56 protein-coding genes (3 of these 56 running past the window's edge) are annotated in these 56,538 nt (G+C 66.7%); 40 read left to right on the forward strand and 16 right to left on the reverse strand.

The window, feature by feature from the left end; genetic code table 11:
* Positions 1–11: the 3' portion of a peptidoglycan D,D-transpeptidase FtsI family protein gene (locus IE097_RS12495; protein WP_229797568.1), read on the forward strand. Its footprint begins 1,870 nt before the window's first position; the window shows 11 of its 1,881 coding nt (coding positions 1,871–1,881); the start codon falls outside the window, past its left edge; it ends in the stop codon at positions 9–11.
* A protein-coding gene (locus IE097_RS12500) for a UDP-N-acetylmuramoyl-L-alanyl-D-glutamate--2,6-diaminopimelate ligase (protein ID WP_189461180.1) crosses the window boundary here: on the forward strand, positions 1–1,495 show its 3' portion. It extends 2 nt beyond the left edge of the window; the window shows 1,495 of its 1,497 coding nt (coding positions 3–1,497); its start codon straddles the left edge of the window (only 1 of its three bases is visible, at position 1); its stop codon occupies positions 1,493–1,495. The genes IE097_RS12495 and IE097_RS12500 overlap by 13 nt, the downstream gene beginning before the upstream one ends.
* On the forward strand, positions 1,492–2,856 hold the full coding sequence (locus IE097_RS12505) for a UDP-N-acetylmuramoyl-tripeptide--D-alanyl-D-alanine ligase (RefSeq protein ID WP_229797569.1): 1,365 nt from the start codon (positions 1,492–1,494) through the stop codon (positions 2,854–2,856). Before IE097_RS12500 ends, IE097_RS12505 begins: the two co-directional genes overlap by 4 nt.
* Positions 2,857–2,858: 2 nt before the next feature.
* On the forward strand, positions 2,859–3,944 hold the full coding sequence (gene mraY / locus IE097_RS12510; protein ID WP_189461181.1) for a phospho-N-acetylmuramoyl-pentapeptide-transferase: 1,086 nt from the start codon (positions 2,859–2,861) through the stop codon (positions 3,942–3,944).
* A gap of 9 nt (positions 3,945–3,953) precedes the next feature.
* Complete coding sequence (murD, locus tag IE097_RS12515; protein ID WP_189461182.1) at positions 3,954–5,357, forward strand: UDP-N-acetylmuramoyl-L-alanine--D-glutamate ligase; 1,404 nt, start codon at positions 3,954–3,956, stop codon at positions 5,355–5,357.
* Positions 5,358–5,361: 4 nt separating this feature from the next.
* Positions 5,362–6,549: a putative lipid II flippase FtsW gene (ftsW, locus tag IE097_RS12520; protein WP_189461183.1), complete on the forward strand. Its 1,188-nt coding sequence runs from the start codon at positions 5,362–5,364 to the stop codon at positions 6,547–6,549.
* Between the two features lie 142 nt (positions 6,550–6,691).
* Positions 6,692–7,765, forward strand: coding sequence for an undecaprenyldiphospho-muramoylpentapeptide beta-N-acetylglucosaminyltransferase (gene murG, locus IE097_RS12525; RefSeq protein ID WP_373295746.1), 1,074 nt, complete (start codon positions 6,692–6,694; stop codon positions 7,763–7,765).
* Positions 7,762–9,147 carry a UDP-N-acetylmuramate--L-alanine ligase gene (gene murC / locus IE097_RS12530; protein ID WP_189461184.1) on the forward strand — a complete coding sequence of 462 codons (1,386 nt, stop codon included), beginning with the start codon at positions 7,762–7,764 and terminating at the stop codon, positions 9,145–9,147. Before murG ends, murC begins: the two co-directional genes overlap by 4 nt.
* Before the next feature lie 10 nt (positions 9,148–9,157).
* Positions 9,158–10,075, forward strand: a complete 918-nt coding sequence (locus IE097_RS12535; RefSeq protein WP_189461268.1) for a D-alanine--D-alanine ligase — start codon at positions 9,158–9,160, stop codon at positions 10,073–10,075.
* A 177-nt stretch (positions 10,076–10,252) separates the two neighbouring features.
* On the forward strand, positions 10,253–11,041 hold the full coding sequence (locus IE097_RS12540) for a cell division protein FtsQ/DivIB (RefSeq protein ID WP_229797570.1): 789 nt from the start codon (positions 10,253–10,255) through the stop codon (positions 11,039–11,041).
* Positions 11,042–11,113: 72 nt separating this feature from the next.
* Positions 11,114–12,346, forward strand: a complete 1,233-nt coding sequence (ftsA, locus tag IE097_RS12545) for a cell division protein FtsA (RefSeq protein WP_189461186.1) — start codon at positions 11,114–11,116, stop codon at positions 12,344–12,346.
* Between the two features lie 48 nt (positions 12,347–12,394).
* On the forward strand, positions 12,395–13,570 hold the full coding sequence (gene ftsZ, locus IE097_RS12550; protein WP_189461187.1) for a cell division protein FtsZ: 1,176 nt from the start codon (positions 12,395–12,397) through the stop codon (positions 13,568–13,570).
* Positions 13,571–13,741: 171 nt separating this feature from the next.
* Positions 13,742–14,656: a UDP-3-O-acyl-N-acetylglucosamine deacetylase gene (gene lpxC, locus IE097_RS12555; protein ID WP_189461188.1), complete on the forward strand. Its 915-nt coding sequence runs from the start codon at positions 13,742–13,744 to the stop codon at positions 14,654–14,656.
* A gap of 18 nt (positions 14,657–14,674) precedes the next feature.
* Positions 14,675–14,860: a hypothetical protein gene (locus IE097_RS12560; protein WP_189461189.1), complete on the forward strand. Its 186-nt coding sequence runs from the start codon at positions 14,675–14,677 to the stop codon at positions 14,858–14,860.
* Between the two features lie 2 nt (positions 14,861–14,862).
* Positions 14,863–15,585 carry a 16S rRNA (uracil(1498)-N(3))-methyltransferase gene (locus IE097_RS12565; protein ID WP_189461190.1) on the forward strand — a complete coding sequence of 241 codons (723 nt, stop codon included), beginning with the start codon at positions 14,863–14,865 and terminating at the stop codon, positions 15,583–15,585.
* 39 nt (positions 15,586–15,624) lie between these two features.
* Entirely contained in the window at positions 15,625–17,361 is a 1,737-nt protein-coding gene (gene msbA / locus IE097_RS12570; RefSeq protein WP_189461191.1) for a lipid A export permease/ATP-binding protein MsbA, read from the forward strand.
* 27 nt (positions 17,362–17,388) lie between these two features.
* Here the strand turns inward: msbA and IE097_RS12575 are convergent, their stop codons facing one another.
* A complete protein-coding gene (locus tag IE097_RS12575; RefSeq protein ID WP_189461192.1) occupies positions 17,389–18,144 on the reverse strand; it encodes a glycosyltransferase family 2 protein in 756 nt (251 codons plus the stop codon).
* An 81-nt stretch (positions 18,145–18,225) separates the two neighbouring features.
* Between IE097_RS12575 and IE097_RS12580 the strand changes: the two genes are divergently transcribed.
* The 17 genes from IE097_RS12580 (at position 18,226) to IE097_RS12660 (ending at position 36,822) form a co-directional block, all read left to right on the forward strand.
* The gene (locus IE097_RS12580) at positions 18,226–19,230 is read left to right on the forward strand and encodes an NAD-dependent epimerase (protein WP_189461193.1); all 1,005 of its coding nucleotides are present in this window, start codon (positions 18,226–18,228) and stop codon (positions 19,228–19,230) included.
* Entirely contained in the window at positions 19,223–20,320 is a 1,098-nt protein-coding gene (gene rfaQ, locus IE097_RS12585) for a putative lipopolysaccharide heptosyltransferase III (protein WP_229797571.1), read from the forward strand. The genes IE097_RS12580 and rfaQ overlap by 8 nt, the downstream gene beginning before the upstream one ends.
* On the forward strand, positions 20,317–21,462 hold the full coding sequence (locus IE097_RS12590) for a glycosyltransferase family 4 protein (RefSeq protein ID WP_229797572.1): 1,146 nt from the start codon (positions 20,317–20,319) through the stop codon (positions 21,460–21,462). Before rfaQ ends, IE097_RS12590 begins: the two co-directional genes overlap by 4 nt.
* A 10-nt stretch (positions 21,463–21,472) precedes the next feature.
* Positions 21,473–22,570 carry a glycosyltransferase family 4 protein gene (locus tag IE097_RS12595; protein ID WP_189461195.1) on the forward strand — a complete coding sequence of 366 codons (1,098 nt, stop codon included), beginning with the start codon at positions 21,473–21,475 and terminating at the stop codon, positions 22,568–22,570.
* The gene (locus tag IE097_RS12600) at positions 22,567–23,565 is read left to right on the forward strand and encodes a glycosyltransferase family 9 protein (protein ID WP_189461196.1); all 999 of its coding nucleotides are present in this window, start codon (positions 22,567–22,569) and stop codon (positions 23,563–23,565) included. The genes IE097_RS12595 and IE097_RS12600 overlap by 4 nt, the downstream gene beginning before the upstream one ends.
* Position 23,566: 1 nt before the next feature.
* The gene (asnB, locus tag IE097_RS12605) at positions 23,567–25,399 is read left to right on the forward strand and encodes an asparagine synthase (glutamine-hydrolyzing) (protein ID WP_189461197.1); all 1,833 of its coding nucleotides are present in this window, start codon (positions 23,567–23,569) and stop codon (positions 25,397–25,399) included.
* Positions 25,396–26,520, forward strand: a complete 1,125-nt coding sequence (locus IE097_RS12610; protein WP_189461198.1) for a glycosyltransferase family 4 protein — start codon at positions 25,396–25,398, stop codon at positions 26,518–26,520. Before asnB ends, IE097_RS12610 begins: the two co-directional genes overlap by 4 nt.
* A complete protein-coding gene (locus IE097_RS12615; RefSeq protein ID WP_189461199.1) occupies positions 26,517–27,707 on the forward strand; it encodes a glycosyltransferase family 4 protein in 1,191 nt (396 codons plus the stop codon). Before IE097_RS12610 ends, IE097_RS12615 begins: the two co-directional genes overlap by 4 nt.
* Positions 27,704–28,816: a glycosyltransferase gene (locus tag IE097_RS12620; RefSeq protein ID WP_189461200.1), complete on the forward strand. Its 1,113-nt coding sequence runs from the start codon at positions 27,704–27,706 to the stop codon at positions 28,814–28,816. Before IE097_RS12615 ends, IE097_RS12620 begins: the two co-directional genes overlap by 4 nt.
* A gap of 22 nt (positions 28,817–28,838) precedes the next feature.
* Positions 28,839–29,888: a glycosyltransferase family 9 protein gene (locus IE097_RS12625; protein WP_189461201.1), complete on the forward strand. Its 1,050-nt coding sequence runs from the start codon at positions 28,839–28,841 to the stop codon at positions 29,886–29,888.
* The gene (locus tag IE097_RS12630; RefSeq protein ID WP_189461202.1) at positions 29,885–31,057 is read left to right on the forward strand and encodes an O-antigen ligase family protein; all 1,173 of its coding nucleotides are present in this window, start codon (positions 29,885–29,887) and stop codon (positions 31,055–31,057) included. Before IE097_RS12625 ends, IE097_RS12630 begins: the two co-directional genes overlap by 4 nt.
* Positions 31,054–32,079: a glycosyltransferase family 9 protein gene (locus IE097_RS12635; RefSeq protein WP_189461203.1), complete on the forward strand. Its 1,026-nt coding sequence runs from the start codon at positions 31,054–31,056 to the stop codon at positions 32,077–32,079. The genes IE097_RS12630 and IE097_RS12635 overlap by 4 nt, the downstream gene beginning before the upstream one ends.
* A 53-nt stretch (positions 32,080–32,132) precedes the next feature.
* Complete coding sequence (gene metX, locus IE097_RS12640) at positions 32,133–33,293, forward strand: homoserine O-succinyltransferase MetX (protein WP_189461204.1); 1,161 nt, start codon at positions 32,133–32,135, stop codon at positions 33,291–33,293.
* Entirely contained in the window at positions 33,290–33,919 is a 630-nt protein-coding gene (gene metW / locus IE097_RS12645; RefSeq protein ID WP_189461205.1) for a methionine biosynthesis protein MetW, read from the forward strand. The genes metX and metW overlap by 4 nt, the downstream gene beginning before the upstream one ends.
* A gap of 1 nt (position 33,920) precedes the next feature.
* A complete protein-coding gene (locus tag IE097_RS12650; RefSeq protein WP_189461206.1) occupies positions 33,921–34,622 on the forward strand; it encodes a glycoside hydrolase family 16 protein in 702 nt (233 codons plus the stop codon).
* Between the two features lie 32 nt (positions 34,623–34,654).
* Positions 34,655–35,617, forward strand: coding sequence for a Gfo/Idh/MocA family protein (locus IE097_RS12655; RefSeq protein ID WP_189461207.1), 963 nt, complete (start codon positions 34,655–34,657; stop codon positions 35,615–35,617).
* A gap of 71 nt (positions 35,618–35,688) precedes the next feature.
* A complete protein-coding gene (locus IE097_RS12660; RefSeq protein ID WP_189461208.1) occupies positions 35,689–36,822 on the forward strand; it encodes a M14 family metallopeptidase in 1,134 nt (377 codons plus the stop codon).
* Between the two features lie 6 nt (positions 36,823–36,828).
* On the opposite strand, the gene IE097_RS12665 is transcribed toward IE097_RS12660, so the two are convergent.
* Both IE097_RS12665 and cysK read right to left on the reverse strand, forming a co-directional pair.
* Positions 36,829–37,122, reverse strand: a complete 294-nt coding sequence (locus IE097_RS12665) for a hypothetical protein (protein ID WP_189461209.1) — start codon at positions 37,120–37,122, stop codon at positions 36,829–36,831.
* A 104-nt stretch (positions 37,123–37,226) separates the two neighbouring features.
* Positions 37,227–38,159, reverse strand: a complete 933-nt coding sequence (cysK, locus tag IE097_RS12670; RefSeq protein WP_189461210.1) for a cysteine synthase A — start codon at positions 38,157–38,159, stop codon at positions 37,227–37,229.
* Between the two features lie 97 nt (positions 38,160–38,256).
* Between cysK and IE097_RS12675 the strand changes: the two genes are divergently transcribed.
* Positions 38,257–39,468, forward strand: a complete 1,212-nt coding sequence (locus tag IE097_RS12675; protein WP_189461211.1) for a multifunctional CCA addition/repair protein — start codon at positions 38,257–38,259, stop codon at positions 39,466–39,468.
* Here IE097_RS12675 and IE097_RS12680 read toward each other — a convergent pair.
* Entirely contained in the window at positions 39,465–40,529 is a 1,065-nt protein-coding gene (locus IE097_RS12680; RefSeq protein ID WP_189461212.1) for a tetratricopeptide repeat protein, read from the reverse strand. The genes IE097_RS12675 and IE097_RS12680 overlap by 4 nt on opposite strands.
* A gap of 356 nt (positions 40,530–40,885) precedes the next feature.
* Here IE097_RS12680 and IE097_RS12685 point away from each other — a divergent pair, with 356 nt between their 5' ends.
* Positions 40,886–42,991: an immunoglobulin-like domain-containing protein gene (locus tag IE097_RS12685; protein WP_189461213.1), complete on the forward strand. Its 2,106-nt coding sequence runs from the start codon at positions 40,886–40,888 to the stop codon at positions 42,989–42,991.
* A 153-nt stretch (positions 42,992–43,144) separates the two neighbouring features.
* Here the strand turns inward: IE097_RS12685 and IE097_RS12690 are convergent, their stop codons facing one another.
* Together IE097_RS12690 and rsmD are read right to left on the reverse strand one after the other, a co-directional pair.
* Positions 43,145–43,396, reverse strand: a complete 252-nt coding sequence (locus IE097_RS12690; RefSeq protein WP_189461214.1) for a YfhL family 4Fe-4S dicluster ferredoxin — start codon at positions 43,394–43,396, stop codon at positions 43,145–43,147.
* A gap of 94 nt (positions 43,397–43,490) precedes the next feature.
* Complete coding sequence (gene rsmD, locus IE097_RS12695; protein WP_189461215.1) at positions 43,491–44,048, reverse strand: 16S rRNA (guanine(966)-N(2))-methyltransferase RsmD; 558 nt, start codon at positions 44,046–44,048, stop codon at positions 43,491–43,493.
* Between the two features lie 67 nt (positions 44,049–44,115).
* Between rsmD and ftsY the strand changes: the two genes are divergently transcribed.
* The 5 genes from ftsY (at position 44,116) to rpoH (ending at position 48,416) form a co-directional block, all read left to right on the forward strand.
* Positions 44,116–45,294, forward strand: coding sequence for a signal recognition particle-docking protein FtsY (gene ftsY, locus IE097_RS12700; RefSeq protein WP_189461216.1), 1,179 nt, complete (start codon positions 44,116–44,118; stop codon positions 45,292–45,294).
* Between the two features lie 3 nt (positions 45,295–45,297).
* On the forward strand, positions 45,298–45,777 hold the full coding sequence (locus IE097_RS12705) for a GNAT family N-acetyltransferase (protein ID WP_189461217.1): 480 nt from the start codon (positions 45,298–45,300) through the stop codon (positions 45,775–45,777).
* A 43-nt stretch (positions 45,778–45,820) separates the two neighbouring features.
* The gene (locus IE097_RS12710) at positions 45,821–46,474 is read left to right on the forward strand and encodes a cell division ATP-binding protein FtsE (protein ID WP_189461218.1); all 654 of its coding nucleotides are present in this window, start codon (positions 45,821–45,823) and stop codon (positions 46,472–46,474) included.
* 10 nt (positions 46,475–46,484) lie between these two features.
* Positions 46,485–47,381 (forward strand): permease-like cell division protein FtsX, encoded by an 897-nt coding sequence (ftsX, locus tag IE097_RS12715; protein WP_189461219.1) that lies wholly within the window; start codon positions 46,485–46,487, stop codon positions 47,379–47,381.
* 174 nt (positions 47,382–47,555) lie between these two features.
* On the forward strand, positions 47,556–48,416 hold the full coding sequence (gene rpoH, locus IE097_RS12720; RefSeq protein ID WP_189461220.1) for an RNA polymerase sigma factor RpoH: 861 nt from the start codon (positions 47,556–47,558) through the stop codon (positions 48,414–48,416).
* Positions 48,417–48,478: 62 nt separating this feature from the next.
* Here rpoH and queC read toward each other — a convergent pair whose 3' ends face one another.
* From queC to IE097_RS12770, 10 genes are all read right to left on the reverse strand, one after another.
* A complete protein-coding gene (gene queC, locus IE097_RS12725) occupies positions 48,479–49,162 on the reverse strand; it encodes a 7-cyano-7-deazaguanine synthase QueC (protein ID WP_189461221.1) in 684 nt (227 codons plus the stop codon).
* Positions 49,159–50,487 carry a chloride channel protein gene (locus tag IE097_RS12730; RefSeq protein WP_189461222.1) on the reverse strand — a complete coding sequence of 443 codons (1,329 nt, stop codon included), beginning with the start codon at positions 50,485–50,487 and terminating at the stop codon, positions 49,159–49,161. The genes queC and IE097_RS12730 overlap by 4 nt, the downstream gene beginning before the upstream one ends.
* A gap of 48 nt (positions 50,488–50,535) precedes the next feature.
* Positions 50,536–51,183, reverse strand: a complete 648-nt coding sequence (gene queE, locus IE097_RS12735) for a 7-carboxy-7-deazaguanine synthase QueE (protein WP_189461223.1) — start codon at positions 51,181–51,183, stop codon at positions 50,536–50,538.
* A gap of 124 nt (positions 51,184–51,307) precedes the next feature.
* Positions 51,308–52,027, reverse strand: a complete 720-nt coding sequence (gene ybgF, locus IE097_RS12740; protein WP_189461224.1) for a tol-pal system protein YbgF — start codon at positions 52,025–52,027, stop codon at positions 51,308–51,310.
* Between the two features lie 92 nt (positions 52,028–52,119).
* On the reverse strand, positions 52,120–52,659 hold the full coding sequence (gene pal / locus IE097_RS12745) for a peptidoglycan-associated lipoprotein Pal (RefSeq protein WP_189461225.1): 540 nt from the start codon (positions 52,657–52,659) through the stop codon (positions 52,120–52,122).
* A 122-nt stretch (positions 52,660–52,781) separates the two neighbouring features.
* Entirely contained in the window at positions 52,782–54,080 is a 1,299-nt protein-coding gene (gene tolB, locus IE097_RS12750; RefSeq protein ID WP_229797573.1) for a Tol-Pal system beta propeller repeat protein TolB, read from the reverse strand.
* 8 nt (positions 54,081–54,088) lie between these two features.
* Positions 54,089–54,949, reverse strand: coding sequence for an energy transducer TonB (locus IE097_RS19495; RefSeq protein WP_189461226.1), 861 nt, complete (start codon positions 54,947–54,949; stop codon positions 54,089–54,091).
* The gene (gene tolR / locus IE097_RS12760) at positions 54,946–55,362 is read right to left on the reverse strand and encodes a protein TolR (protein WP_229797574.1); all 417 of its coding nucleotides are present in this window, start codon (positions 55,360–55,362) and stop codon (positions 54,946–54,948) included. Before tolR ends, IE097_RS19495 begins: the two co-directional genes overlap by 4 nt.
* Before the next feature lie 12 nt (positions 55,363–55,374).
* Complete coding sequence (gene tolQ / locus IE097_RS12765) at positions 55,375–56,046, reverse strand: protein TolQ (protein WP_189461227.1); 672 nt, start codon at positions 56,044–56,046, stop codon at positions 55,375–55,377.
* 89 nt (positions 56,047–56,135) lie between these two features.
* Positions 56,136–56,538 carry the 3' portion of a hypothetical protein gene (locus IE097_RS12770; RefSeq protein ID WP_189461228.1) on the reverse strand. 35 nt of this gene lie beyond the right edge of the window, so only the last 403 of its 438 coding nucleotides appear in the window; its start codon lies beyond the right edge, outside the window — the gene reads right to left on this strand; its stop codon occupies positions 56,136–56,138.

Raw genomic sequence — 56,538 nt, forward strand, 5'->3', positions numbered from 1 at the left:
GGGTCCCATAAGCTGGGCACTGCCCGCGCTCGACTTCGCCGCGATCGACGCCCTTGCCGCGGGCCGCGAGGTCGTGGCCGACAGCCGCAAGGTCCGGCCCGGTGACGTGTTCCTCGCCTTCCAGGGCGAGTACGCCGACGGCCGCCGGTACATCGATGCGGCAATTGCCGCCGGTGCCGGTGCGGTGCTGTGGGAGTCCGATGATACGGATGGCGACGGTTTCGTCTGGCAGCCGCAGTGGACGGTGCCGAACCTTGGCGTGCCGCAGCTGCGTGCACAGGCCGGCATCGTCGCGAGCCATCTGCTCGGCCATCCGAGTGCGGCGCAGACCGTCGTCGGCATCACCGGCACCAACGGCAAGACGTCGATCGCCAACTGGCTCGGTCAGGCCTTCACCCGGCTCGGCTTCCCGACCGGCGTGCTCGGCACGCTCGGCAATGGCGTGTACCCGGCACTGGAGAGCTCGACGCACACGACGCTCGATCCGGTCGCGCTGCAGCACTGGCTGGCGCGGTTCCGCGACGCCGGTGCCGCGCATGTGGCGATGGAAGTCAGCTCGCACGGGCTCGCGCAGGCGCGTGCGCACGGCGTCGCGTTCGACATCGCCGTATTCACCAATCTGACACGCGATCATCTCGACTACCACGGCACGCTCGAAGCCTACGGCGCCGAGAAGGCCAAACTCTTCGTCTGGCAGGGACTGAAGGCGGCGGTGATCAACGCCGACGATGCCTTCGGACGCACGCTGCTGGCCACAACGACCGCGCCGCGCGTGCTGAGCTACGGCATCGACGCCGGCGACATCCGCGCCACCCGGATCGAGGCGACGCTGGACGGCCTCGTGCTCGACGTCGTGACGCCGGCCGGCGGGGCGACGATCCGATCGTCGCTGGTCGGCCGTTTCAACGCCTACAACCTGCTCGCCTGCCTGGGCGTGCTGCTGGCCGCCGACGTGGCACTGGTCCAGGCCGTGGCCGCGCTCGAGGCGATCGAGTCGGCGCCGGGGCGGATGCAGCGCCTTGGCGGTGTGCGGCAGCCGCTGGTCGTCGTCGATTACGCCCACACGCCCGACGCGCTGGACAAGGCGCTGACGACCTTGCGCGAGGCGATGCCGGCGAGAAGCCGGCTCTACTGCGTGTTCGGCTGCGGCGGCGACCGTGACCGCGGCAAGCGGCCGCTGATGGGCGAGATCGCCTGCCGGCTCGCCGATGCCACCGTGATCACCAGCGACAATCCGCGCAGCGAGCCGCCGCAACAGATCATCGACGACATCGTCGCCGGCGTGGCCGGTGTCGACGGCAGCGGTCTGGCCAACTATTCGATCGAATCGGACCGCACCCGCGCGATCACCGCAACGATCGACCTCGCCGGCGCGGGCGATGTCGTCCTGATCGCCGGCAAGGGCCACGAGACCTATCAGGAAATCCGGGGCGTGCGCCATCACTTCGACGACGTTGAAGTGGCCCGCGCCGCCCTGACGAGGAAAGCATCATGATGTTGACGTTGCACGCGGCAGCACAGGCCGTCGGTGGCGCCGTTCAGGGCGACGCGACGGCCTCGTTCGCCCGTGTCACCACCGACAGCCGCGACATCCGCGAAGGCGACCTGTTCGTCGCGCTGCGTGGCGACCGCTTCGACGGGCACGATTTCGCCGATGCCGCGCTGGCACAGGGCGCCGCGGCCGTACTGGTCGAGACCGGCGGCACGGGCAACCGCATCGTCGTCGCCGACACGCTCGCGGCACTCGGCGCGCTGGCCAGTCACTGGCGCGACGTGATCGCGCCACGGCTGATCGCGATCACCGGCAGCAACGGCAAGACCAGCGTCAAGGAAATGACTGCGGCCATTCTCGCGGCCCACGCCGGTGCCGACGCGGTGCTGGCGACCCGCGGCAACCTCAACAACCACATCGGCGTGCCGCTGACGCTGCTGGGCCTGCGCGCGCAGCACCGTTATGCGGTGGTCGAAATGGGCATGAACCACTTTGGCGAGATCGACTACCTGACGCGCATGGCGCGTCCGGACGTCGCGCTGGTCAACAACGCCGGCGCGGCGCATCTCGAAGCACTGGGCTCGGTCGAGGGCGTGGCGCGCGCCAAGGGCGAAATCTTCGCCGGACTGGCCGATGGCGGGACCGCGGTACTGAATGCCGACGACGTCTACGCGCCGCTGTGGCGTTCGCTCGCCGCCGGCAAGCCGCAGACGGGCTTCGGCCTTGGTGCCGAGGCGGACGTCCGTGCGACCGACATCATCGCCGGTGCGCTCGACAGCCGCTTTGTGATGGCAACGCCGGCGGGCAACGCCGTGGTGCAGCTCGGCGTGCCGGGCGTGCACAACGTCCGCAATGCGCTGGCCGCCACTGCGGCCGCACTGGCACTGGCCGTCCCGCTTGTCATTTGTACCGCTGGCCTTGCCGCGTACCACGGTGTAAAAGGCCGCCTCGAACGCAAGACCGCCGCCCGTGGCGCATTGCTGATCGACGACAGCTACAACGCCAATCCGGACTCGATGAAGGCGGCGATCGACGTGCTGGTCCGCATCGGCGCCGACCAGCAACGGCGGACCCTGCTGGTGCTCGGCGACATCGGCGAAGTCGGTGACGACGCGCCGGCACGCCATGCCGAAGTCGGTGCCTACGCGAAGACGGCTGGCGTGCAGCACCTGTTCACGCTCGGCGAACACATGCGCGAGGCCGCTGCGGCGTTCGGCAGCCGGCATTTCGACACGCTGGACGCGCTGCTCGCGGCGCTGACGCCCGAAACGGGGTCCGACGCGGCGGTGCTGGTCAAGGGATCGCGCTTCATGCGCATGGAGCGTGTCGTCGACGCGCTCGTCAACGAACAAGGAAACGACTAGCCATGCTGCTCTGGCTGACGCAATGGCTCGGTGAATCGATCCGCGCCTTCAATGTCTTCAACTACATCACGCTGCGCGCGGTGCTGGCGACGATGACCGCGCTGACGATCTCGTGGATGCTCGGTCCTTGGGTGATCCGCAAGCTGACCGAAATGAAGGTCGGCCAGGCGGTCCGCAGCGACGGCCCGCAGACGCATCTGGTCAAGGCCGGCACGCCGACGATGGGCGGCACGCTGATCCTGCTGTCGATCGGCCTGACGACGCTGCTGTGGGGCGAGCTGAGCAACAAGTACGTCTGGCTGGTGTTGATCGTGACGCTGGCGACCGGCATCATCGGCTTCGTCGACGACTACAAGAAGGTGGCGCTGAAGAACCCGAAGGGCCTGAGTGCCAAGGCCAAGATGTTCTGGCAGTCGGCCATCGCCATCGGTGCCGGGCTGTTCCTCGTCAACGCCGGCCAGCTGCCGTCGCACACCGGCTTCATCATCCCGTTCTACAAGGAAATCCTCTATCCGTTCGGGGCGATCGGCTTCTGCGTACTGACCTATTTCGTCATCGTCGGCACCAGCAACGCGGTCAACCTGACCGACGGCCTCGACGGTCTGGCGATCATGCCGACGGTGCTCGTCTCGGGTGCGTTCTGCATCTTCGCCTACGTTGCCGGCAACGTGAAGTTCGCGACCTATCTCGGCATTCCGCACGTGCCGGGCGCCGGCGAGCTGGTGGTGTTCTGCGCGGCGATGGCCGGTGCCGGGCTCGGCTTCCTGTGGTTCAACGCCTATCCGGCCGAGGTCTTCATGGGCGACGTCGGTGCGCTGGCGCTCGGCGCCGGCCTCGGCACCGTGGCGGTGATCGTGCGCCAGGAAATCGTGCTCCTGATCATGGGCGGCGTGTTCGTCGTCGAGGCGCTGTCGGTAATGATCCAGGTCGCCAGTTTCAAGATGACCGGCAAGCGGGTGTTCCGGATGGCACCGCTGCACCACCACTACGAACTCAAGGGCTGGAAGGAGACGCAGGTTGTCGTCCGCTTCTGGATCATCACCATGCTGCTGGTCCTCGTCGGCCTGGCCACGCTGAAGTTGCGCTGAGGAGCCGACATGGATTTCAACGGTAAGAACGTCGTCGTCGTCGGGCTCGGCATCACCGGGCTGTCCTGCGTGCGCTGGCTCGTACGCCATGGCGCGCAGGTCACCGTCGCCGACAGCCGCGATGTGCCGCCCAGCGCCGACGTGCTCGCTGCCGAGCTGCCCGCTGTCGCCACGCGATTCGGCGCCTTCAGCGACGCGACGTTTGCCGATGCCGGGCTGCTCGTCGTCAGCCCCGGCGTGCCGCTGGCCACGCCCGAAATCGCCCGTGCGATTGCCCGGGGTGTCGACATCGCCGGCGACGTCGAGCTGCTGGCACGTGCCATCCGCGGCAGCGGTGCCCGGGTGCTGGCGATCACCGGCAGCAACGGCAAGACCACCGTCACCAGCATGGTCGGCAAGATGTGCGAGCAGGCCGGCCTCAAGACCGTCGTTGCCGGCAACATCGGCCTGCCGGTACTCGATGCGCTGTCCGACTGGGAAAGCCGCAGCGGCAATCCGGACGTCTGGGTGCTCGAACTGTCGAGCTTCCAGCTGGAAACCACCAGCTCGCTGACGCCCGACGCTGCCGTCGTGCTCAACGTGACCGAAGACCATCTCGACCGTTACGACGGCATGCGCGACTACGCACAGACCAAAGCGCGGATCTTCAATGGGCTCGGCGTGATGGTGCTGAACCGCGAGGACGGCTGGTGCCGCGGCATGACGCAGCCGGGCCGCAACATCGTCTGGTTCGGCACCGATGCGCCGCGCAATCCGAGCGAGTACGGTCTGGTCGCCGACGGCGACGACGTGGCGCTCAAGCTCGGCGAGCGCACGCTGATGAAAGCCGGCGAGCTGCAGCTCGCGGGGCTGCACAACGCCGCCAACGCGCTGGCCGCGCTGGCGCTGACCCGCGCGATCGGCCTGCCGAGTGCACTGTCGATCGCTGCGCTCAAGGCCTTCAAGGGCCTGCCGCACCGCGTCGAGTTCGTCGCCGAGAAGGCGGGCGTCAGGTATTACGACGACTCGAAGGGCACCAACGTCGGTGCGACCGAGGCGGCGCTCAAGGGCATGAGCCAGCCGGTGGTGCTGATCGCCGGCGGTGACGGCAAGGGTCAGGATTTCATGCCGCTGAAGGCCGCGTGCGAGCGCATCTGCCGTGCCGTGGTGCTGATCGGCCGGGACGGACCGCAGATCGCCGAGGTGCTCAACGAGGCCACCTCGCAACTGCTCGACGCCGATGACGACGAGGAAGCCTTCCTGCCGGTGCTGCAGGTGCCGACGCTGGAAATGGCGACACAGATGGCCGCCAACCTCGCCGAACCGGGCGATGTGGTGCTGCTGAGCCCGGCGTGCGCCAGTCTCGACATGTTCCGCAACTATCACCACCGCGCCGAAGTGTTCATTGCCGCGGTCCGGGGTCTGGAAGGCTGACGCGATGAAAGCGATCTTCTACCGGGCCCTCAAGCGCATCCGCCCCAGCATGGCCGCCTACGACCAGGCGCTGCTGTGGTGCGTGATCCTGCTGCTGACCATCGGTCTGGTAATGGTCTATTCGGCGTCGATCGCGATGGCCGAAGTCGACAAGGACACCGGTTTCCGCTCGACCTACTTCCTGATCCGCCACTCGATCTTCCTCGTCGTCGGCGTGGTCGCGGCCTTCTTTTCGTTCAGCATCTCGACCCGGACATTGCAGCAGTACGCGCCCTTGCTGTTCATCCTCGGCGTGCTGCTGCTGATCCTGGTGCTGGTGCCGGGCATCGGCCGCGAGGTCAACGGCAGCCGGCGCTGGCTCGGTTTGGTGGTGATCAACCTGCAGCCGTCCGAGCTGATGAAGCTCGCCGCGGCCTTCTATGCCGCCGACTACACGGTGCGCAAGGCCGCATTCATGGGCGGCGACTTCTGGGCCAGCATCACCAAGGGTCTGCTGCCGATGCTGTTCGTGATGCTCATCGTCGGCGGTCTGCTGCTGCTCGAACCGGACTTCGGCGCGTTCGCGGTCATCACCGCGATCACCATGGGCCTGCTCTTCCTCGGCGGTTTCAACTGGCGGCTGTTCGCCGGGCTGATCGTGCTGCTCGGCATCGGCTTCGTCGGCCTGATCGCCAGCTCGCCGTACCGGCGCGCGCGCGTGCTCGGCTTCCTCGATCCGTGGCAGGACCCGTACGGCAAGGGTTACCAGCTGAGCCACTCGCTGATCGCCTTCGGCCGCGGCGAATGGCACGGTGTCGGCCTCGGCGCCAGCGTCGAGAAACTGTCCTACCTGCCCGAAGCGCATACCGACTTCCTGATGGCGATCATCGCCGAGGAGTTCGGCTTCCTCGGCGTGGCTGTCGTTGTCGGCCTGTTCGCCTTTCTGGTGTTCCGCTGCTTCATGATCGGCGTGCAGGCCGCCAAGCTAGACCGCGCCTATCAGGCGCTGGTGGCACAGGGCATCGGCATCTGGATCGGCGTGCAGTCGGTGATCAACATCGGCGTGAACATGGGCCTGCTGCCGACCAAGGGCCTGACGCTGCCGCTGCTGTCGTTCGGCGGTTCGGGCATCGTCGCCAACCTGCTGGCGCTCGGCGTCGTCATGCGCATCGATTACGAGAACAGGCAGCTGATGCGGGGGCGCAAGGTATGAAACACCTGCAACGCCGCTGCGGCCACGAATCGCTGCGTTGCGCAGTGCTCGCAATGCTCATGAACACGCATGTTCATTCCGCTTGCTGCGCACCGGGCGCCTTGCGCTTCGCGCCCTCGCGATGCGTTGGAGGTGCTTCATCATGAAGCGCACCCTGCTCGTCATGGCCGGCGGTACCGGCGGCCACATCTTCCCGGCGCTGGCCGTGGCCAACGCGATGCGCGAACGCGGCTGGGACGTGGTCTGGCTCGGTGCGGCTGGGGCGATGGAAACGCGCATCGTGCCGCAGCACGACATCCCGCTCGAAACGCTCGCCATTACCGGCGTGCGCGGCAAGGGGCTGCTGAAGAAGCTGGCCCAGCCTTGGGTACAGCTGAAGGCGCTGTGCGGTTCGCTGCGGACCATCTTCCGCCATCGCCCCGATGTGGCAATCGGTTTTGGCGGCTTTACCGGTTTCCCGGGCGGCCTAGCGATGCGGCTGCTGTGGCTGCCGCTGGTGGTGCATGAACAGAACTCGGTGGCCGGGCTGACCAACAAGGCGCTGTCGAAGTTCGCCAACCGCGTGCTGTTCGCGTTTCCGTCGGCGTTCCGCAGCGCACCGCCGCGCTTCGACTGCGTCGGCAATCCGGTTCGCGACGCCATCACCGCGGTTGCCGAACCCGAATCGCGTTTCGCAGGTCGAACCGGCCCGCTGAAGCTGCTGATTGTCGGCGGCAGCCTCGGTGCGCAGGTGTTCAACGAGCAGGTGCCGAAGGCGCTGGCGCTGTTACCCGAAGCCGAGCGCCCGGTGGTGATCCACCAGGCCGGCGAAAAACACATCGATGCGCTGAAGGCCAACTACGCCGCGGCCGGTGTCGAGGCCGAGTGTGTGGCCTTCATCGGCGACATGGCCGGTGCCTACGCCGATGCCGATCTGGTGCTGTGCCGCGCCGGCGCGCTGACCGTGTCCGAGCTGGCCTGCGTCGGTGCGGCATCGGTGCTGGTGCCGTTCCCGTACGCGGTCGACGACCACCAGACCGGTAACGCGCGTTACCTGTCCGAGTCCGGCGCCGGCGTGCTGCTGCAACAAACCGAATTCGGCGCCGAGCGTTTCGCGGCGCTGCTGAAAGAGACAAACCGAGCGCGCTGCCTGGAAATGGCCCACAAGGCCCGGCAGCTCGCCAAGCCCGACGCGACCGAACGGGTCGTGGCGGTGATCGAGGAATTGGCAAGATGAAACACAAGGTCAAACGCATCCACTTTGTCGGGATCGGCGGTGTCGGCATGAGCGGCATCGCCGAGGTGCTCGCCAACCAGGGCTTTGCCGTCAGCGGCTCCGATCTGGGCAGCAACGCGGCGACGCAGCGGCTGCAGAACGCCGGTGCCGTGGTGCACAAGGGCCACGATGCGGCCTACGTCGCCGACGCCGATGTCGTGGTGATCTCGAGCGCGGTCAAGGACGACAATCCCGAGGTGGTCGAGGCGCGCGCGCGCAAAATACCGGTGATTCCCCGCGCGCTGATGCTGGCCGAACTGATGCGGCTGCAGCGCGGCATCGCGATCGCCGGTACGCACGGCAAGACGACGACAACCAGCCTGACTGCCAGCATTCTCGAAGCCGCCGGCATGGATCCGACCTTCGTCATCGGCGGCAAGCTGCACGCGGCCGGCTCGAACGCGCGCCTTGGTCACGGTGACTATCTGGTCGCCGAAGCCGACGAGAGCGATGCGTCCTTCCTGCACCTGAGCCCGATGATCTCGGTCGTGACCAATATCGACCAGGACCATATGGACACGTATGGCCACGACTTCGACAACGTGAAGAAGGCCTTCGTCGAGTTCCTCTACCACCTGCCGTTCTACGGCCGCGCGGTGCTGTGCATCGACGACGCCAGCGTGCGCGAAATCCTGCCGCGCGTGACCAGCCCGATCACGACCTACGGCACCAGCGCCGACGCGATGCTGCGCGCCGAAAACGTTGTCGCGGCCGACGGCCAGATGCGTTTCGACGCGGTGTGGGAAAACGGCGAGACGCGGCGGATTCCGGTCACGCTGAACATGCCCGGCCAGCACAACGTGCTGAATGCGCTGGCGGCCATTGCCATCGGTCTCGAAGTCGGCGCGTCCGACGAGGCGATCCAGCGCGCGCTGGCGACCTTCCAGGGCGTCGGCCGGCGCTTCCAGCGCTACGGCGAAGTGGCGTGCGACGGTGGCAGCTTCACGCTGGTCGACGACTACGGCCACCATCCGGTCGAAATGGCGGCGACGATCGCCGCGGCGCGGGGCGCCTTCCCGGGGCGCCGGCTGTTGCTGGCCTTCCAGCCGCACCGTTACAGCCGCACGCGCGACTGCTTCGAGGACTTCGTCAAGGTGCTGGGTACGGTCGACGGCCTGCTGCTGGCCGAGGTCTACGCCGCCGGCGAGGCGCCGATCGTCGCAGCCGACGGCCGTTCGCTGGCGCGCGCGGTGCGCGTTGCCGGCAAGGTCGAACCGATTTTTGTCGAAGACATTGCCGACATGCAGTCCGCCATCGTCGCGGCTGCGAAACACGGCGATGTGGTGATCACGATGGGGGCGGGCTCGATCGGCGCCGTTCCCGGCAAACTGGTGCAGAACTGAAATGGCTGAAATGAAGCAGTACGGCAAGGTGGCCGTGGTGATGGGCGGCGAATCGAGCGAGCGCGAAGTCTCGCTGATGAGCGGCAAGGGCGTGCTTGAGGCACTGCGCAGCCAGGGCATCGACGCCCATGCCTTCGATCCGGCCGAACAAGCGCTCGAAGCGCTGCACGAAGAGGGTTTCGACCGGGCCTTCCTGATCCTGCACGGCGGCGATGGCGAGGACGGCACGATCCAGGGCGCGCTCGAATACCTCGGCATCCCGTACACCGGCTGCGGCGTGATGGCGAGTGCGATCGGCATGGACAAGTGGCGCACCAAGCTGATGTGGCAGGCCGTCGGCCTGCCGGTGCCGGCCTATCTGCTGCTCGACGCGCAGAGCGATTTCGACTCGGTGATCCCGAAGCTGGGCTCGCCGGTGTTCGTCAAACCGTCGAATGGCGGTTCGAGTGTCGGCGTGACCAAGTGCCGCAACGCCGGTGAAATCCGCGCCGCCTACGAGGAAGCCGCCAAGTACGACCCGCTGGTGATGGTCGAGCAGGCCGTTTCCGGTGGCGAGTTCAGCTGCGCCGTCCTCAACGGCCGTGCGCTGGCAACGGTGAAGATCGAGCCGGCAACCGAGTTCTACGACTACGACGCCAAGTACTTCCGCGACGATACCGTCTACACCTGCCCGGGCCTCGCCGGTGAAGCCGAAGCACAGGCGCGCGTGCTCGCCGAAGCCGCATACCGCGTGCTCGGTGCGACCGGCTGGGCGCGGATCGACTTCCTGACCGACGCCGACGGCAAGGTCTACCTGCTCGAGCCGAACACCGCACCGGGCATGACCAGCCACAGCCTGTTCCCGATGTGCGCGCGCGAAGCCGGCATCGGCTACGAGCAGCTGGTGCTGCAGATCCTCGACACGACGCTTGAAGGAGAGGCCAACTGATGTTTGGCAGCGAAAAACCTCGTCAGGCCGTCGCGAGCGGCGGTCAGGCGAGCCAGCAGCGCAGCGACCGGAATGGGCGTATGGCCCATAAGGATCGCGTGCAGCGCACGACGCAGCATCACCGCTGCGTCGTAGGCATGGCGGGGTTTTTCCATGTGGGATAGGCCGCAGCTCTTGATGTGGTTCGCCAACCTGCTCACCGCGATGGCGGTGCTGCTGCTGTTCTATTCGCTGGTGTTCCTGACCATCCATTCGCCGCTGTTTCCGGTACGGCAGGTCAAGATCGACGGCGAGCTGTCGCACGTGACCAAGGAACAGCTGCAGTACGTGATCAAGAACGAGCTGAAAGGGACCTTCTTCACGCTCGACCTCGACAAGACCCGGCAGGCGTTCGAAAAGCTGCCGTGGGTGCGCGAGGTGAACGTGCGCCGGCGCTGGCCGGACCGGCTCGAAGTGAACATCGAAGAGCAGCACGCCTACGCCCGCTGGGGGTCCGTGGCACTGCTCAACACCTATGGCGAGCGTTTCGACGCGGCCAGCAACGACAAGCTGCCGGTGCTCGAGGGCCCGGAGGGGACCGAGAAACTGATGGTCGAGGGCTACCGGATGCTCAAGGGCGCGATGGCGCCGCTGCAGAAAGCACCGACGCACCTGTGGCTGTCACCGCGGCGTGCCTGGCGCTTCCAGCTCGACAACGGCGTGGTCGTCGAAGTCGGCCGCGACGATGCGGTCGAACGCGTGCGTCGCTTTGCCGTCGCGTACCCGAACTCGCTGGCGCTGATCGCCGAGAAGCATCCGTTCGAATACGTCGACCTGCGTTACCCGAACGGCTTTGCCGTCCGGCTACCGGCCTACAAGCCGGAAGAAACACCGAAATCCGGTGCCCGTCCTGCCGCGGCCAGACCGGCCGCCAAGGCGTCGGCACCGGCGGCAGTGAAACCCAAACCCCGCAACGCCTCGGCGTAGCGGGCAAGAATCCGCGGCCGGCGCGTGCGTGCCGGCCTGTTTTGAATTGCGTTGAGTAAGAAAGAGGCTTCTGTGAGTAGAGACGCGAACAACCTCATCGTCGGGCTCGATATCGGCACGTCCAAGATCGTTGCCGTGGCGGCCGAAATCCAGGATGACGGCATGCTGAACGTCGTCGGCCTCGGGTCGGCAACCAGCCGCGGTCTCAAGCGCGGCGTCGTCGTCGACATCGAGAAGACCGTCGGCGCGATCCAGAGCGCGCTCGGCGAGGCCGAGCTGATGGCCGACTGCAAGATCCGCGAAGTGTTCACCGGCATCGCCGGCAGCCACATCAAGGGCATCAATTCGGACGGCATGGTCGCGATCAAGGACAAGGAAGTCACCGACGCCGATGTCCAGCGCGTGATCGAGACCGCCAGCGCGGTCAACATTCCGACCGACCACCAGGTGCTGCACATCCTGGCGCAGGAATACATGATCGACGGCCAGGAAGGCGTGAAGGAACCGCTGGGCATGTCCGGCGTGCGCCTGCACGTCAACGTGCACATCGTGTCCGGTGCCGTCTCGGCGGTGCAGAACATCACCAAGTGCGTGCGCCGTTGCGGGCTCGAGATCGCCGAAGTCGTGCTGCAGCCGCTGGCGTCGGCGACGTCGGTACTGACCGACGACGAGAAGGAACTCGGTGTCTGCCTCGTCGACATCGGCGGCGGCACGACCGATCTGGCGGTGTTCATGGGCGGCGCGATCCGCCACACCGCGGTGATCCCGATCGCCGGCGACCAGATCACCAACGACATCGCCATGGCGCTGCGTACGCCGACGGCCGAGGCCGAGAACATCAAGATCCAGCATGGCGTCGCGCTGCGGCACATGACCGACCCGCAACAGATGATCGAGGTGCCGGGGGTCGGCGAGCGCGGTTCGCGCCAGATGAGCCGGCACACGCTGGCCGAGGTCGTCGAGCCGCGGATCGAGGAGCTGTACGCGCTGGTCCAGGCCGAATTGCGCCGCAACGGTTTCGAGGACCGGCTCTCGAGCGGCATCGTCATCACCGGCGGCGCGTCGCTGATGCCGGGCATGGTCGAGCTCGCCGAAGAGATCTTCCACATGCCGGTGCGCCTCGGACTGCCGAAGTATGTCGGCGGGCTGGCGGAGGTCGTCAAGAATCCGCGCTACTCGACCGCGGTGGGTCTGCTGTTGCTGGCCAGGGAGCAATACCACAAGAATCCGGCCGGCAAGGCCAAGGACGGATCGTTCGGGGACATTCTGGGCCGCATGAAATCGTGGTTCCAGAATAATTTTTAGTCAGTTTCGGGTCAGTAAGTTAGAATCGGGTCAAGAAGGAGAGTCATCATGGCATTGAGTATCGAAGTCCACGACGTCGCACACGCCGTCAACATCAAGGTGATCGGCGTTGGTGGCGCCGGTTGCAACGCAATCAACAACATGATCGAGCACGCCCTCGCCGGTGTGCAGTTCATTTCGGCCAACACCGATGCACAGGTGCTGAAGCTGTCGAAAGCCGAGCACATCGTGCCGCTGGGCCAGGAGCTGACGCGCGGTTTCGGCGCCGGCTGCAACCCGGACATCGGCCGTGAAGCCGCCGAGGAAGACCGCGAGCAGCTCGCCGAGCTGATCGACGGCGCCGACCTGCTGTTCATCACCGCCGGCATGGGCGGCGGTACCGGTACCGGCGCAGCACCGGTGATCGCGCAAGTCGCGCGCGAGAAGGGCATCCTGACCGTCGGCGTCGTCACCAAGCCGGGACTGGACGAAGGCAACCGTCAGAAGGTCGCGCAGGCCGGGATCGACGAGCTGGGCCGCTATGTCGACTCGCTGATCGTCGTCTCGAACCAGAAGCTCGAGGAAGTGCTCGGCGACGACGTCACCATCGACGAAGCGTTCCGCGCCGCCGACGACGTGTTGCGCAACGCGGTCGGTTCGATCGTCGAGATCATCAACTACCCGGGCCTGATCAACGTCGACTTTGCCGACGTGAAGACCGTGATGCAGGAAATGGGCATGGCGCTGATGGGCACCGCCCATGCGGCCGGTCCGAACCGTGCGGTCGAGGCGGCCGAGGAAGCGATCCGCAGCCCGCTGCTCGACAACATCAACTTCAAGGGCGCCCGCGGCGTGCTGGTCAACATCAGCGCCAGCAAGACCACGCTGAAGAAGAGCGAAATCCGCCAGGTGCGCGAGATCGTCGAAGCCGGTGCGGCCGAAGACGCGGTGGTCAAGCACGGCGTGGTGTACGACGACAGCCTCGGTGACCAGCTGCGCGTGACCTTGATCGCGACCGGCCTCGGCGCCCGCGAAACCGGCAAGCCGGTGATGCAGGTCGTGGCCAGCCAGCCGCTGAAGACCGGCACCGACAACCGTTCGATCGACAGCACCGACTGGAGCGAGTTCGACCTGCCGCCGGGCATGCGCCCGAACCGCCGCAGCTCGGCCGGTTCCGATTCGCGCTCGGTGGTCGGCAATGTCGACATGGACATTCCGGCCTTCCTGCGTCGTCAGGCGGACTGATCGTTCATGCGCGCGACCTGAACGCCCTGCGGTGTACCGCAGGGCGGAGGACGCCTGCGCTTTGTCCCGGTAGATACAGAACGGCAATCGGAAGCATTGCGACGATCAATCCAGCCCATGACCCGGGGCTGCTAGAATTGTCCGCATGAATCCGTTTGGCCAAGGCAATCCATGTTTCAGCAACGAACCCTGAAAACCACGGTCCGTGCGGTCGGCGTCGGCCTGCATTCGGGCGAGCGTGTCACGCTCGTGCTGAAGCCCGCCCCCGTCGACAGCGGCATCGTGTTCCACCGCGTCGATCTGCCCGATTCGGCGCCGTTCAGGGTCGGGCCCTCGCTCGTGAACGACACACGACTCTCCTCCACGCTCATCAACGATGGCGTGCGTGTCGGCACGATCGAGCACCTGATGTCGGCGTTCGCCGGCTTCGGCGTCGACAATGTCGTCGTCGAGGTTGACGCACCCGAAATGCCGATCATGGACGGCTCGGCCGCGCCGTTCATCTACCTGCTGCAAAGCGCCGGTGTCGTCGACCAGGCCGCGCCCAAACGCTTCGTCCGTGTCAGGAAGCCGATCGAGGTGGTCGAAGGCGACAAGTGGGTGAAGCTCGAGCCGCACGACGGCTACAAGGTGTCGCTGAAGATCGATTTCCAGCACCCGGCGTTCAAGAAGTCGGCGCAGACCATCACGCTCGATTTCGCGACCACCAACTACGTGTCCGAGATTGCCCGGGCGCGGACCTTCGGCTTCATCCAGGAAGTCGAGATGCTGCGCACCAACGGTCTGGCGCGCGGCGGCAGCATGGATTCGGTCGTCGTCATCGACGAATACCGCGTGCTCAACGACGGTGGCCTGCGTTTCGAGGACGAGTTCGTCCGGCACAAGGTGCTCGACGCGATCGGTGACCTGTACATCCTCGGCCATCCGCTGATCGCCGCGTTCTCCGGCTACAAGTCCGGTCACGCGATGAACAACAAGCTGCTGCGTGCGCTGCTCGACGACCCGGACAGCTACGAGTTCGTCAGCTTCGAACGGGACGAGGACGTGCCGAGTTCCTTCCACGCCCTGCCGCCGATCGGCATCTGACCTGCCGCGCGGAGCACCATGTTCGCCGTGCTGCGCATTCTCTTCGTCCTGGCCGTCGTCCTCGCCGGCTGGTCGGTGTTCCGCTACCTGCGCACCCGTGATCGCTACTGGCTGGTGTTCCTCCGCCGGGTGATCGCGGCGACGCTGGCGCTCGTGCTGCTGTTCTTCGTCGGTCTCGCGATCGAACGGATCTTCTGGCTCTGACTATGCCCCGCTTTTACCTCGATGCACCGCTTGCCGGCGGTAATACGCTTTCGCTGCCCGAATCGCTGGCCCGCCATGTCCAGGTGCTGCGGATGCAGCCCGGCGAGACCATCACGCTATTCAACGGCCGTGGCGGCGAGTTCGCCGCAACGGTGACGAACATGGGCAAGCGCAATGTCGACGTCGAGGTCGGCGGATTCGATGCGGTCGAGCGCGAGTCGCCGCTGCAGACCGTGCTGCTGCAGGCGGTCTCGAGTGCCGAAAGGATGGACTTTACGGTGCAGAAGGCGACCGAACTCGGCATCAGCCGCATCGTTCCCGTCTACAGCCAGTACTGCCAGCAGCGGCTGTCGGGCGAACGGGCCGAGAAGCGGCTCGCTCACTGGCGCGCTGTCGCTGCAGCGGCGTGCGAGCAGAGCGGCCGTACCCGCGTGCCGCAGATCGATCCGGTCGCAGCGCTGGCCGACGCACTGGCGGCGCTGCCGCAGCTCGACTTGCGGCTGCTGATGTCGCCGGTCGGTGCGGAGTCGTTCCGTTCGCTGGCCGATCGGGCAGGCAGCGTGGCGATGCTGGTCGGTCCCGAAGGCGGCCTCTCGAGCGCCGAGGAACAGCTGGCCATCGCTGCCGGCTTCACGCCGCTGGTGCTCGGCCCGCGCATCCTGCGTACCGAGACCGCCGGCCCGGCATTGCTGGCGCTGGCGCAGGCACGCTGGGGCGACGGCTGATCCGGCTATAATCGGGCTTTGCTCCATCTCAGGCAAAGCATGAACAACCGCTTGCTGTACACGCGCCTTCTCGGCGAGATCCGCCCCTACTGGCCGGTGATTGCCGGCTCCATCGTCTGCATGATCCTCGCCGCCGGCGTCGACGCCGGGCTGGCGGTGCTGCTCAAACCGCTGGTCGACCAGAACCTCCAGGCGCACTCGCTTGCGCATACCGCCGCCTGGGTGCTGCCGGCACAGATTTTCGGCCTGGCCATCCTGCGGCTGGTGACCAACTTCGGTTCGGATTACGCCAGCGGCTGGTTGTCCGCGCGGGTGATGCACGACCTGCGGCAGAAAATGTACGAGCAGTACCTGAAACTGCCGACGCGCTATTACGACCAGAGCTCGACCGGCGTGATGCTGTCGCGGATCACCTTCGACATCGGCAACGTGATGAACGCCGGTGTGCAGGTGCTGACGGTGCTGGTGCGCGACAGCTTCTCGATCGTCGCCTTCCTCGGCGTGATGCTGTACCACGACTGGCAGCTGACGCTGTTGTGCCTGATCCTGCTCCCCGGCGTCGCTGCCAGCATCCGCATCGTCGGTAAGCGCCAGCGCAAGCTGTCGCGTTCGTCGCAGGAAACCATGGGCGAAATGACGCGCATCCTCGACGAAAGCCTCTCGGGCCACCGGGTGGTGAAGATCTTCGGCGGCTTCCCGTACGAGCGGCTTCGCTATTTCAACATCAACAACCGGATGCGCAGCATCATGGTCAAGCAGAACGCCACGTCGGGCGCCAACTCCGGGCTGGTGATGCTGCTGATCGGCATCACGCTGGCGATCATCATCTACTTCGCCAGCCTGCGCGCGCAGACCGGTGCGCTGACCGCCGGTGCCTTCGTGTCGTTCATGGTCGCGATGATGGCGATCCAGCAGCCGGTGAAGAATCTCACCAAGATCAACGAGCAGTTCCACAAGGGCATGGCGGCGGCCGAGTCGGTGTTCGGCGTGCTCGACGAGATGGCCGAGCACGATACCGGTACGCGGCAGATCGAACGCGCCCGGGGCGAGCTCGACATCAAGGCGCTGCAGTTCCATTACGGCGATCCGGACAAGCCGGCGCTGTCCGGCATCGACCTGAAGGTCGCGCCCGGTGAAACGGTCGCGCTGGTCGGCAGTTCGGGCTCGGGCAAGACGACGCTCGCCAACCTGCTGCCACGCTTCTACGAGCCGACCGGGGGCGAAATCGACCTCGACGGCGTGCCGGTGGATCAGTACAAACTTGCCGACCTGCGCCGCCAGTTCGCGATGGTCAGCCAGGACGTCGTGCTGTTCAACGATACGGTAACCGCCAACATTGCCTACGGCGACGAACATCCCGATCCGGCACGCGTGCAGGCGGCAGCCGACGCGGCATTCGCAACCGAGTTCGTCGAGCGGATGAGCGACGGTTTCGACACCATGCTCGGCGAGAACGGCGTGCGGCTGTCGGGCGGCCAGCGCCAGCGGCTGGCGATCGCACGGGCGATCTACAAGGACGCGCCGATCCTGATCCTCGACGAGGCGACCAGCGCACTCGACACCGAGTCCGAGCGCAAGGTGCAGGCGGCGCTGGAAAACCTGATGAAGAACCGTACGACGCTGGTCATCGCCCACCGGCTTAGCACGATCGAGAACGCCGACCGCATCGTGGTGATGCGCGGCGGGCGCATCGTCGAGATCGGCAGCCATGCGCAACTGATCGAGAAGAAGGGCGTGTACGCCCAGATGCACGCGGTGCAGTTCCACGAGGCGTAACGAAAAACGGGGCCCGGGCCCCGTTTTTCATGGCCGGCGGTTCAGCGCGGCGAGCTTGAGGAAGCGGTAGTAGACGGTTTCGGCGTTGAACACCGCAACCTGGAAACCGGCGGCGCCGTCGAGGAAGCCGCGCTTGACGATATAGGTGCGCACGAAGGCCCACAGGCCGCGGCCGATCGCCTTGGCGAGCGACGCGGATTCGCCGCGTGCGTGGCGCTGGCGGGCGCCGGCCTCGGAATACGTGTCGAGTTTCCGCAGCACGTCGGCGTGCGTCTCGTACGAGTAGTGCAGCAGCGTGCCCCCGAGTGCGGCGGCCGGGCCGTCGAACACCAGCCGCTCGTGTACCAGATCGTCGGAAAAGCGCGCCGCGCCGCGCCGGAACAGCCGCGGAATCCAGTCCGGATACCAGCCCGAATGGTGCATCCAGTGGCCGCAGAAGCTCGACAGCCGGTTCAGCCGGTAGACGTCGGCCTGCGGCGCCGCAATCGCCGCGCGAATCGACGCGGCGAGTTCGGGCGTGACGACTTCGTCGGCATCGATCAGCAGCACCCAGTCGGTGTCGAGCAGCGCCACCGCGCGGTTCTTCTGCACGCCGAAGCCGGGCCAGTCGCAGGATACGGCGACGCTGGCACCGTGCGCTTCGGCAATTTGCACGGTCGCGTCGCTGCTGCCCGAGTCGAGCACGGCGATCCGGTCGGCGAAGGCCAGCGCCGACAGGCATTCGGCGAGGCGGGCTTCGGCATTCTTGGTGATCAGGGCAACGCCCAGGGTTGCTGCTGGCATGGGAAGGCGTGGCTGAAAACTGGATATAATCGGACAAACGCCGGTGCATCCACAAGCCCGGCCCCTCACGCGGTCACCCAGATGAACATACTCGTTACCGGCGCAGCCGGCTTTATCGGCCTGCATCTTGCCCAGCGCCTGCTTGCCGCCGGCCATACCGTCCACGGCATCGACAGCATCAACGCCTATTACGATCCGGCGCTCAAGCGCGCGCGACTGGCGCAGCTGGCGCCGCGGACCGGTTTCAGCTTCGAAGAACGCGACCTGGCCGATCCGGCCTGTGTGGCACTGATCCGCGACGGCGGCTACGACGCCGTCGTGCACCTCGCCGCGCAGGCGGGCGTCCGTTATTCGCTCGAGGCGCCGCTGGCGTACAGCGATGCCAACCTGGTCGGGTTCACCCATGTGCTCGAAGGCTGCCGTCACGGCAAGGTCGGCCAGCTGATCTTTGCCAGCTCGTCGAGCGTATACGGCGGCAACCGCAAGCTGCCGTTTGCCGAAACCGATTCGGCCGACCACCCGGTCAGCTTCTACGCGGCAACGAAGCGTGCCAACGAGCTGATGGCGCACAGCTACGCCCACCTGTACGGCCTGCCGGTGACCGGGCTGCGCTTCTTCACCGTCTACGGTCCGTGGGGCCGGCCGGACATGGCGTACTACAAGTTCGCGCAGAAGATCGTCAACGGCGAGACCATCGACGTCTACAACCACGGCAGGATGCGCCGCGATTTCACCTACATCGACGAAATCATCGCCGGCATCGAAGGCCTGCTCGCCAAACCGGCGACGCCCGACGCCGGGTTCGACGTGATGGCGCCCAAGGCGGGCACCAGCTGGGCGCCGTACCGGATCCTCAACATCGGCGGCAACAATCCGGTGCCGCTGATGGACTTCATCGCCACGCTGGAAAAGCACCTCGGCGTGACAGCCAACAAGAACTACCTGCCGATGCAGGACGGCGACGTGCCGGAAACCTATGCCGACACCCGGGCGCTCGAAGCCATCGTCGGCCCGGTCGCGCGGATCTCGCTCGACGAAGGGCTCGGCCGCTTTGTCGCGTGGTTCAAGGATTATCACGGTGTCTGATGCGCCGTTCCGTCGTGCGCTCGTCATCAAGCTGCGCCACCACGGCGACGTGCTGCTGACCGGTCCGGTGTTCAGCACGCTGACCGAGGCGCATCCGGGCATCGAGGTCGACGCGCTGGTGTACTCGGACACGCAGGACATGCTGACCCTGCACCCGCACGTGCACACGGTACACACGATCGGCCGCGACTGGCGCAAGCTGGGCCCGCTGGCGCAGCTGTCGCGTTACTGGGGGCTGTACAAGGCGCTGAAGTCGCGCGACTACGACCTGATCGTCCACCTGACCGACCACTGGCACGGTGCGCGGCTGGCGCGCCTGCTGAAGCCGCGTGTCTCGGTCGCGCCGAACGTGAAGAAAACCAGCGCGCGCGCCAGCAAAGCGTGGGCGAAGTCGTTCACCGCGCGTTACCCGGTCGTCGGCGGCAACCGCCGCCATACGGTCGACATCCATCTCGACGCGCTGCGCCGGATCGGCATCCAGCCGACCGAAGCGAGCAAGCCGCTGCGCTTCGTCGCCGGTCCCGACGCCGAGGCGTCGGTTCAAACCAAGCTCGCCGAACACGGTGTCGCAAGGGGCGGTTACCTCCTGATCCACCCGACGTCGCGCTGGCTGTTCAAGACCTGGCCGGTGGCGCACGTGGCGACGCTGATCGACGCGCTGACCGCCCGTGGCGACACCGTGGTGCTGTCGGCGGCACCGTCAAAGGCCGAACTCGACTGGATCGCCCAGCTCAAGGCGAAACTGGCGCGGCCGGTGGCCGACCTGTCCGGCCAGCTGTCGCTGAAGGAGCTTGGTGCGCTGATCGCCGGCGCGCGCGCCTTCGTTGGCGTCGATTCGGTGCCGATGCACCTCGCCGCGGCGACGCAGACGCCGGCCGTGGCCTTGTTCGGCCCGTCCGGCGACATCGAATGGGGGCCGTGGCGCGCGCCGCACCGGCTGATCACCGAGCCGTTCACCTGTCGCCCCTGTGGCCAGGACGGCTGCGGCGGCAGCAAGGTCAGCGACTGCCTGACCGCGATCACGCCCGAACGCGTACTCGCCGAACTCGACGGACTGCTTGCCGAAACGGGCCGTGGAGTGAGCCGTTGACCGCGCCGATCCGGCTGGCCATCGTCCGGCAGAAGTACAACCCGCACGGTGGCGCCGAGCGCTTCGTCGCGCGCGCGCTCGACGCGCTGGCGGCGCGCGGCGCACTCGACGTGACGCTGCTGGCGCGGCAGTGGCAGCAGGGCGACAGCAGCTGGCACAGCGAGACGGTGAATCCGCGCTACTCGGGCCGGCTCGGCCGCGACCGCGGCTTTGCCCGTGCGGTGCAGAAGCGGCTGAAGAACTTCGATCTGGTGCAGAGCCACGAACGCATTCCCGGTGCGGCGATCTTCCGTGCCGGCGACGGCGTGCACGCCGTCTGGCTCGAGCAGCTGTCGCGCGTACAGGGCCTGTCGGCGCGGCTGATCCGCTTCTTCAGCCCCTATCACAGCTATGTATGCCAGGCCGAGACCGAGATGTTCCGGCACCCGGCGCTGCAGACGGTGATCTGCAATTCCAAGCTGGTCCGCGACGAGATCGCCGACCGCTTTGCCGTGCCCGATCACAAGCTCGAACTGATCTACAACGGCGTCGATACGGACGCCTTCCACCCGGACCTGGTGCGTCACCGTGTGGCGATGCGCGACGAGTGGCAGGTGCCGCAGGATGCACCGCTGCTGGCCTACGTCGGCTCTGGTTTTGCCCGCAAGGGTGTGGCGACCGCGCTTGAAGCGATCGTGCCGCATCCCGGCGTCCACCTCGTGATCGCCGGCGCCGACAAGCACGCCAAACGCTACCGGAAGCTGGCCGAGACGCTGGGCGTTGCCGCGCGGGTGCGTTTCCTCGGCGGTGTCGCCGATGTCAAGCCGGTCTATGGCGCGGCCGATGCACTGATCCTGCCGACGTTGTACGACCCGTTTCCGAATGTCTGCGTCGAAGCCTTTGCCGCCGGGCTGCCGGTCTTCACCAGCCCGATGTGCGGTGCGGCGGAGTGGATCAGCGAGGGCGTGAACGGCTGGACCAACGATGCGCTCGACGTCGAAGGCTACCGCAGCGCCGTCGGCATCTGGCTGGCGCGCCGCGACGAATGGCCCGCGCTGCGCATGGCCGCGCGCAAGACGGCCGAACCCCATACCCTGGCCCGCATGGCCGGCGAGCTCGAAGCGCTCTACGCCCGCCTGCTGGCCCGGACCGACCAGACCTGAAGAGAATCCGATGCGCATTCTGCATACCGAATCATCGTGCGGCTGGGGCGGCCAGGAAATCCGCATCCTGACCGAAGCCGCCGGCATGCTGGCCCGTGGCCACCAGGTGACCATCCTTGCCTGCCCGAATTCGAACATCTACCCGGCCGCGCTCGAACGCGGCATTCCGGCGGTGGCCTTGCCGATCGAGAAAAAGCGCGTCGGCAGCCTGCTGGCGATGCGCGGCTGGCTGGCCCGGCACAAGCACGAGTTCGACGTGATCAACACCCACAGCTCGACCGATGCCTGGCTGGTCGCCGTTGCCGGGGCGACGCTGTCCGGCGTGCCGCCGGTGGTGCGCACCCGCCACGTGTCGACCGACATCAACAGGAGCGCGACGACGCGCTGGCTCTACCTGAACGCGACCCGCCACATCGTCACCACCGGCGAGCGCCTGCGCAAGACGCTGAACCGCGACAACGGCTTCCCGCTGAACCGGATGACGTCGATCCCGACCGGCGTCGATCTCGAACGCTTCACGCCGCCGCTGAGCCGCAGCGCTGCGCGCGCCAGGCTGGGCTTGGCCGACAAGCCGACCCTGGGCATCCTCGCGACCCTGCGCAACTGGAAGGGCCACGGCTATCTGTTCGACGCGTGGCCGGCGCTGACCGAGCGCTTTCCGGACTGGCAGCTGCTGATCGTCGGCGACGGCCCGCAGCGGCAGAACCTCGAGCGCCGCGTTCTTGAGGCCGGCTGGACCAACGTGATCTTCGCCGGCAACCGCGACGACGTGCCCGACTGGCTGGCGGCAATGGACCTGTTCACCTTGCCGTCGTACGGCAACGAAGGTGTGCCGCAGGGCATCATGCAGGCGATGGCTTGCGGGCTGCCGGTCGTGAGCACCCCGGTCGGCGCGATCGCCGAAGCGGTGCTCGACGGCCAGACCGGCACGCTGGTGCCGCCGCAGGATGCGAAGGCACTGACCGAGGCGCTGGCCACGCTGATGGGTGACGCCGCGCAGCGGCAGCGTTATGCCTCGGCCGGGCTGGCGCACGCGCGCACTACCTTCGGGCTCGAGCGCATGCTCGACCGGATGGAAGCGGTATTCGGCGCCGCCATCGCCCGATGATCCAACCCGCCCTGACTCCACAGACTCCGGTCCGGCGCATCCTCGTCATCGTCGTTGCGCGCTTCGGCGATACGCTGCTGGTGACGCCGGTGCTGCGCCGGCTCAAGGCCGCCTATCCGGACGCCGAGCTGACCGTCATGGCCCACCATCGCCGTGCCGAGGTGCTCGAACACCTGCCTTTCATCGACCGGCTGGCGACGATCTCCAAGCGCAGCGCGCCGTGGCGTGGCCGTTTCGGGCTGAAGCACTACGATCTGGCGCTGGTCTACGGCGACGACAGCGAGTTCACCGATTACGCCGCGCGGGTGTCGCGCAAGGTCGTTGCTTTCGGTTCGGGCTCCGCCGCGGCCAACGTGACGCTGGTACCTCCCCCGTCGCAGCCGACGCCGGCGCAGCAGGAACGCGCGATGCTGCTCGCACCGCTGGGTCTGGCCGTCGACGACTGGCGGCTTGCGTACACGGTGACACCGGCCGAGGCCGCGAAGGCCGATGCGTGGGTTGCCGGCCGGCGGCTGGTCGGCCTGCAGCTGCAGAGCTTCCCGGCCAAGGCCTACCGCGACTGGCCGCTGGGCCATTTCGCCGAGCTGGCCCGGCGCCTGCTCGCCAGCTATCCCGACGTGCAGCTGGTGCTGCTCGGCGGCCCCGAGGGCCGTGACGCGGCGCTGAAGCTCGAAGCCGAACTGGCATCGGACCGCGTCAGCGTGCTCGCCGGCACGGTGACGATGCGCGAAAACGCCGCGATCATGGCGCGGCTGGCGCTGTACGTCGGCGTCGATACCGGCCCGACCCATCTCGCCGGCGCGCTCGGCGTGCCCATGGTCGCGATGTACCACGCCTTCCACCCCGGTTACCTGCTCGCACCGCTGCAGCACCCGGCGCTGACCGTGCTCGAGCACCCGGAAGCCGGCGAGGACGCGCGTCGCGATGCGCCGATGGCCGACATCAGCGTCGATACCGTCTGGGCTGCCGTGCAGCAACGACTCGGAGACGACTGACATGTGCGGCATCGCCGGTTTTTTCCTCCCCGAGGTTCTGCCGAGAACGGCCATCGACGCGGCCATCGACGCCCTGCGCCGGCGCGGCCCCGATGCCGCGCACGTGACCGGCTGGCGCCGTGACGGCAGCCGCAGCGATACCGACGCGGAATGCGGCCTGCTGCACCGCCGGCTGTCGATCCGCGATCCGCGCCCCGAGGCCGACCAGCCGATGCGCAACGACGCCGGCGACATCTGGATCTGTTACAACGGTGAGGTTTACGGCTGGGAGGACGACGCGGCCGCGCTGGCGCGCGAAGGTGTCGTGTTCAACACCCGCTCCGATACCGAATTCATCCTGCGCGGCTACGAGCGCTGGGGCTTCGCGGCGCTGCTGCCGAAGCTGCGCGGCATGTTCGCGCTGGCCATCCTCGACTGGCGCACCCGTACGCTGTGGCTGGCGCGCGACCGGCTGGGCCTCAAGCCGCTGATCTACCACCACGGCGACGAAGGCCGCTTCGCCTTCGGCTCGCTGGTGCGTGCGGTGATGCCGCTGGTGCCGGCCTCAGCGCGCAAGCTCGATGCCGACGGCCTCGCCGCCTACCTGGCGCACCGCTACATCCCGGCGCCGCGGACGATCTTCAGCGGCCTGCGCCGGCTCGAAAACGGCCACCTGCTGCGTTACGACCTCGACAGCGGCAAGCTCGAAAACCGTGCCTACTGGCAGCCCGCAGCGGGCGAGGGCGAGCCGCTGGCGCTGCTCGACGAGGCCATCGGCCTGCGCACCGTTGCCGACCGGCCGGTCGGCGTGTTCCTGTCGAGCGGTGTCGATTCGGTCGTGATCGCCAGCCGGCTGGCCGCGCAAGGCCACAAGGATCTGAGTACCTATACCGCCGCTTTCGCGGGCAGCACGCTCGACGAATCCGGTGCGGCCGCCGGCATCGCCAAGCATCTTGGTTTGCGGCACGAACGGATCGAGGTGCCGAATACCATCGCGGCCGATTTCGACGAGATCGTTGCGACCCTCGACGAGCCGTTCGCCGATCCGTCGGCGCTGCCGATGTGGTATCTGTCGCGGCAGACCAGCGAGCAGGTCAAGGTCGTGCTGTGCGGTGACGGCGGCGACGAGCTGTTCGCCGGCTACAAGCGTTATCGCCAGCATCTGCGATCGAGCTGGCGCGGTGGTTTCCGCTTGCCGCTGCCGTACAAACCGGACGTGCTCGGGCGCAACAAGCTGGCGCAGGAAGCGGGTCTTTCATGGGGCGACGCCTACAGCCTGCGCTTTTCGGGCTTCAGCCCGCAGCAGCGCGCCGCGCTGATGCCGACCAGGCCGGCGCGACCGCACTACTGGCGCGACGGCGTGGCGGCGGCGAGCCCGGTCGAATCGCTGCTGAACCGCGATCTGGCCAATTACCTGCCCGAGTACATCCTGCGCAAGGCCGACCTCGTGACGATGGCGCACGGCCTCGAAGGCCGCGCACCGCTGCTCGACCACCATTTCGTCGCCAGCGTGCTGGCGCAGCCGGCGGCCAGGCGTTTTACCGATCCGGCCAAGCAGCTGCTGGCGCCGGCGATGGCCGGCCTGCCCGACGCGCTGAACCCCTTCCTGCAGAAGAAGCGCGGTTTCAATCCGCCGCTGACGCACTGGCTCTCGAGCGATCTGGCCGACCGCTACGCCGGGCTTGGCGCAAGGCTGGCCGTGAATAGTGACGGCTTGCTCGACGCCGTCGCCGTCGATACGCTGGTTGCCGCCTATCGCGAGGGCAACCGCCGCTACGCCGAACAGGTGTTGCAGCTGTTGATGCTCGACGCGTCGCTGGCGCAACTGAAGCAACTGGATACGGAACTGCGATGAAAATCGGCTTTATCGACGTCACCGCGACGGTGTCGTTCGGCGGCGTGCAGACCGCCGTCTGGCAGCTGGCGGCGGCGCTGACCGACCTCGGCCATGAAGTCCACGTGATCGGCGGCAACGGCGACATCCGCCCCGATCTCGGCGGCCGCGACATCGGGGTGCATACCTTTGCGTTCCGCTCGCGCGAGCGTTTCCCGAACTTCGGCAGCCGCTTCCGCCGGCTGGCCGAGCGCTACAGCATGGCGCGCAACGCCAGGCAGGCCGTTGCCGGGCTCGATCTCGACTGGGTCGTGCTGACCAAACCGTTCGACTTCTTCTGGCCGCATTTGATGCCGGCCGGCAGCCGCACCCGTTTTGCCTTCATGAGTGGCGGCACCGATTTCTTCCGTGGCGACCGCAAGCTGGCCAAACGTATCGATGCATGGATGGCGTGCAGCCACTTCAACGCCTGGCAGCTGCAGCACCACTACAAGCGCTTCCCCAAGGTGATCTACAACGGCGTCGACGTCGACCATTTCCGCCCGCTGGACGGCGCGGCCAGGCGCGCCGAACTCGGCATTGGCGAGGACGAGTTCGTGCTGGCCTTCGCCGGCCGGCTGGTCGGCTGGAAGGGCATCCGGGTCGCGATCGATGCGCTGGCGCAACTGAGCGACGTGAAGGCGCGGCTGCTGCTGATCGGCGGCGGAGACGCGCTCGACGAGCTGAAAGCGCAGGCGCAAAAACTGGGTCTGGCCGGGCGCGTGCTGTTCGTGCCGGCGCAGCCGCACGCCAGCCTGCCCGACTGGTACGCTGCGGCCGACGCCGGTGTATTCCCGAGCATCGGCGACGAAGCGTTCGGCATCACCATCGCCGAGGCGATGGCGTGCGGACTGCCGGTGATCGCCAGCCATATCGGCGGCATCCCCGAGGTCGTCGGCAACGAAGGCAGCTGCGGCGTGCTGGTCAGCCCCGGCGACGCATCGGCGATTGCCGACGCGGTGCGCTCACTGCACGGATTGCCCGACCGCGGCCGGGCGATCGGCGAACGCGCGCGCGCGCGCATCGTTGGCCTATACACATGGACGCAATCGGCACAGCGGCTGCTGGCCGCGCTGGGCGATGCGCAGGGAGACCGGGCATGAGGCTCGCGTATATCGATCCGCACCCGGTGCCCGGCGGCGACGTCGAGGCGCTGCAGATCCTGCAGAACGTCGATGCGCTGGCGCGGGTCGGCGTGATGGTCGATCTGGTGACGCCGACGGCGACGTTCGACACCCAGGCCATCCTCGGCCGGCCGCTGGCCGCCGGGGTGATCCTGCATCCGCAGATCGACTGGCGCCGGCGCTGGTTCTTCCCGGTCAACAGCAACCTGCCGTTCTTCATCCAGGCGGTGCGCTGGCTCAAGCGTCATCACGTCGACGCGGTCTTCGTGCGCAACCTCAAGCTGGCCGACTACCTGCTGGCGCACTGCCCCGGCGTGAAGCTGTTTTTCGAAACGCATGAAATCTTCGCCCAGACCTACCGCGAGGACCATCCGCAGCTGCGCGGCAAGCAGGCCGGCAAGCACGCGACGCTGCGCGAACGCGAGGCCAATGTCTACAGCAAGTCCACCGGCCTGTTCGCGCTGACGCAGCTGCTGATCGACGACGTGCGCCGCGACTATCAGGTGCGTACGCCGGCCTGGGTTGCCGCCGACGGCGTCGACCTGACGGCGGCGAATGCGGCGTTCACCGATGCACCGTGGTCGCCGTCGGCGCCGGCCCGGCTGCTGTACCTCGGCAGCCTGCACCCGTGGAAAGGCGTGCCGACGCTGATCGAGGCGATGGCTCATGTCGACGGTGCAAGGCTGACGATCGCCGGTGGCAACGCCGAGCGCATCGACGAACTGCGCGCGCAGGCGATGGCACTCGGCGTCCACGGCAGGATCGATTTCATCGGTGCGATTGCGCCGGCCAAACGTTTCGCGCTGATTGCCGAACACGATATCTGCCTGCTGCCGCTGACCGAAACCAGCATCGCCAGCCGCTATACCTCGCCGCTGAAACTGTTCGAATACATGGCGCTGGCCAAGCCCATCGTCGTTGCCGACCTGCCGTCGATCCGCGAGGTGCTGGTGCACGGCGAATCCGGCTGGCTGGTCGCGCCTGCGTCGCCGCAGGCGATGGCCGAAGGCATCAATACGCTGCTGGCCCGGCCCGAGGTCGCCGCGCGGCTGACCGCAACGGCACGCGAACTGGCGCTGCAGTACAGCTGGGAAGCCCGCGCCCACCGGATTGCCGACGCCATCGATGCGACGATCGGCGACGCGACCGCCGGAGCCGCCCGGTGAAGCTGTTGATGACGTGCGCGCCGATTCACCCGGTGCCGCCGCGCCACAGCGCCGCTGTCGAGTGGTGGATGTACCAGGTGGGCCTGCGTTCGCAACACGACATGCTGATCGCGTGCACGCACCAGCCCGGCTATGCGGTCGACGAACGGGTTTCCGAGCGGCTGCGCATCCACCGTGTCGAGATCGGCCGGACGTACAAGCGGCTGTTCCAGAAATGGACCAAGCTCGACCCCTACGGCTATGCTGGTCGGGTGCTGACGCAGGCGCGCCGCAGTGGTGCCGAACTGGTCTACGTCCACAATTCGGTCACCACCTACGCCGAAATCAAGCGCCGCGCGCGCGGGCTGCCGCTGATGCTGCACATGCACAATGAACAGCCGGCGGCGCAGCTGGGCGCCGATGACAGGCTGGTGGTGCCGAGCCGCTACCTGCAGGACTGGTACGCGGCCAACAGCAAGGCACGCGACATCCGTGTGATCGCCAACGGCGTCGATCTCGACGCACCGCGGCAAGCGCCACTGGCGCTGCCTCCGAGTACCAAGCGGACGGTGCTGTTCGCCGGACGTTTCTCCGAGGAAAAGGGCGCACTGGCGCTGGCGAACGCCTTCCTCGCGTCACCCGAACTGGCTGCGCGCTGCCGGTTGCTGCTGGTCGGTGAGAGCGATCCGGCCAGGCTGACCGGTCAGCGCGCCGGCTACGTGCGCACGGTCCGCGACGCGGTCGGCCTGCTTGGCGACGGCGTGTTTGCCGGTTCGCTGCCGCCCGAGGGCATGCAGGCCGCGTACCGCGCCGCCGATCTGGTCGTTGTCCCATCCTTGTTCGAGGAACCGTTCTGCATGGTCGCCATCGAAGCGATGGCCGCCGGCGTGCCGGTGCTGGCATCGCGGCGTGGCGGCATGCCCGAATATCTGGTCGACGGCGAGACCGGCTTCCTGATCGGCGATCCGCTTGACGCGATGGGGCTGGCTGGCGATATCCTGCGCGCACTCGACACGCCGCAACGCGGCGACGTGATTGCGGCGTCAACCGCGATGGTGCGCGCGCGTTTTGGCTGGTCGCGCATCGCCGCCGATTTCGACGCCTACTGCGCTGCTGCCGTCGGCGGCTAGATCCACTACCTCAGGTTTGTTCATGAAACGAGCAGTCAAGTCGGTCATCATGCAGGGCGGTCAGGGCGACGCCATCATGGCCGCATACGGCATGGCGGCGCTGCACGCGCTCAAGCCGGGCATCTTCGCCGACGACGTGGTCTGTTATCCGCGTTCGCTCGCCGCGCCGCTGATCCAGGCGCTGCTGCCGTGGGCCAAGGTGCTGCCGATCGACAAGAGCAACGGCTCGGCGCATCCGCGCTTCTATACCAGTGCCGCGAAGACGACGCTGGGTTCGGCGTACAAGAACTGGTTCGGTCCGGACTGGATCAACAACTTCGCCGAACGCCGCCGACAGGCGTCGACCGGTTATCAGGCTCCCGGCGGTGTGGTGCGGCTGGCGCGCTGGCTGACCGACAAGCGCCTGATCGGCAACACCCGCTGGCGCCGCGAAGCGCCCGACTACTACGCGATCAAAATGTGGGCGCCGCTGGCTGAGTACCATGGCTTCAGCGAAATCGACCTCGGCCGCGCGCTGTACGCGACGGTCGACGAATTGAAGGTAAACATCGGCAACGCCCTCGGCGACTACGTCTCACCGCTGCCGGTGCCGGCATTGGCGGTGTTTCCGAGTGGCGCATCGTTCCAGACGATGCCGCCGGCGTTTCTGGCGCGGCTGGTCGCGGCGCTGCCCGGCGTCGAAGTCCGTGCTTTCTTTGGCCCCGGCGACACGACCATGGCCGACTACGCAGCACTCGGCATCCGCTGCGAGATCACGCCGACACTGAACGACGTGCTCTACGTCCTCAGGCATGCGCTGTCGGTGATCACCGTCGACAGCTTCGTCTCGCACCTGGCGCAACTGTTCGCCGACGGCCACATTGCAGCGATGTCGCACGACCTGCCGGTGCATACCGTCCATCCGGGCGCGACCAGCCGGATCGTGTTCAAGGCCATGCCCTGCGTGCCGTGCAACTACCTGCCCAAGGCCGGGCAATGTGCGGCCGGGTTCAAGCGTTGCGGTGTGTACGAGCGCGATGATTATTTCGATTTGCTACTGCGGACCGTGCGCAGCTCTATCCCGGGTGCATGATGCCGACTCAAAATAGAAGTCCGATCGCCTATGCGATTCTGGTGCTCATGGTGGTGCTGATGCCACTGTCGATCAACACGGCGCTTGCAGGGTTGCGCAACACGAGCCTGGGGTTGTTGCTGATCTTGTCGGTGGCGGCACTCTACCGGCTTCGGCCCAGGATGGACGGCTGGCTGGCTGGTGCCTGGATCGGCTACCTCGTGCTCAACACCGTATCCATTGTGGCAACGCATGGCTGGGCAGACAGTCATTCCGAGTACGTGCGCAGCGTGCTGGGGCCGTCAGTGCTGTTGCTGGCCGTTCTGGCGATCTCGTCCTGTTTCGACGGCAGAATGCAGCTGAAGCTTGGCGTGCTTGCATCGGCGATCACGACGGTGCTTTACGTGCTGGAACTGCACCGTTATCAGGGGGAGTGGGAGATCCGTCTCTACATCCGTGATTACGGTTTCCGTTTTCTCGTTTTTCTGCCCTGGTTGCTGATGGCACTCAAGGCGCCACTGGAACGAAGCTGGCGGCTACTGGTCTGGCCGCTGCTGTTGTTCCAGATGCTGGCGATGGTCATCATGGGTTTTCGCGGCGCATGGTTGACGATGTCGGCAATCCTGCTGCTGTTCGCGATTCGCAATCTCCGTCGCACGCATCTGCTTGCCCTGATCCTGGTTGCCGGACTCGGTTCGGTCGGCGCAGTTTACGCAACCAAGACAATGGCGCCAAAGACCTACGAATTCCTTCATTACAAGCTGTCGCAGCGCGACTCGTCGGGCAGATTGGACAAACTGTGGACCCCGACGGTAACGATGATCGCCGACAGGCCGCTGCTCGGCCACGGCTACGGTAACGCCAACTTCAGCAAAACTTTCGCCGCCGAGGCGCCGAAGCATGACGACTGGGTGTGGAAGGAAGCGACCCACCCGCACAACATCTGGCTCGAGGTCGCGTTTGCGACCGGTCTGGTCGGCGCCGCGCTGCTGCTGACCATCATGCTGCGCAGTGCCTGGCTGTTGTGGTTGCGCAGCCGCGAAGGCAATCCGCTGGCCGAGGCGGCCTTGCTGGGCCTGATCGGTTTCTACGGCGTGCTGGGGATGACGGAGCCGCTGGCATGGGCGCCGTTGGGACTGTTCGCCGGCATCGCGCTGGCGCAGAGCGCGCGTTACGGCAGGCCGGCATGACGAGGGTGCTGCTGATCCGTCGCGACAACATCGGCGACCTGATCCTGACCACGCCGCTGCTCCGTGCGCTCGCAGCGCAGCCGGGCTGGCAAGTCGACGTGCTGGTCAACAGCTACAACGAGGCGATTCTCGACGGCAATCCGGACGTCGCGCGCGTTTACCGCTACAAGAAGCTGCATCACCGCGATGCCGGCGAGTCGGCGTGGCAGGTGATTTCCGAGCGGATCCGTACCGTGCTGGCGATCCGCCGTGCCGGCTACGATATCGCCATCGTCGCCAAGGAGGCGTGGGACAAGCGCCCGCTGCAATGGGCCACGCTGTCCGGTGCGAAGCGCGTGGTCGCGCTGTGCGACGCCGGCCGGCCCGGTCATCCGCGCATCACCGATCTGGTGACGGCGCCCGAGTTCGGCAGCGAGCATCTGGTCGAACGGCTGCACCGGCTGCTGGCGCCACTTGGCATCCACTCGCCACCCGGTCCGCTGCGGCTGTTCGCCGATGCCTTGCGCGTCGCCGCCTTGCGCGCCGAGTACGGTATCGACGGCAGCGTGCCGGTGTATGCGCTGCAGCTCAGCGCCCGCAAGGTCAAGCAGCGCTGGCCGGTCGAGCGGCTGGCGGCGCTGGCGCGGCGACTGGCTGCGGCGGGGCCGTGCCAGCTGGTGATCCTCTGGTCGCCCGGTGCCGCCGACGATCCGCGCCATCCCGGTGACGACGACAAGGCCGCCGCGCTGGTCGCCGCCAGCCCCGGCCTGCCGCTCTTGCCGATCCGCACGACGTCGCTGGCCGAGCTGATGGCGGCGGTGCAGTTGTGCGATCAGGTGATCACTGCCGACGGCGGCGCGATGCATGTCGCAGCCGGGCTCGGCAAACCGGTGGTCGCGCTGTTCGGCAACAGCAACGCCGCGGCATGGGCGCCCTGGAGCGTACCCCACGAAATTCTCCAGACCGAGGAACGCGACGTGAACGCGATCAGCGTCGACGCGGTCTTCGCCGCGCACCGGCGTCTGTGTGGCGCAAGCGACTAGCCGGGGGGGCGCCGGGCCGATAGACTCCGTTCTTTAGCCTCCCGTCGCCCGCCATGCCTGACAGTCATTCCGTCGGCATCGTCGCACCGCAGACCGCGGTCTTCGACGCGCCGATCCAGCTCGCCAGCGGCGCAGTCCTGCCGCGCTTCGAGCTCGTTTACGAGACCTACGGCACGCTCAACGCCGATGCGTCCAACGCCATCCTGATCTGCCACGCACTGTCCGGCCATCATCACGTCGCCGGGCGGCACCAGCCGGACGACAAGGCCGCCGGCTGGTGGGACAACATGATCGGGCCGGGCAAGCCGATCGACACCGACCGGTTTTTCGTCATCGGCGTCAACAATCTGGGCGGCTGTCACGGCTCGACCGGGCCGGCGAGCATCAGCCCGGATACCGGCACGCCCTACGGCTCGCGTTTTCCTGTGCTGCTGGTGGCCGACTGGGTGCACACGCAGGCGATGCTGGCCGACCGGCTCGGCATCCGCCAGTTCGCGGCGATCATCGGCGGCAGCCTTGGCGGCATGCAGGCGCTGCGCTGGTCCATCACCCACCCGGAGCGTGTCCGCCACGCGCTGGTGATCGCCTCGGCACCGAAGCTGACCGCGCAGAACATCGCCTTCAACGACGTCGCCCGTCAGGCGATCATCACCGATCCGGACTTCCACGGCGGCGATTTCTACGGTTTCGACACCGTGCCGCGCCGCGGCCTGCGGCTGGCGCGCATGCTCGGCCACATCACCTATCTGTCCGACGACGGCATGGGCGAGAAATTCGGCCGGATGCTGCGCAGCGGCGAGTACAAGTTCGGCTACGACGTCGAGTTCGAGATCGAGTCCTATCTGCGCTATCAGGGCGACAAGTTTTCCGACTACTTCGACGCCAACACCTACCTGCTGATGACCAAGGCGCTCGACTATTTCGACCCGGCGCGGCATTACGGCGGAGACCTGGCCGAGGCGATGCGCCAGGCGCAGGCGCGCTTTCTGGTCGTCTCGTTCACCACCGACTGGCGCTTCGCGCCGGACCGCTCGCGCGAGATCGTCAAGGCGCTGCTCGATGCCAAGAAGGACGTCAGTTACGCCGAAATCGAGTCGGCGCACGGCCACGACGCCTTCCTGATGGAGGACGCACCGTACCACGCGCTGATGCGCGGCTATCTGGCGCGCGTTGCCGACGAAGTGAACCCGTTGCCGCAGGAGGCCCGCGCATGAGTACCGCCATCAAGGCACCGGCCGCCGGCGCGCCCGAACTGCGTCCCGACCTCAACCAGATCGGCCACTGGATTGCCCGCGGCGCGCGTGTGCTCGACCTCGGTTGCGGCGACGGCGCGCTGCTGTCGTGGCTGGCCACGCACAAGGACGTGCGCGGCTATGGCGTCGAGATCGATGTCGACGGCGTCGTCGCCTGCATCTCGCGCGGCGTCAACGTCATCCAGAGCAACCTCGAAGCCGGACTGGCCCAGTTCGAGGACGACAGCTTCGACTACGTCGTGCTGTCGCTGACGATCCAGGCCATGCACAACATCGAAGGCATCCTGACCGAAATGGCCCGTGTCGGCCGCACCGGCATCGTCACCTTCCCGAACTTCGGCTACTGGGAAAACCGCTGGCAGATCCTTCAGGGGCGGATGCCGGTATCCGAGACGATTCCGTACGAGTGGTACAACACGCCGAATATCCACTTTTGCACCGTCAACGACTTCGATCAGCTATTGATCAAGCTCGGCATGAAGAACACCGGCCGCGTGGTGCTGGCCAACGGCAAACGCGTCGACTTCCTGCCCAACCTCTTGGGCAACCTTGCCCTGGTCCGTTTCGAGCGCGAAACGAGGAGCTGACATGCGCCCTGGCTGGCTGGCGGTGCTGTGCGCGGTACTGCTGGCCGGTTGTGCCGGCCCCCAGCTCGGCGAGCTGAACTGGCTGTCGCAGCGCCGTCATGGCGGGCCGGGACCGAACCAGTTCGACAACCGCAATGTCTGGCACGACGAAGAAGGGCGTATGCATCTGGCCATCGTCAAGCGCGGCGGCGAGTGGAGCTGCGCCGAGGCCGTACTGGGCCAGGCGCTGGGTTTCGGCCGCTACGAATTCGAGATCGAGAAACTGCCGGACCTCGGTGCCGATCTGGTGCTCGGCTTCTTCAACTATCCGAGTTACGGAACCGCCATCGACGGCACGAACGAGATCGACGTCGAAATCGCCCGCTGGGGCAATCCGGCGCAGCCGAACGGCAACTTCACCGTCTGGCCGGCCGATCCGGCTTTCAGCAAGCAGCGCGGCCATCACGGTTTCGAGGTGCCGCCGGGCGACGGTCCGGTGCAGTTCCGCTTCGACTGGCAGCCGAACGCGATCGATTTCGAAGTGGCTCAGGGCCAGACCGTATTGGCGCGCTGGCGCTACGCGCCGGACAATCCGCTGGCCATGATCCCGCAGCGGCCGCTGCCGGTGATGATCAACTACTGGCTGTTCGAGGGCCGCAAGCCCAAGGCGCGGCCGCCCGAAATCGTCGTCACCGCTTTCCGCTACACGCCGCGCCCGCGCTAGCGCCGGCACGGCTTCCGCCTGGAGACAACAAGATGATCCGTTGGGGCATCCTCGGTTGCGGCAACATTGCCCGCCGTTTCGCACAAGGGTTGGGGCATGTTCCCGACGCGACGCTCGTCGCAATCTGGAACCGTCATACCAACAAGGCCGATGCGTTTGCACGCGAGTTCGGCGGTGCGGCCTACGCCAGCCTTGAAGGGCTGCTCAACAGCGAAATCGACGCCGTCTACATCGCCACACCGCACACCAGCCATGCGCGCCTGGCAATCCGGGCGCTGGCTGCCGGCAAGCACGTGCTGTGCGAAAAGCCGGCGGCCATCAGCGCGGCCGAGCTCGAGACCGTGCTGGCCTGCGCCCTTGAACACGGCAAGCTGTTCATGGAGGCGATGAAGCCGCCGTTCTACCCGCTCTACCGCAAGCTGCGCGAGCAGCTGGAACGCGAGCCGATCGGCCCGGTGGGCTTCGTGCGCGCCGGATTCGCCAATCCCGGGGTGCCGGCGGACCACATGCTCTGGGATCCGGAGATGGCGGGTGGTGGCCTGCTCGACATCGGCATCTACAGCGCTTTCCTCGCCGTCGACTGGCTGGGCCCGATGCACGAAGTGCAGGTGCTCGGCCGGCTGGTCGGCGGCGTCGACAGCTTCGCCAGCGTCAACGCCCAGCACGAGGGCGGGATTGCCCAGCTTTATTGCGGACTCGATCTGGCCGGCAGCGGCGAGGCGTTGCTGTCGGGGCCGGCAGGGCATGTCGTCATCCACGAGAAGTGGTGGAATCCGCAGCGGGCGACGGTCCGTTACGCCGACGGCCGCAGCGTCGAGCTCGACGCGCCGATGAGTGGCAGCGGGCTCAACTACGAAACCGCGCATTTCGGCGCACTGATTCGTGACGGCCTGCGCGAGAGTCCGGTCGTCACCCACGCGCACTCGCGCGCGATGATCGCGATGGTCGATGCCGCCCGTGCCGGACTCGGACTGGTCTACCCGTTCGAAGAGTGAGAACTGCCGTGTGGCGGGCCCGGCGCGCGGCGTAAAATCCGGGCCTGCACCGAATACCGTAGGAGCCTCGCATGATCCGCATCAGCAGCCATTTCGATTCCGGTTCGATCGACGTCGTCGACGCCACCGATCCGGCCAACGTCCGCCTCGCGCTGCGACCCGACAATGCATCGCCGTTCAGGCAGTGGTTCCATTTCCGCGTCTCCGGCGCCCGCGATACCGACTGCGTGTTGCGGATCGGCAATGCCGCCGATTCGGCCTACCCGGACGGCTGGCCCGATTATCAGGCGGTCGCGTCGTACGATCGCGAAAACTGGTTCCGTGTGCCGACCGATTACGATGGCCGGACGCTGACGATCCACCACACGCCGCGGCACGACGCGATCTGGTATGCCTACTTCGAGCCGTACTCGTGGGAGCGCCACCAGCAGCTGATCGGCGGTGCGCTCGAAGCGTCGCCCTGGGTCGAGCTGCTGCCGCTCGGCGTGACGCCGGACGGCCACGATTTCGATGCACTGAAGATCGGCGTCGACACGCCGGGCAAGCAGAAGGTCTGGCTGATCGCACGCCAGCACCCGGGCGAATCCATGGCCGAATGGTTTGCCGAAGGCTTTCTCGAAGCGCTGCTCGATACCCAGAACGCGCTCGGTCGGGCACTGCTGGAAAAGGCGGTGTTCTACGTCGTGCCGAACATGAATCCGGACGGCAGCGTGCGCGGCAACCTGCGCACCAATGCGACGGGCGCGAACCTGAACCGCGAGTGGGCGACGCCGTCGACCGAACGCAGTCCCGAGGTGCTGTGGGTGCGTGCACTGATGCAGCAGACCGGCGTCGACGTCTTCCTCGACATTCACGGTGACGAGTCGATTCCGCACAATTTTGCCTCGGGCTGCGACGACATCCCGTCGTTCTCGAACCACCAGCGCGAGCTGCAGGCCGCGTTCAATGCCGCCTGGCTGGTCGCCAGCCCCGATTTCCAGACCGTGCACGGCTACGAGAACGGCAAGTTCGGTCCGGAAACGCTGACGATCGCGACCAAATGGGTCGGCGAGACCTTCGGTTGTCTGGCGTACACGATCGAAATGCCGTTCAAGGACACGTTCGACCGGCCGGTGCCCGAGGTCGGCTGGAACGGCGAGCGGTCGCGCCAGTTCGGCGCGTCGGTGCTGGCGCCGCTGTGGGCGGTGGTCAACCGCGCGGGCTGAAAAGGCTCAGACGCGCAGCGATACCGAGGTTGCGACGGCCGCGTCGGTCGCCCGCCGGCCCCGTGCACGGCGATCCTGCCGGCCGCGCGTGTCGAGCAGCGCCTTCTGTGCCTGTTGCCGCCGTTCCTCGCCGTTGCGCCGGTCATCGCCACTGCGGCGCTCGACGCCGTTCCAGCCCTCGCCGGGCGCGCGATAGCGTGATTCGGGCGGCAGGCGTTCCTCGTGGACCAGCACCCGGGGGGCCGGGTCGGTGCGCAGAACGGGATGCTCGTATCCGAGCGGTGAGACAGCGGCGACCACGACAAGCGTCCTTCAGGATGATTTGCAATCAATATCGACTGCAAATGCCGCAACTTGATGGCAAGACCGCCCGGCGGTGCCGGGCGGCGGCCTTCAGGGGTGACTCAGTCGGTCAGGCCTTCGAACAGCTTGGTCGACAGATAACGTTCGCCGAACGACGGGATGATGACTGCAATCAGCTTGCCGGCGTTTTCCGGGCGTTTGGCGACCTGGATCGCTGCCCACGTTGCCGCACCGGCCGAGATGCCGCAGAGGATGCCTTCCTGCGTTGCCATGGCCTTGGCGGTGGCGAAGGCGTCGTCGTTGGTCACGCGGATCACTTCGTCGTAGGCGTGGGTGTTCAGCACGGCCGGCACGAAGCCGGCGCCGATGCCCTGGATCGGGTGCGGGCCCTTGGCGCCGCCCGACAGCACCGGGCTGGCGTCCGGCTCGATCGCGATCGCCTGGAACGACGGTTTGCGCGCCTTGATCACCTCGGACACGCCGGTGATCGTGCCGCCGGTGCCGACGCCGGCGATCAGGATGTCGATCTGGCCGTCGGTATCGTTCCACAGTTCCTCGGCCGTGGTCTTGCGGTGGATTTCCGGGTTGGCCGGGTTTTCGAACTGCTGCGGCATGAAGTGGTTGGCATTGGCGTCAACGATGGCCTTGGCCCTGGCGATCGCGCCGCCCATGCCGTCCGGCCCCGGGGTCAGCACCAGTTCGGCGCCATAGCCGCGCAGCAGCGCACGGCGTTCCTTCGACATGGTTTCCGGCATCGTCAGCACCAGCTTGTAGCCGCGCGCCGCACACACCATGGCCAGACCGATGCCGGTGTTGCCCGACGTCGGCTCGACGATGGTCGTGTCGGCGTTGATCACGCCGGCGGCTTCGGCGGCGTCGATCATGCTCACGGCGATCCGGTCCTTCACCGAATGGCTGGGGTTCATGTACTCGAGCTTGGCGACGATGGTCGCCCCGCAATCCTTGGTGACGCGGTTGAGTTTGACGAGCGGCGTGTTGCCGATCAGCGCGGTGACGTCGTTGGCGATCTTCATGGCGATGTTCCTGTCTCAAGGAGTAACCTGAAGATTGTAGCCGCAGCCTGTCAGCTCGTTACAATTGAAGGCTTCAAAGCTTAGAACCCCGGACACTATGCAGATCTACAAAGTCGGCGGCGCCGTGCGTGACCGCCTGCTCGGCCTGCCGGTCAAGGACGTCGACTGGGTCGTCGTCGGCGCCACCGCCGACGAGATGGCCGCGCAGGGCTACCGTGCGGTCGGCAAGGATTTCCCGGTGTTCCTGCACCCGCAGACGAACGAGGAATACGCGCTCGCACGCACCGAGCGCAAGGCCGGTCACGGCTACAAGGGCTTCACGGTCTTTGCCGAACCGAGCGTCACGCTGGAGGAAGACCTCGCGCGGCGCGACCTGACGATCAATGCGATCGCCGAGGACGAACACGGCGCGCTGATCGACCCGCATCACGGTCAGGCCGATCTGCAGGCAAGGTTGTTGCGGCACGTGTCGCCGGCCTTTGTCGAAGACCCGGTACGCATCCTGCGGCTGGCCCGTTTTGCCGCCCGTTTCGGTTTTGCCGTCGCGCCGGAAACGATGGACCTGATGCGGCAGATGGTCGCCGACGGTGAAGTCGACCATCTGGTGGCCGAGCGCGTCTGGCAGGAGTTTGCCAAGGGTCTGATGTGCGAGACGCCGAGCCGGATGTTCGCGGTGCTGCGCGAGTGCGGCGCGCTGGCGCGGATCGCGCCCGAGCTCGATGCACTGTGGGGCGTGCCGCAACGCGCCGACTACCATCCGGAAGTCGATACCGGCGTGCACGTGATGATGGTGCTCGACTACGCCGCCGCGCAGCGCTGGCCGTTGACGACGCGCTTCGCCGCACTGTGCCACGACCTCGGCAAGCCGCTGACCCCCGGCGACGTCCTGCCGAGCCACTACGGCCACGAAGGCAAAGGCGTGAAGGTGGTCGAAGCCTTGTGCGAACGGCTGCGCGTGCCGGCCGACTGCCGCGATCTGGCGGTGATGGTCTGCCGTGACCATACCCACGTGCACCGGGCGAAGGAGCTGCGGGCCGATACCACGCTGGACCTGTTCACCCGTTGCGATGCGTTCCGCAAGCCGGCGCGCTTCGACGAATTCCTCGACGCCTGTCTGGCCGACGCACGCGGCCGGTTGCACTTCGAGGACTGCGCTTATCCGCAGCCGGACTGGCTGCGGCTGCAGCTCGCAGCGGCCAACACCGTCAACGCCGGTGAAATCGCCCGGGGCTGCAGCGACAAGGCGCAGATTCCGCATGCGGTGCGCACGGCGCGGATCCGGGCGATCGAGGCGGCCCGCGCCGCTTAACGCGCTTCCAGTGCCGCGATCCGTGCGCCGAGCTGGGCGACGGCATCGGCGCGATCGCTGGCGTTGTCACGCCGCTCGAGCTGTTCGAGCAGGTTGAAATGCGCCCGCCAGTGGGCAAACTCGCCGTGGGTGTAACCGACGTCGGCGCAGGCACGCGCCAGGGCGGCGTAGCATTCGGCTTCCAGATACGGCGAACCCAGCTGGATCGCGCCGTCGAGCGCCCGGCGCAGGTAATGGTCGGCGGCGTGCGGTTCGCCCTGCGCCAGACAGGTTTCGCCCAGCGCCACCAGATTGACGACCTTGCCCCAGTGGTTGTGGGCGCTGCCGTTGAGCGACAGCGAGCGCTCGAACTGCTGGCGCGCTTCGACCAGCCGGCCCTGCCGCTTGAACAGATAGCCGCGGTAGTAGTAGAGCTCGGGCTCGAATTCGCAGAAGCCCAGCCGCGGCAGCAGCGTTTCGGCTTCGGCCAGTTCGATGCCGGCCGCCGCATCCTCGCCGCAGCGGTAGTGGTGGGCGGCAATGTTGATGTGCAGGCCGAAACGCACGTCGAGCCGGTCGACCTGCGGCAGGACGCGGCGGGCCTTGTCCAGCATGGCCGAAGTCGGCCCCGGGGCCACCAGCATGAAGTACAGCTTGGCCATGCCGAGATAGCCGAACAGCTGCGCCAGTGCGAGCCCCTGCACCAGGCCGCGCTCCAGCAGCGCCAGCCAGTGCACTTCGGCCTGCTGGTAGCGGCCCAGGCCGTAGCGGACCTCGGCGGCGATATGGGTGGCCTCGCTCCACAGCGTCATGTCGCCGATCGACTCGGCCAGCTCGGCGGCGGCGACACAGGCGGGATGGGCCTCGTCGCAATCGGGCATGGCGAATGCTGCCCGGCCGGCCTGCAGCCAGGCACGGGCCTCGCCCTCGCGGTACGAGATGGCCCTGGCGCGTTGCTGGGCCTGGTTGGCCAACGCCAGAGCTTCGGTCGGTTGCGAGTGGGTCAGGGTGGCGGCGACCGCGAGGGTCTGGTCGATTTCGGCGCGCAGGTTGAACGTGCGCGGGTGTTGCGGTGCCGACATGGGATACGCGTGCAGATACAGACAGGGCCGATCATAAAGAGCACCCCGGCCCCGGTAAACCGGATCAACCGTTCGTCGGTACGGATGCGCCATTCAGGTCACATCGCCACAAGCGGTGCCGCACAGCAAAAAACGGTCGTCATCGGGCATTCCCGACGGGGCCGACCGGAGGACGGGACGGACCGGCGTCGGGATGCGGTACAGTATTAGCAAATGCTGTATCAGAATGCAGACAGGTCTGTTTGTTGTTCATTGTGGGATTGCTGGCGGATCACTAACATTCAGCGTTCGCTTTTCAGCAGCAGCATACGTCAAAAATACATTCATTCTCGTATGAATGTTTATCGGGAGAAATCATGAGGTATCCACAACGGCTGTGCATGACCCTGGCTGCGGCGGGCGCTTTCGCTCCGGCCATCACGACTGCGGCCGCCTGCGCGCCAGCGTGGAATGCCGCCACGGTGTACGTGTACACCGTGCAGGCCAGCCGGAATGGCCACAACTTCAAAGCCAACTGGTGGACCAAGGGTCAGGACCCTGTGCGCTATGCCGGCAGTACCGGTAGCGGCATGCCGTGGACGGACCTCGGTGTGTGCGGCGCCCCGACTCCGGTGCCAGCACCAGTCCCGACCCCGGTTTCGGCGCCAGCTCCGGCTCCGGCTCCGGCTTCAGCGCCAACGCCGACGCCGACGCCGACGCCGACGCCGACCCCGACGCCGACCCCGACGCCGACCCCGACCCCGACCCCGACGCCAACGCCAACGCCAACGCCGACCCCAGCTCCGGTTCCGACGCCGGTCCCGACTCCGGCGCCAGTGCAGGACCCGGCTTTCGATGGTGTCGACAACCACTCCCCGGTCCTGCACAGCGCGAAGGGCTGGCGTGACGGCAACACGATCTATCTGCCGGTAGGCAGCACGTTCGACCCGGCACTCACCGCCTGGGACGTCGACGAGGGCGACCTGACCGGCAAGATCCAGCTCGTTTCGTCGAACCTGAACACGGCGGTGCCGGGCAGCTATTCGGTCAAGTACAGCGTCACCGACGGCTGGGTCAGCACTGTCGTCGGCGGCGGCTACCCGACGACGATGACGCTCACCGCCCAGGTTTACGACCCGCAACAAGGCCTGCCGTCGCAAACGCTGGCCGTCGACCGTCTCTGGAACGCCGAAACTCAGGGCAGCGGCTCGGCCTACGTGAACGCGGGTCAAAGCGTGAGCAGGGCGATCCGCGTCGATTCGGCCGCGCTGCCGTTCCCGACCCAGTCGGTGAACGTCACCGGCGTCACGGTCAAGGAAACGATGTGGGGCGGCAGCAGCCGGTCGTTCTACCTGCAGGTCACCGACAAGGCCTCGAACGCCGTCGTTTACGGCGCGGCAACGACGCTGAACAGCGGCACGACGCTGACGCTGTCAAACCCGCTGACGCTGCAGCCCGACCACGACTACGTGTTCACGATCCGTTACGACGCCGGCAACAGGCAGGGCTTCGCGCTGGTCAACGGCAGCGCCGACCTGTGGCTGCAGCTGGCGGGGACCGAAATGCAACCGGTCGACCCGTACGCCGAGATTGTCGCGCCGGCATCCAACCGGCTTGCCTACGACATCGGTTATGCAGCCAATTCACCGAAGGCCAAGCTGTTGAGCACGTCGGGCAGCGAAACGCTGGTGGTCAACAAGCGTGCCGGCGCGCCGGCGCTGTACTACACGGTCGCCGATTCATCGGTCGCATCGCTGGCGCTTGCGAGTGCCGCGAACACCGACCAACTGACGCTGTCCGGACTCAAGGCCGGCGAAACCAACCTGCTGGTCTGGGCGAACGGCCAGGTCGTCGACTCGGTCCGGCTGATCGTGACGCGGCCGAAGACGATCACGCTGTCGTACTCGTACATCGCCTTCCCGAACGAGCAGTACACGCACCTGCAAGCCGACGGCGCGGCGATCCAGTCGCAGATCAGCCGCAACTACGTGCCGTACAACATCACGGTCAACTGGGTCAACAACGGCCAACTGACTTACGACTGGGATTCGAATGGCGACGGCGATTCGGCGGTGCCGGCGGCGGACCAGTCGGCGGCGTTCAACAACGGCGTCATCCCGAACCAGGGCAGCGTGTTCTCGAACGTGTTCGTCGAACGGCGCTACAAGACGACCAAGGGGTGCGCGTCGACCAGCTCGGGCTCGTCGATCAAGAACGGCGCCGGCGATGCGCCGCCGCGCGCGGCGTTCCGTTCGGCGTGCACGACCAGCGCGCCGTATGATTCGGCGATGACGCTGACGCACGAGGTCGGCCACAACCTCGGCCTGTCGCACTACGCGGGGAGCGATCCGAATGCGCCCGGTACGTACATGACGGTCGGTACGCGTCTCGATCCGGGCTTCTTCGCCTTCCAGTGGCGGACGATCCACGACACGCTCGAAGCGCGCCATGCGGCGGGTGATGCCGGGGTCGGCGTGCAGTAGCCGGCCTGGCTGAAGGGGGGCCCGGCAGGGTCCCCTTTTTCACGCGGCAGCATCGTCAGGTGGAGCCACCGGTTGTCGGTCCGCGCTGAGGTCCGCCGCACCCCAACGGAAAAAGCCGCGCTATGCGCGGCTTTTCGGCGGTGACGCGGTGAATCAGGCGTTGGCCGTGATCACGATGTACTTCTGCATCAGCTCTTCCTTGGACTCCTTGTTGTCCGGGTCGAGCGGAATACAGTCGACCGGACAGACCTGCTGGCATTGCGGCTCGTCGTAATGGCCGACGCACTCGGTGCACAGGTTCGGATCGATTTCGTAGATTTCTTCGCCCTGCGAAATCGCGCTGTTCGGGCATTCCGGTTCACAGACGTCGCAATTGATGCATTCGTCGGTAATCATCAACGACATGGTGCAGTTCTTCCGTTTCGAAAATCATTTAGAAAACAACAGCTTTGCGCAATTGTCCCACTTTGGGCGGCGCAGGACAATGCCGCGTGAATGGTCACGCGGGGGTCAGCAGACGATAGTGTACGGTGCCGGCCCGTCCTTCGCGCAGTACGGTCCAGCCGGCGAGCGCGGCTTCAAGGCCGGACCAGTCGGCCGTTTCGGCGTAGACGCGCGCACCGGGCGCCAGGCGCGGCAGCAGCGCCGTCAGCGTCGGCAACAGCAGGTCGCTGGCGTAAGGCGGATCGACAAAGGCCACATCGAAGCTGTCGTTGCTGCGCGCCAGCCAGCTCATCGCATCGGCGTGGACCAGTTCGACCCGGTCGAGCTTGAGCGTGCTGCGGTTGGCCGTTAGTACGGCGTGGACCGGTTTGGATTTCTCCACCATCACCACGCGTGCAGCGTTGCGGCTGCCGGCTTCGAAACCGAGCGCGCCGCTGCCGGCGAACAGGTCGAGGCAGCGCTTGCCGGTCAGGTCCTGACCGAGCCAGTTGAACAGCGTTTCGCGTACGCGGTCCGGCGTCGGACGCAGGCCGTCGCCGTCGGGAAAATGCACGATGCGGCGGCGGCATTCGCCGCCGATGATGCGAAGCTGGTTTTTCTGCTGGGCTGCCATGGGGTCGAAGCGTTAAAATCGCGGCAAATCAAGCATTTTCCGCCAATCAGGGCCAATTTCAAAACTCATGTTCAGTTTCTTCCGCAAGAAAAAGCCTGCCGAGGCGGCGCTCGAACCACAAGGGCAGCCCGTTCCGACGCCGGCCGAAGTGCCGGCAGTCCTCGCCGATGCCGCCGCCCCGGTCGTCGAACCGTCGGTACCCGACGAGGCTGTGACGCCGGTAGCGGACGCGCTTGTCGCTGAACCGCTTGCTGCCGAAGTCGCGGCAGCACCGAATTCCGTTGTCGAACCTGTTTCGCCTGCCCCGGCTCCCGTCGCGCAGCCGCAGGACAAACCCAGACTGTCGTGGGCCGAGCGGCTCAAGGCCGGGCTGGCCAAGACGCGCGACAAGCTCGGCAAGAACCTCGCCGGCCTGTTCGGTGGCGGCAAGATCGACGAGGAACTCTACGAGGAACTCGAGACCGTGCTGCTGACCGCCGACATGGGCGTCAACGCGACGACGCATCTGCTCGACGACGTGCGCGAGCGCGTGTCGCTGAAAGGGCTCAAGGATTCGCTCGAACTCAAGGGCGCGCTCAAGGACAGCCTGAACGCGCTGATCGGGCCGCTCGAAGTGCCGCTGAGCGTCGAAGGCCACAAACCGTTCATCCTGATGGTTGCCGGCGTCAACGGTGCCGGCAAGACGACCAGCATCGGCAAGCTCGCCAAATACTTCCAGTCGCAGGGCAAGAGCGTGCTGCTGGCCGCCGGCGATACCTTCCGCGCCGCGGCGCGCGAACAGCTCGTCGTCTGGGGCGAGCGCAACGGCGTGCAGGTGATCGCGCAGGACAGCGGCGACGCCGCCGCGGTCGCGTTCGATGCGGTCAACGCCGCCAGGGCGCGGGGCGTCGACGTCGTCATCGTCGACACCGCCGGCCGGCTGCCGACCCAGCTGCACTTGATGGAAGAAATCAGGAAGGTGAAACGCGTGGTGCAGAAGGCCGATCCGACCGGTCCGCACGAAACCATGCTGGTGCTCGACGCCAACACCGGCCAGAACGCGCTGTCGCAGGTGAAGGCCTTCGACGATGCGCTCGACCTGACCGGGCTGGTGCTGACCAAGCTTGACGGCACCGCCAAGGGCGGCGTGATCGCGGCGATCGCGCGCGAGCGCAGCATTCCGTTGCGCTTCGTCGGCGTCGGCGAAAGCATCGACGACCTGCGCCCCTTCGTGGCGCGCGATTACGTCGACGCGCTGTTCGACTGAACGATGAGCCAGCCGACGCTGCTCACGCCGCGGCTGATCCTGCGCCCGTTCGGCGACGGTGATGCCGATGCGCTGGCGGGGTTGCCGCTGCCCGGTGGTGCGGCCGCCTGTCTGCGCGAGCTGCGCAGGGGCGAGCTGTTCGGCGGCGCAAGCGGCATGGCGATCTGTCGCCGCGACGACCGGCTGACCGTCGGCTGTGCCGGCGTGCGGTTCGAGCGCGACGAAGCGCACTTCGGCCTGTGGCTGCTGCCGGCCGCGCGTGGCCGGGGTTTCGGCGTCGAAGCCGGCAGGGCCTTCGTCGACCGGGTGTTCGATGTGCATTCGCCGCGCGTACTGCTGGCGCAGACCGCACGCAGCGACACCGCCGCGGCGCAATGGCTGACACGGCTCGGCTTCGATCTCGATGCGACCGGCGCGGACACGCTGGGCTGGCGGCTGCGCCGGCTCAGCTGGTCGGTGGCCCGGACGTCGCGCAGCCTGTGAGCCCCCGTCGCCCCCAATCCGAGACATTTTCCAAGGCGGACCGATGATCCAATTCCAGCAAGTGACCAAACGCTACCCCGGCGGGCTCGACGCACTCAAGGGGCTGAGCATGGACATCCAGCCGGGCGAGCTCGTCTTCCTCGCCGGCCACTCCGGCGCGGGCAAGTCGACCCTGCTCAAGCTGATCGCCGGCATCGAGAAGCCGACCTCGGGCACCGTGCTCGTCAACGGCCAGAACCTCGCGCGCGCGTCGCGCGGCAGCCTGCCCTACGTGCGGCGGCACTTCGGGCTGATCTTCCAGGACCACAAGATCCTGTTCGACCGTCCGGTATACGACAACGTCAAGCTGCCGTTGGACATCATCGGTTTCGATGGCCGCGAGGTGAAACGCCGGGTGCTGGCGGCACTCGACAAGGTCGGGCTGTCGGGCAAGGAAAAGCTCAATCCGATCGCGCTGTCGGGTGGCGAGCAGCAGCGCTTGTGCATCGCCCGTGCCGTGGTGCACCGGCCGTCCATCCTGCTGGCCGACGAACCGACCGCGAACCTCGATCGCGATTACGCGCACGACATCCTCGAGCTGTTCAAGTCCTTCCACCAGGTCGGCGTAACGCTGGTGATCTCGGCGCACGACGAAACGCTGATGGCCGATTACGGCCGGCGCATCCTGCGGCTGAAAAACGGCCAGTTCACGGCTTGAGGGATACACGATGAAACACTGGTTCCGCCTGCACGGCCTCGCCCTTTCCCGCACCCTCGGCGCGCTGTTGCGCCACCCGGTTGCCACCCTGCTGCATCTGGCGGTGATCGGCCTCGTGGCCAGCCTGCCGCTCGGCCTGTACCTGCTGCTGACGAGCGTCGGCGGCGTCGCCGCAAAGATGCCGGTCGAGCCGCAGCTGACGGTCTTCCTCAAGCCCGAGGCCGACGTCGGCGCACTGCGCGCGCAGCTCGCCAAGGACGCCCGGCTGGCGCAGACGCGCTTCGTGCCCAAGGACGACGCGCTGAAGGCCATGGAGTCGGCGATCGGCAGCGGCGACCTGCTCGCAGGACTGGCCGAGAATCCGCTGCCCGATGCCTTCGTGCTGACCGCGCGGCGCGACGTTCCGGCGGCAGAGCTGACCAGGCTCGAGCAAAACCTGCTGACCGACCCGGGGGTCGATACCGTCCAGCTCGACTCGGCGTGGGCGGCGCGACTGGAAAAGGCGATTGCGCTCGGTCGCCACGCGCTGCAGGTCGTGGTGCTGCTGCTGGCGGTGGCGCTGGTACTGGTCACCGGCAACGCGATCCGCATGCAGATCCTGACCCGGCGCGAGGAAATCGAGGTGGCCAAGCTGATCGGCGCCACCGACAGCTTCATCCGCCGGCCGTTCCATTACAGCGCGGCAATCCAGGGCGTGCTCGGCGGGCTGGCGGGCTGCGGCATCGCCGCCGGTGCGATCGCATGGCTCAATCCGGCGGTCGGCGAGCTGGCCGCCGCCTATGGCCAGCCCTTCCTGCTGGCATTGCCGGGGCCGGTCGAACTGGCCGTCGTCTGCGCGACGACGATGCTGCTGTGCCTGCTTGGCGCCTGGTTTGCCGTCTGGCGCCACCTGCGCCGTTACCGTTGATCACGACGACGTCATAGCCGCAGGCAATGGGCCCGATTGGCATAATTGCCGTGCGCATCGGCACGTCCCGTGCTTGAATCAACGGAACCCGAAGTGCCTTTAGCACTCAAACGATACGAGTGCTAATATCATGGACGTTGTGTATCGCAGCGTCTGCAAGACAGGAGTGAACGAATGGGGAACAGCATGGCCCTGCCGGTGATCACCGCAGGCGACAGCATTGAAAGTTACATCCATCGTGTCAACGCGATTCCGATGTTGAGCGCCGAGGAAGAGGTCGAACTCGCCACGCGCCTGCAGAAGGAAAGCGATCTCGAGGCCGCCGGCCGCTTGGTGATGAGCCACCTGCGCGTCGTCGTGTCGATCGCGCGAGGCTACGCCGGTTACGGCCTGCCGCAGGCGGACCTGATCCAGGAAGGCAATATCGGCCTGATGAAGGCGGTCAAGCGCTTCGAGCCGGACCGCGGCGTGCGGCTGTTCTCGTTCGCCGTGCACTGGATCAAGGCCGAAATCCACGAATACATCCTGCGCAACTGGCGTCTGGTCCGCATCGCGACGACCAAGGCGCAGCGCAAGCTCTTCTTCAACCTGCGCTCGATGAAGTCGAGCTTCGCGGCGCTGACGCACGCGCAGGCCAAGGAAATCGCCGACGATCTCGGCGTGAAGCCGGAAGAAGTGCTGGAAATGGAAACCCGGATGACGGGCCAGGACATCGCGCTGATGGCCGATCACGACGACGACGAGGGCGGTTTCGCCCCGATCGACTGGCTGGCCGACCACGACGCCGAGCCGACCCGGCAGATCGAACGTCGCGCGCACGACCGGCTGCAATCGGAAGGCCTGCGTGAAGCGCTCGAAACGCTCGACGAGCGCAGCCGCCGCATCGTCGAAACGCGCTGGCTCGCCGACGAGGGTCAGGGCCTGACGCTGCACGAGCTCGCGGCCGAATACAGCGTGTCGGCCGAGCGGATTCGCCAGATCGAGGTCAAGGCCTTGCAGAAGATGCGTTCGGCGCTGCTGCCGGTCGCCGCGTAAACGGCGCGTACCACGTAAAAAGGGCACCTTCGGGTGCCCTTTTGTTTTGCTCCGCGGCCGGATCAGACCGGCCGGTAGCGCGTCGGATCGGTCACGCCGGCTGCAGCAAAGCCTTCGCGGCGCAGCCGGCAGGCATCGCAGACGCCGCAGGCGCGACCGTCGTCGTCGGCCTGATAGCAGGTGACGGTCAGGCCGTAGTCGACGCCCAGCCGGGTGCCGGTCTTGATGATGTCGCCCTTGGACAGGTCGATCAGCGGCGTGTGGATCGTCAGCGGCGAGCCTTCGACACCGGTGCGCGTCGCCAGCCGCGCCATCGCCTGATACGCGGCAATGTAGTCGGGACGGCAGTCCGGGTAGCCCGAGTAGTCGACGGCGTTGACGCCGATGAAAATGTCGTCGCTCTTGAGGACTTCGGCCCAGGCCAGCGCGTAGGACAGCAGGATGGTGTTGCGTGCCGGCACGTAGGTCAGCGGAATCTCGCCTTCCTGCGGTGCTCCCTCGGGCACGGCAATGCTGGCGTCGGTCAGGGCCGAACCACCGAAAGCGGCCAGATCGATCGTGACGACGCGGTGGGCCGCTGCGCCAAGCGCCTTGGTGACGCGTTCGGCGGCTTTCAGTTCGGCATTGTGGCGCTGGCCGTAATTGAACGACAGGCAGTAGGGCGCAAAGCCCTGATCCCGGGCGATCGCCAGGCAGGTGGCGGAATCGAGACCGCCCGAGAGCAGGATGACGGCGGGTTTGCTCATTTGTGGTGCTCCAGTACCGGTTTCGGCGTGACGGCGGCCAGCGCGCGTTCGGCGAGGTCGTGATAGAAATTGGTTCGGAAGATGCGGGCGACCGTCGACGCGATCATTGCGGTGGCCATGATCGAGATCACCATCTCGTGGCCGTCGGTCATTTCCATCAGGATGAAGGACGCCGTCAGCGGCGCGCGCGTCACCGCGGCCAGCACCGCCGTCATGCCGATCGCGACCAGCTTGATGTGCAGTTCCGGCCCCACCAGGGGCTGGAACCAGCTGCCGAGGCCGGCGCCGAGCGACAGCGACGGCGCGAAGATGCCGCCGGGCAGGCCGGTCAGATAGGTCGACAGCAGGCCGACGAATTTCAGCGGCAGGTAGTACCACGCCAGCGTGGCTTCGCCGGCGACGACCTTGCTGGTGACCTCGGCACCGCTGCCGAAGATCGGCGCAGCCAGACCGCAGACGGCGATCAGCAGGCCGCAGCAGGCGACGAACAGATAGGGGCGGGTCGCGCGGACCAGCTGGACGCGCTCGGGCAGCCAGCGGCCGGGATTGACGCACAGCCACGAAAACGCACCGCCGACGAGTCCGCCGGCGATCGAGATCAGCAGCAGCGGCGGCAGGATGCTGACGCTGAAGCCCGGAACCTTGATGTGGCCGAAATAGGTGTAGCTGCCGAGGAAGGCCAGCGAGACCACGCCCGACAGGATGACCGCACCGAGAATCTTGCCGCTGGTGCGCTCCTCGACCGAACGCGCCAGCTCTTCGAAGGCGAAGACGATGCCGGCGAGCGGCGTGTTGAACGCCGCTGCGATCCCGGCTGCGCCGCCGGCGAGAATCAGCTGGCGCCGGAATGCCGCATCGCCGAGCGGAAACAGTTTGCGGCAGGCGTACATGACGCTCGCGCCGATCTGCACCGTCGGTCCTTCGCGGCCGAGCACGAAGCCGGAGCCGAGACCGGCAACGATGCAGACGAACTTGGTCGCGGCGAGCTTGAGGTTGACGAGCCTGTTGGCGATGTCCGGCTGGTCGGCCACGTGCAGGGCCGCCATCGCCTGCTGGATGCCGCTGCCTTCGGCACCGGGGCCGATGCGCCGCATCAGCCAGACGATGGCCATGCCGCCGAGCGGCAGCGAGATGAACGGCCACCAGAACCAGCGCGTGGTCAGGCTGTCGAAACCGGCGAACGCCCATTCGGCGGCCTTGGCGAGCATCACCGCGAGCACGCCGACGGCGGCCGCGCCAATCCACAGCGCGATCGTGCCGCGGCTGCGTTGCGGCAGGTGGCGCAACCGGACGAGCCAGCGCTTCAGGGTCATCTTGACGATCATGGGACCTCCGGGGCGTGCATTGAGGATAGCCGAGCAATCCCCGCGTGCTCAGACGCCGGGCTTTTCGCCCCAGAGAATCTTGTGCAGCTGCACTTGCATCCGCACCGGCAAGTGGTCTTCGAGCACCCACGCGGCCAGATCGGCCGGCGGCAGCGTTTCCCACACCGGCGAGAATAGCACCGGGGCAAGGTCATTGACCTTGCGTTGGCGCACGAGATCGCGCGCCCACTCGTAGTCGGCCCGGTCGCACAGCACGAACTTGACTTCGTCTTTCGGCGTCAGCGCGGCGAGGTTGTCCCAGTGCATCTTCGCCAGCTCGCCCGAGCCCGGCGTCTTGATGTCGAGAATGCGCGAGACGCGCGGGTCGACATCGGCGATCGGCAGCGCGCCGCTGGTTTCGAGGCTGACGTCGTAGCCGGCATCGCACAGCGCAGTCAGGAAAGCGAGGCTGTGCTTCTGTGCCAGCGGCTCGCCGCCGGTCACGCAGACCGTACGCGCGCCGTGACGGGCCACGTCGGCGAGGATCTCGTCGAAGCCCATGGTCTTGCCGCCGTGGAAGGCATAGGCGCTGTCGCAGTAGCCGCAGCGCAGCGGACAGCCGGTGAGGCGGACGAACACGGTGGGCAGGCCGAGACGGCTGGTCTCGCCCTGCAGCGAATAAAAGATCTCGGTGATCCGGAGCGATGCGGGATTCATGATGGTTCCGTACCGGATTCACAATCCGGTGGTGGGTTTTTCCAGACCGGAATGTCCGGCGGAAATGCAAACAGCAGCGGCGAGGGCCGCTGCCGCGGGAATGGGGTTGATCAGTACGGGCCGATCAGTTGACGCTCAGCAGCGCCTTCTTGGCCGTCGCGGCCTTTTCGGACTGCGGGTATTTCTCGACCAGCTGCAACAGGAAGCTGCGGGCTTCCTTCTTGTTGCCCTGGGCGTTGGCGCACACGGCCAGGCCGAACAGGGCATCGGGCGCCAGCGCGTTGTCGGGCGCCTTGTTGACGATCTCGGCGTAGGCGAAGCGCGCGTTCTTGTAGTCCTTCAGTGCGGCATAGCTGTTGCCCATCCAGTACTGCGCGGTCGGCACGCCCGGGTCGGCCGGGTTCGCGGTGACGAACTGCTTCAGCGCGGCCACGGCGTCCTTGTGCTTGCCGGCCTGCGACAGCTTGATCGCGTCGTCGAGCGACTGCTGGCTGGCTTCCTGTGCGGCTGCCTTTTGCTGGACCTTGGCCTGTTCGATATTGCGGACCCGCGTGTCGAGGTCGGTGAACAGGTCCTTCTGCTGCTTGCCGGCCTGGTCCTGGTTGAACTGCAGCACCTCGATCTGGCCGCGCAGGTTGGCGATTTCCTGCTTGAGGCCTTCGATCTGTCCCAGCAGGTTGAGCATCTGCTTGTTGCTCGCTTCGAGCTGGTTCAGCCGGGTGTTCTGCTTGGCATTGTCCTGCTGCAGGTCGGTGATCTGCTGGCGGGCGACATTGTCGTCGAACAGGCCGGCATGGGCCTGCAGGGCAAAGGCAAAGGTGATCAGGGCAACAAGGCGTTTCATGGACGGTCTCGGAATGAACAAAGCCGGCATCGTGGCGACGCCGGCTAGCCTAGGCGGTTTTGCCGGGCGGCACAAGGCCGCCCCGAAACGGCTTACTGGGCCGATTCGCCCTTGTAGACCAGGTTGGCGTTACGGTTGCGCGACCAGGCCTCTTCGGTCTGACCCGGTTCCAGCGGCTTCTCTTCGCCGAAGCTCACGCTTTCCAGCTGCGATTCCGGTACGCCCAGCGACAGCAGGACCTTCTTGGTCGCTTCGGCACGCTTCTGGCCCAGCGCCAGGTTGTACTCGGCGGTGCCGCGGTCGTCGGTGTTGCCCTGAACGATCAGCTTGGCATCCTTGTTGGCCAGCAGGTACTTGGCGTGGGCGGCCAGCAGGGCCTGGTAGTCCGATTTGACGACGAAGGAGTCGAAGTCGAAGTAGACGCGGCGTTGCGACAGGATGTTGTTCGGATCGGTCAGCGGGTTGTTGCCCTTGTTCAGGTCGCTGCCCTGGGTCAGGTCGACGGTCGCCGGCTTGGTTTCACTGCCGGTGACCGGTGCCGTGGTCTTGCCCGCATTCGGGTCGGCCGGCGGCGTGCTCGAGCATGCGGCCAGGAGGGCGGTCATCAGGACGGACAGTGCAACTTTCTTCATTTTCATCTCCCATCGGATTGAACTTGGGTGAGCAAAACACCGCGATACATGCGGCCAGCATAGGGGAAAGCCGGGGCGACGGCGACGGAAAGAATGCCACCGGCCCGATTCCCGCATTCACATCAGCGCAACAGCGGCCCCCAGGCCGGCTGGCGGACATCGCCGTTCTGGGCCTTCAGGCGCTGCTTGATCCGGCCGTCGACCGATACGGCGGCGAGCGTGCCGCGGCTGCCGGTTTCGTAGAGGATCATCCGGCCGTTCGACGCGAAGCTCGGCGAATCGTCCGCACCGGTATCGGTCAGCACCTGGATCTGCCGGCTGGCCATGTCCATCACGGCGACCTGGAAACCCTTGCCGGTGCGGGTGATCAGGGCCATCGACTTGCCGTCCGGACTGACCTTGCCCGAGGCGTTGTACGCACCCTGGAAGGTGAGACGCTCGCCGCCGCCACCCGAGACCGGCATCCGGTAGATCTGCGGGCTGCCGCCGCGGTCGGACGTGAACACGATGCTCCGACCGTCCGGCGTGAACGAAGGTTCCGTGTTGATGTCGCCGGTATTGGTCAGCCGGCGCGGATTGCTGCCGTCGGTGTTGACGAGATAGATCTGGCTGCCCGAGTCCTTGGTCAGCACCACGGCGAGCTGGCGGCCATCCGGCGACCACGCCGGTGCCGAGTTCGAGCCCTTGAATGCCGCGGCCTTCCAGCGCTTGCCGCTGGCCAGATCCTGCACGTAGACGATCGGTTTCTGCTCCTCGAACGACACGTAGGCGAGACGGCCACCGTCCGGCGACCACTTCGGCGACATGATGGGCTGGTTGCTGGCGAGCACCGTCTGCGCACCGTAACCGTCGGCATCGGCGACCTGCAGCTCGTGACGCTTGCCGCGCTTGACCACGTAGGCGATGCGCGAGTTGAACGCACCCGGTTCGCCGGTCAGCTTCTGGTAGACCATGTCGGCGATCTGGTGCGCGACGCGCCGCGACTGGCTGACGCGGGCCGAGAGCTGGTGCGCCAGCAGCACGTTCTTGTTCGACAGGTCGACCAGCCAGAACTTGACGGTGAAGCTGTCACCGGCCGGGATCACGCTGCCGATCAGCGCCGTCTGCGCGCCGCGGCCGGTCAGTGCGGCCGGGTTCAGCTGCTCGGGGGCGAACGGCATCGGCGCGAGATCGCCGGCACCGATGACCTTGAACAGCCCGGAGCGGGTCAGGTCGTCACCGACGACGGGCGTCAGTGCCTGTGGCAGCGACTGCTCGGACTGGAACGGCGCGATCGCGATCGGGTACTGGCTGGCGCCGGCACCGACGACCTCGATCGTCATGTTGTCGGCGGCACGCGCGTGCATCATCGTGAACAGCAGCGCGGCGGCCAGGAACAGCCAGCTCGTCATGCGCTGCATCGTGGTCTGGAAGGTCGGCATACGTCTCCTCAGTCTTTCAGGCGGAAATTGATGTTCCATTCGCGGTACTGGCCCGAGAACGGCTGGCCTTCGGGCAATGGCGGCATCCTGCCGAGTGCCATCACCGCACGTTGTGCCGCCTCGTCATAGGCGGCGATGCCGCTGGATTTGACGACGGTGACATTGCTGATCGTGCCGTCGGGCAGCACGCTGATCTTCAGTCCGGCCGCCGGGTTGCCCTTGTCGTCCGGATAGACGAGTTTCGAGCGGATCAGCTGGCCGACCTTGCTGCGGTAATCGGTGAGCCCCTTGCTCGAAATCGGGCTGGTGCCGTTGCCGCTGCCCGGGCCGGTATTGACCGTCGCGTTCGGGTTGTTGCCCTTGCCGCCAGGCTTGGCACCGGCGCTCGGCGTGTTGTTGCTGGTGCTGAGCAACTGGTCGAACTCGGACTGCGGCTTGGCCTTGGGCGCCGCCTTCTTCGGTTCCGGTGTCGGCTTGGGCGCCGGCGTGGGTTTGGGAACCGGGGTCGGCTTGGGTGTCGGCGCAGGTGTGGGTGTCGGTACCGGTGTCGGTTTGGGTTTCGGCGTCGGCTTGACCTTCTCGACCGCAATGTCGGCCTTTTTCTCCGGCAGCGGTTCGGGCTTCGGTTCCGGCGTGGCCGGCGGCGGCGTCGGTTCGGCCTTCGGCTGCGGTTCCGGCTTTGCAACCTCGTGCTGCGCCGGTGCGGGCGGCGGCCCGCCCCATAACTCGACCTCGACCGGTTGCGGCTTCTTGGTCTGCCACTGCACCGACACCATCAGGAAGACCGCGAACAGCACGTGCACTGCCGCTGCCAGCACGAAGGCCAGCGTCCGGCGCTCCTCGGGGTGGCGTTGGCGATGGTCGATCACTTCGGGCGCACCAGCAGGCCGACGCGGGCGACGTTGGCGGCCTTGAGCGCGTCCATCGTCGCCATCACCGTTTCATAACGGACCGACTTGTCGCCGGCGATCACCACCGGCCGGTCGGCCTTGATGGCGAGCCTGTCCTGCACCAGCGTGACCAGCGCGCGGGCATCGGCGACGGTTTCGCTCTTGCCGGCGTCCGTCAGCGTCAGTTCGCCGTCCGGGCCGATTTCGACCCGCAACGGTTCGACGCTGGCTTCCTGATCGGCCTTGCCGACCGTGGGCAGGTTGACGACACCGGGCGACTGCATCATCGGCGTCGCGACCATGAAGATCACCAGCAGTACCAGCATCACGTCGATGTAGGGCACGACGTTGATCTGGTTCATCGAACGGCGCGGTCTTCGGGTTCTGGCCATGATCCGGCCTCCTTAGCGCGCAGCCTGACGTTGCAGGATGTTGGAGAACTCTTCGATGAAGGTATCGAAGCGGTTGGCCAGCGCGTCGACGTCGTGGGCGAAGCGGTTGTAGGCGACGGTGGCCGGGATCGCGGCGAACAGGCCGATGGCGGTGGCGACCAGCGCTTCGGCAATGCCGGGCGCCACGGTGGCCAGCGTGGCCTGACCGACGTTCGCCAGCCCGCGGAACGCGTGCATGATGCCCCAGACCGTACCGAACAGACCGATGTAGGGCGACACCGAACCGACCGAGGCGAGGAAGGACGTGTGCTTGTCGAGCCAGTCGAGCTCGCGCTGGCAGGCGGCACGCATCGCCCGGCGGGTGCCTTCCATCACGTCCGACAACTCCATGCCGCCTTTCTGGCGCAGCTTGAGGAATTCGGAGAAGCCGGCGATGAAGATCTTCTCCATCCCGACCGAGTGACCGCGCTTGGTCTGTTCGAACAGCGCATTCAGGTCCGAGCCGCTCCAGAAGCGGTCCTCGAACAGTTCGCTGGCCTTGGCCGCCTTCGACACCGTGAAGTACTTGCTGAAGATGTGCCACCAGCTGAGCAGCGACAGCAGCACCAGAATCGCCATCACCAGCTGGACGACCAGGCTGGCGTGCATCACGAGTTCGAGAATCGACAGGTCTTGATTGGGCATCGGGTTTACCGGGGTGAGGATGGAGGGGCTGCGCGGTGTTTCAGGTTCGTACCTGTCCGGCTCCGCGAGTTCCGTTTGCTTACAACTGGTTACTGTGCCAGCGGCGTGGTGACGACCTGTCCCGGCAGTTGCTGGTCCAGCTGGGCGCGGATGGCCGCGGCCAGCGAGGCCGTCCATTTGTTGTAGTTCGGATGGATGAAGACGCGACCGTCGCTGACGGTTTCGTACTTCAGGTTGAAGCTGTCGAGGTAGTGGATCTGGACGCTGCGGACGTCGTATTCGATCGTGACCTTGGCGCTGTGCTTGCCGTTGCCGACGTCGAGTGTGGCTTCGACCCGGCCCGGTGCAACCTCGCGCGCCTGCCACTTCGCCTTGGTCGCGCCGTCGATGATGGCGGTCTTCACCTGGCCCGGATCGAGGTCCCGGGTGATGGCGAGTTTGGGCGGATCCTGCAGCAGGCCCTGGCGCGCCAGCGCGGGGGTGGACAGGCCG

It is taken from the genome of Jeongeupia chitinilytica (assembly GCF_014652315.1).
In the GTDB taxonomy this organism is placed as follows: Bacteria; Pseudomonadota; Gammaproteobacteria; order Burkholderiales; family Chitinibacteraceae; genus Jeongeupia; species Jeongeupia chitinilytica.

Excerpts from the sequence above, each read along its gene's own strand:
- IE097_RS12505 (WP_229797569.1), top strand. The coding sequence starts at position 1,492 with ATGATGTTGACGTTGCACGCGGCAGCACAGGCCGTCGGTGGCGCCGTT.
- mraY (WP_189461181.1), top strand. The coding sequence starts at position 2,859 with ATGCTGCTCTGGCTGACGCAATGGCTCGGTGAATCGATCCGCGCCTTC.
- murD (WP_189461182.1), top strand. The coding sequence starts at position 3,954 with ATGGATTTCAACGGTAAGAACGTCGTCGTCGTCGGGCTCGGCATCACC.
- ftsW (WP_189461183.1), top strand. The coding sequence starts at position 5,362 with ATGAAAGCGATCTTCTACCGGGCCCTCAAGCGCATCCGCCCCAGCATG.
- murG (WP_373295746.1), top strand. The coding sequence starts at position 6,692 with ATGAAGCGCACCCTGCTCGTCATGGCCGGCGGTACCGGCGGCCACATC.
- murC (WP_189461184.1), top strand. The coding sequence starts at position 7,762 with ATGAAACACAAGGTCAAACGCATCCACTTTGTCGGGATCGGCGGTGTC.
- IE097_RS12535 (WP_189461268.1), top strand. The coding sequence starts at position 9,158 with ATGAAGCAGTACGGCAAGGTGGCCGTGGTGATGGGCGGCGAATCGAGC.
- IE097_RS12540 (WP_229797570.1), top strand. The coding sequence starts at position 10,253 with ATGTGGTTCGCCAACCTGCTCACCGCGATGGCGGTGCTGCTGCTGTTC.
- ftsZ (WP_189461187.1), top strand. The coding sequence starts at position 12,395 with ATGGCATTGAGTATCGAAGTCCACGACGTCGCACACGCCGTCAACATC.
- lpxC (WP_189461188.1), top strand. The coding sequence starts at position 13,742 with ATGTTTCAGCAACGAACCCTGAAAACCACGGTCCGTGCGGTCGGCGTC.
- IE097_RS12560 (WP_189461189.1), top strand. The coding sequence starts at position 14,675 with ATGTTCGCCGTGCTGCGCATTCTCTTCGTCCTGGCCGTCGTCCTCGCC.
- IE097_RS12565 (WP_189461190.1), top strand. The coding sequence starts at position 14,863 with ATGCCCCGCTTTTACCTCGATGCACCGCTTGCCGGCGGTAATACGCTT.
- msbA (WP_189461191.1), top strand. The coding sequence starts at position 15,625 with ATGAACAACCGCTTGCTGTACACGCGCCTTCTCGGCGAGATCCGCCCC.
- IE097_RS12575 (WP_189461192.1), bottom strand. The coding sequence starts at position 18,144 with ATGCCAGCAGCAACCCTGGGCGTTGCCCTGATCACCAAGAATGCCGAA.
- IE097_RS12580 (WP_189461193.1), top strand. The coding sequence starts at position 18,226 with ATGAACATACTCGTTACCGGCGCAGCCGGCTTTATCGGCCTGCATCTT.
- IE097_RS12595 (WP_189461195.1), top strand. The coding sequence starts at position 21,473 with ATGCGCATTCTGCATACCGAATCATCGTGCGGCTGGGGCGGCCAGGAA.
- IE097_RS12600 (WP_189461196.1), top strand. The coding sequence starts at position 22,567 with ATGATCCAACCCGCCCTGACTCCACAGACTCCGGTCCGGCGCATCCTC.
- asnB (WP_189461197.1), top strand. The coding sequence starts at position 23,567 with ATGTGCGGCATCGCCGGTTTTTTCCTCCCCGAGGTTCTGCCGAGAACG.
- IE097_RS12610 (WP_189461198.1), top strand. The coding sequence starts at position 25,396 with ATGAAAATCGGCTTTATCGACGTCACCGCGACGGTGTCGTTCGGCGGC.
- IE097_RS12615 (WP_189461199.1), top strand. The coding sequence starts at position 26,517 with ATGAGGCTCGCGTATATCGATCCGCACCCGGTGCCCGGCGGCGACGTC.
- IE097_RS12625 (WP_189461201.1), top strand. The coding sequence starts at position 28,839 with ATGAAACGAGCAGTCAAGTCGGTCATCATGCAGGGCGGTCAGGGCGAC.
- IE097_RS12630 (WP_189461202.1), top strand. The coding sequence starts at position 29,885 with ATGATGCCGACTCAAAATAGAAGTCCGATCGCCTATGCGATTCTGGTG.
- IE097_RS12635 (WP_189461203.1), top strand. The coding sequence starts at position 31,054 with ATGACGAGGGTGCTGCTGATCCGTCGCGACAACATCGGCGACCTGATC.
- metX (WP_189461204.1), top strand. The coding sequence starts at position 32,133 with ATGCCTGACAGTCATTCCGTCGGCATCGTCGCACCGCAGACCGCGGTC.
- metW (WP_189461205.1), top strand. The coding sequence starts at position 33,290 with ATGAGTACCGCCATCAAGGCACCGGCCGCCGGCGCGCCCGAACTGCGT.
- IE097_RS12650 (WP_189461206.1), top strand. The coding sequence starts at position 33,921 with ATGCGCCCTGGCTGGCTGGCGGTGCTGTGCGCGGTACTGCTGGCCGGT.
- IE097_RS12655 (WP_189461207.1), top strand. The coding sequence starts at position 34,655 with ATGATCCGTTGGGGCATCCTCGGTTGCGGCAACATTGCCCGCCGTTTC.
- IE097_RS12660 (WP_189461208.1), top strand. The coding sequence starts at position 35,689 with ATGATCCGCATCAGCAGCCATTTCGATTCCGGTTCGATCGACGTCGTC.
- cysK (WP_189461210.1), bottom strand. The coding sequence starts at position 38,159 with ATGAAGATCGCCAACGACGTCACCGCGCTGATCGGCAACACGCCGCTC.
- IE097_RS12675 (WP_189461211.1), top strand. The coding sequence starts at position 38,257 with ATGCAGATCTACAAAGTCGGCGGCGCCGTGCGTGACCGCCTGCTCGGC.
- IE097_RS12680 (WP_189461212.1), bottom strand. The coding sequence starts at position 40,529 with ATGTCGGCACCGCAACACCCGCGCACGTTCAACCTGCGCGCCGAAATC.
- IE097_RS12685 (WP_189461213.1), top strand. The coding sequence starts at position 40,886 with ATGAGGTATCCACAACGGCTGTGCATGACCCTGGCTGCGGCGGGCGCT.
- IE097_RS12690 (WP_189461214.1), bottom strand. The coding sequence starts at position 43,396 with ATGTCGTTGATGATTACCGACGAATGCATCAATTGCGACGTCTGTGAA.
- rsmD (WP_189461215.1), bottom strand. The coding sequence starts at position 44,048 with ATGGCAGCCCAGCAGAAAAACCAGCTTCGCATCATCGGCGGCGAATGC.
- ftsY (WP_189461216.1), top strand. The coding sequence starts at position 44,116 with ATGTTCAGTTTCTTCCGCAAGAAAAAGCCTGCCGAGGCGGCGCTCGAA.
- IE097_RS12705 (WP_189461217.1), top strand. The coding sequence starts at position 45,298 with ATGAGCCAGCCGACGCTGCTCACGCCGCGGCTGATCCTGCGCCCGTTC.
- IE097_RS12710 (WP_189461218.1), top strand. The coding sequence starts at position 45,821 with ATGATCCAATTCCAGCAAGTGACCAAACGCTACCCCGGCGGGCTCGAC.
- ftsX (WP_189461219.1), top strand. The coding sequence starts at position 46,485 with ATGAAACACTGGTTCCGCCTGCACGGCCTCGCCCTTTCCCGCACCCTC.
- rpoH (WP_189461220.1), top strand. The coding sequence starts at position 47,556 with ATGGGGAACAGCATGGCCCTGCCGGTGATCACCGCAGGCGACAGCATT.
- queC (WP_189461221.1), bottom strand. The coding sequence starts at position 49,162 with ATGAGCAAACCCGCCGTCATCCTGCTCTCGGGCGGTCTCGATTCCGCC.
- IE097_RS12730 (WP_189461222.1), bottom strand. The coding sequence starts at position 50,487 with ATGATCGTCAAGATGACCCTGAAGCGCTGGCTCGTCCGGTTGCGCCAC.
- queE (WP_189461223.1), bottom strand. The coding sequence starts at position 51,183 with ATGAATCCCGCATCGCTCCGGATCACCGAGATCTTTTATTCGCTGCAG.
- ybgF (WP_189461224.1), bottom strand. The coding sequence starts at position 52,027 with ATGAAACGCCTTGTTGCCCTGATCACCTTTGCCTTTGCCCTGCAGGCC.
- pal (WP_189461225.1), bottom strand. The coding sequence starts at position 52,659 with ATGAAGAAAGTTGCACTGTCCGTCCTGATGACCGCCCTCCTGGCCGCA.
- tolB (WP_229797573.1), bottom strand. The coding sequence starts at position 54,080 with ATGCCGACCTTCCAGACCACGATGCAGCGCATGACGAGCTGGCTGTTC.
- tolR (WP_229797574.1), bottom strand. The coding sequence starts at position 55,362 with ATGGCCAGAACCCGAAGACCGCGCCGTTCGATGAACCAGATCAACGTC.
- tolQ (WP_189461227.1), bottom strand. The coding sequence starts at position 56,046 with ATGCCCAATCAAGACCTGTCGATTCTCGAACTCGTGATGCACGCCAGC.